Below are 56,739 nucleotides of genomic sequence, written 5' to 3'. Positions count from 1 at the left end.
TTACTTGAAATTTATTTAGGTATTCTACTTGTACTTTATTTAGGGATGTAGCGTTGTTGGCTTCACACACTCGCCCTAGTCACATACTGATGTATGCTCCTAGGGCCTCGTTTAGTTTGCCGCCTAGGGACAAGTCGAACTATATAGAGGATTAATTTACTTGAAATTTATTTAGGTATTCTACTTGTACTTTATTTAGGGATGTAGCGTTGTTGGCTTCACACACTCGCCCTAGTCACATACTGATGTATGCTCCTAGGGCCTCGTTTAGTTTGCCGCCTAGCTACAAGTCGAACTATATAGAGGATTAATTTACTTGAAATTTATCTAGGTATTCTACTTGTACTTTATTTAGGGATGTAGCGTTGTTGGTTTCACATACTCGCCCTAGTCACATACTGATGTATGCTCCTAGGGCCTCGTTTAGTTTGCCGCCTAGGTCATCGTAAGTATTAAAAACTTCTTTATAAAAATCAGCTGTAAATAAGAAAAGCCTTGATAGTTTCCTATCAAGGCTTTTATGTTTACAGCTAGCTAGTTCTTAGAAATCAGCAGGTTTTGCCATTTCAGAGGTTGCGACGTTTGAAGCAACATGGCCACCTGCGCCACCTTTACCTTCAAAGGTTGAGGCATCGCGTAGGTATTCTTTAATTTCAAATGGCGCACCCGAGGTTTCAGGGGCAGGCGCTTTAGTCATTGGTGAATACGCATGGCGTTTATGTAAGCTTACAGCGACAACAGTTGATTCGGTGACCTTAACGGGTTCAACCTCTTTAACTATTACGGGCTCTTTTGCTGTCTCAACGATAACCTCAGACGTTGATGTTTCTTCAACGAATTGAGTCACAGTTTCATCAACAGCTTCAGTTTGAGCGGAAGCTTCTTCTACAACGAGCTCAGTTGTTTCTGACTTAACAACAGATTCAACAGGAGACTCAATCACTTGCTCTGTTGTTTCAGGCGCTTTCTCGACGATTGCTGTAGTTTCAGTTAGTGTGTTTTCAGATTGAGTCACTTCAACGGCCTCAATCTCAACAGGTACTGCTTCTACTGGTTGTTCATCGATAGGGGCTTTAACTTCAGCTTCCACAACAGGAGATGCAACCGTTTCTGATACTTCTACCTGAGCAACCTCAACAGCGGTAGCCGTTACAGCAGGAACAATAACCTCTGATTGTGACGCTGTCACTTTTGTTTTTTCAGCCGAAGAGGCTTCATCAACACTTTGTTGTTCCAGCATTTCTTCATTAGTAATGATCGCCATACCTTCTTGTTGTGGTTGGGCGATAGGATAATGAATAAATACTTTACCTGATGCTAGTTCAGGTGAGGCAACCGCAGCGATTAATGGCATTGGCGACTTATTCAAATGACGCTCATCACGGTAGCGACGACGACGTTGCCCACTTACGCGTAAGTGGCGTGGCGAACGACGTGAACGACGAGGAATGATGGTGTCTTGCTTTTCTTCGTCATCTGCTTGAGTGTTTACGCCTTGCAGGTCTTCTGTTTTAACTTCACCTTCAGACTGATTGACAGGCGTTACAACGACAGGCAATGCGGCAAGAGGTTGCGTAGCCACCACTTCCTGTGATGTTTCAACCGAATCTACAACTTGGTCGTTATCGGTAACACGGATTTTCTGTGATAACTGGCGACGTTGGCGACGAGGTGTAACAGGGCGTTGTTGTTCCTCTTTCTCCGCAACATTTTCGACGTTATCTTGTTGAGCATCTTGTTGTGCTTTTGCAGCTTGTTGCTGACGTTTTTCGTCCTGACGGCGACGACGCTCTGCACGTTGCTCACGACGTTGTTGCTGATTATCGCGATTGTTGCTATCAGTTGTTTGCTCATCTTGTTGGCTCGTATTTTTATTATTACGGCCTTTATTACGATTGTTGGTTTCATCCGCAGTCGCATTACGATTATTGCGATTGTCGCGAGTTTCGCGATTTTCATTATCATCGCGGTCACGACGGTTATTATTACGGCGATCATTGTTACGACGACGATCGTTATTACGGCGGCGGTCATTATTATTGCGAGGCTTCGGTGCTGGTTTCTCAACCACCTTTTCTTCTTCCTCACCAAATAGCTTCTTGAAGAAGGCCGCAATTTTACTGAATAAGCCTGGCGTTGCCTGCTCTGTTGTCACGGGTTTTGCTGGGGTTTTTGAAACGGTTTCTTTAGGTTTCACCGCAGGCATGTCGACAGGTTCTTGCAGGGCAAAAGCCGAAATCGCTGGTTGCTCAGGAAGTTTACGCTCTGCAGTCGTTTCATCAATTTGATTTAACGTTTCTGTCTCATGATATTGCGCTAAATTGTAGCTTAGAGTGTTAACTTCTTCGCCTTTACGAATACGGATCACATGGAAGTGAGGCGTTTGCATTTGGTCATTAGGGACAATCACCACACGCACATGGCTTTGGCGTTGTTCAATATCACTGACTGCTTTGCGTTTTTCGTTTAGTAGATAAGACGCGATTTGGACTGGCACAATCGCGTGTACTTCATGGGTATTCTCTTTTAAGGCTTCTTCTTCAATAAGACGAAGCACAGACAACGATAGTGACTCGTTATCACGAATTGTCCCTGTCCCCATGCAACGAGGGCAGACGTGATGGCTTGACTCACCAAGAGAAGGGCTCAAACGTTGACGTGACATCTCCAGTAAACCGAAACGAGAAATACGTGCAATTTGAATGCGCGCACGGTCTTGTCGTACGGCTTCACGTAGACGATTTTCAACTTCACGCTGATGGCGAACCGGTGTCATATCGATAAAGTCAATGACAATCAAACCGCCCAAGTCACGTAGACGTAGCTGGCGAGCAATCTCATCAGCCGCTTCTAAGTTGGTATTGAATGCAGTTTCTTCGATATCACCGCCACGGGTTGACCGTGAGGAGTTGATATCGATAGCGGTTAATGCTTCAGTCGTATCGATGACTAATGCGCCACCTGAAGGCAAACGAACTTCACGTTGGAATGCCGACTCAATTTGCGACTCGATTTGATAATGGCTAAATAAAGGAACATCACCACTATAGTGTTTAATTTTGCTGGCGAAATCACCGCGACCGATAGCTTCAATATGGTTACGAGCCATTTCGACCACTTTCGGGTTATCAATAAGAATTTCACCAATGTCAGGGCGTAGATAATCACGGAACGCACGAACAATAACGTTACTTTCTTGATGAATAAGGAACGGTGCAGGGCGGTTTTCAGCCGCTTTTTGGATAGCATCCCAATGGCGTAAGCGATAAAGTAAATCTTGTTGCAGTGATTCTGCTGATTTGCCTACACCTGCTGTACGGACAATTAACCCCATACCGTCTGGAATTTCTAAAGAAGACAAAGCTTCTTTAAGTTCTGTACGGTCTTCACCTTCAATACGACGGGAAATCCCCCCTGCGCGAGGGTTATTTGGCATTAAAACTAAATAGCTCCCAGCCAAACTAATAAAGGTCGTTAGTGCTGCACCTTTATTGCCTCGTTCTTCTTTATCAACTTGGACAATAACTTCTTGGCCTTCCTTTAACACATCTTTAATGTTAGGACGGCCCTGAGAGTGGTAGTTGCTTGGGAAGTATTCACGAGCGATTTCTTTGATAGGAAGGAAACCGTGCCTTTCAGCGCCGTAGTCAACAAATGCGGCTTCAAGACTGGGTTCAATGCGGGTGATTTTACCTTTGTAAATATTGGCCTTTTTTTGCTCATGACCTGGACTTTCGATATCCAGATCATAAAGACGTTGCCCGTCAACAAGGGCAACACGCAACTCTTCCTGTTGAGTTGCGTTTATTAGCATTCTTTTCATGTTATTACTTACTCAATTATTTTCTTTAAATAAAGAGCAGCGAAAGAATGAGCTACTGTAAACCGATGGCCTCGTGATTTTTACAAAACCGTCTGCCTCGCGGCAGTCGTTCGTATAGAGACGCGCAGTATTCGGTGAACCTGATTTTTAGATTAAAAATTCAGCGTTCTTAATCAGGATGCCGTATGTTATTGAAAACGGAAGTTCCTAACCCAATAAGCTAAAATTCGTTGCTCGCTAATTTATTTGATGTTGCTAAATGTCTTACGCCATTGCTGCATTGTTACGTCATCAAATAAGAAATCCTATATAACGCCAATTTTCGTTTTTTAAACATTTCGGCGACTTCGTATTATTCCATTGCCATAGACATTATAGCAAGTCGATACGGAAGTTATATGGAAATTTTATTTAGAAATAGGATAAATCAGGCAGAAAATAGACAAATTAAAAAAAAAGATAAAAAATTTTGTGGAGTCGGTATGATAGAGAGAGCGAATAAGAGCATATTTTAATCAATTAGAGTTAACGCATTCCCGAATGAATATACAAAACCAAGTTCAATTTATTGAGATCAGCGATGACGAAGCTGGGCAACGCATCGACAATTTTTTGCTCACCAAACTCAAAGGTGTGCCAAAAAGTATGATTTATCGCATTATCCGTAAAGGGGAAGTGCGTGTTAACAAAGGGCGGATAAAACCAGAATATAAATTGCTGGAAGGGGACCAAGTTCGCGTACCGCCAGTTAGGGTTGCTGAGCGTGAAACAGCGCCAGTATCAGCTAAATTAGGGAAAGTGGCAGCGCTTGCTGACTGTATTTTATTTGAAGATGATTATATCTTAGTGCTGAACAAACCTTCTGGAACGGCGGTACATGGCGGAAGTGGGCTCAGTTTTGGGGTGATTGAAGGGCTTAGAGCGCTACGCCCAGAAGCTCGTTTTCTTGAGTTAGTTCATCGCCTTGATAGGGATACATCAGGTATTTTATTGGTGGCCAAAAAACGCTCAGCCCTTAGGGCATTACACGAACAATTGCGCTTAAAGCAAATGCAAAAAGATTATTTAGCGCTAGTTCGAGGAAATTGGCAGTCGCATACTAAGGTCGTTCAAGCGCCGCTACTAAAAAATATCCTCCAAAGTGGTGAGCGAGTAGTAAAAGTTAACAGTGAAGGTAAGCCTTCAGAAACGCGTTTCAAAGTTGAAGAGCGCTTTGAAAATGCAACCTTAATTAAGGCTAGCCCAGTGACAGGGCGTACTCACCAAATCCGTGTACATACTTTATACGCGGGGCATCCCATTGCATTTGATGACCGCTATGGTGACAGGCAATTTGATAGCCAATTGGCGGATACAGGTTTAAACCGTTTATTTCTGCACGCCAGTGCGCTGAAATTCACACACCCAAATACAGGGGAAGAAATGCGCTTACAGGCACCTATGGATGCAGGGTTAACCCGTTGCTTAAAAGTGTTGCGTAACCGTAAAACAGCAATTTAATAGTTTTGGCAGTGACAGAGAGTGAACCCCTGTCACTGCGCCATGCTCTATTTAGTTAGTCGCTTAGGGGGTTAACACCGCACTTTCTCAACATTTCTAATAACAATATGATAGGTAACCCGATTAATGTATTAGGGTCTCTTCCTTCGAGCCGTTCAAACAAAGCAATACCCAATCCTTCAGATTTAAAACTACCAGCACACTGGAAAGGTTCTTCTTTATGCAAATAATGAGTGATTTCGTCATCCGTTAGTTGGCGAAAATAGACATCGAATAATTCACATTGCACATCAAACTTACCTATTTCAGTATCAAGTAAACACAAACCGGTATAAAAGGTAATTTTATTTCCTGATGCGGCTTGTAATTGTTTGAAGGCGTTATCAAAGCTATGAGGTTTGCCAACTATTTTTCCATCAATGACACAGACTTGGTCGGAACCAATGATGAGGTGTTGTGGGTATTGGTTCGCCAAAGCGGCGGCTTTTGCATGGGCTAACCGCATGACCAGTTCTTGAGCCGACTCATGTAAAATAGGCGATTCATCAATGTTAGGTGGAACCGCTAAAAAAGGTAATCCTAATTTTTTTAGCAAGGTTTGTCGGAACTCTGAAGTTGACGCCAAAATAATCGATTTCATGATTTTTCTCGAAACTCGTAGCCAAAAGGGTTAACTCATTTTAAACTATAAAACGCAAAACCTGCGATTTTTTGGTGAAAAGGCGAGTTTACCCCGCCTTTTTCTTTGACTATAGCTCATTACAAAGTTAATATGCGCGCCTTATGCAAAAGGTAAAATTACCCCTGACTATCGATGCGCAGCGTGCAGCTCAGAAAAACCTCGACTATGTCGGGAGTTATACACCTGAGCAAGTTACACGTATTGCCGAATCAGTAGTCAGTGTAGATAGTGATGTAGAAACCGAATTATCATTTAAAATTGATAATCAGCGTTTGACTGTCATTGAGGGGAAATCCCAAGTGGATGTCACCTTAAAATGTCAACGTTGCAGAACTGATTTCAAGCATCATGTCTACGTATCGTATTGTTTTAGTCCTGTCGTCAATGACGAAAAGGCCGAAGCATTACCGGAGCTCTACGAGCCAATTCAAATTGATGAATTTGGTGAAATAGATTTGCTGGGAATGATAGAAGATGAAATAATTCTTTCCTTACCAGTGGTTCCGGTTCATGATTCTGAACACTGTGAAGTGTCCGAAGCGGATATGGTCTTTGGTGAACTGCCTCCTGAGGCAGAAAAACCAAACCCATTTGCCGTATTAGCCAGTTTAAAGAAAAGTACTTAAGGAGTAAGGTCAATGGCCGTACAACAGAATAAACCAACTCGTTCAAAACGCGGTATGCGTCGTTCACATGATGCACTGACTGCTACCCTAGTTTCTGTAGATAAAACTTCCGGTGAAACTCACCTGCGTCACCACGTGACTGCAGATGGTTACTACCGTGGCCGTAAGGTTATCAGCAAGTAATTTGTTGTTACCTTGGCTAATCTAACCATTGCGTTAGATGCTATGGGCGGGGATGTTGGTCCCCGCGTCACGGTGCCTGCTGCATTGCAGGCACTGGCATCTAATCCAGCGCTAAAATTACTGCTAGTCGGTCAACCCGATGCCATTCAACCTTTGCTTGCACAATGCCGTGCAGAGCAACTTTCGCGTGTCGAAATAATCCCTGCGGACGGTGTTATCGCAAATGATGCTAAGCCATCGAATGCCATAAGACAAAGTAAGGGGACGTCAATGCGAGTGGCTTTGGAGTTGGTAAAAACTGGGCAGGCACAAGCGTGCGTGAGTGCAGGCAATACCGGTGCACTGATGGGGTTAGCTAAATTGATGTTAAAGTCGATAGACGGCATTGAACGTCCTGCGTTAATGACCATCTTACCTAATCAGCAAAAAAGCCAAACAGTTGTGCTTGATTTAGGCGCTAATGTCAATTGTAGTAGTGATATGTTAGTGCAATTTGCTGTAATGGGTTCAGTTATGGCCGAAGAAGTGGTCAATATTTCTAAACCTAGAGTCGCTTTGCTCAATATTGGCGAAGAAGAGAGCAAGGGGCTAGATAATATCCGCGAAGCCGCCTCCGTGTTAAAAGAAACAACGTCAATTAACTATATTGGTTATGTAGAAGGTAATGAATTACTGACAGGCAAAACTGATGTATTAGTATGTGACGGCTTCGCAGGTAACGTCTCTTTAAAAACAATGGAAGGTGTCATCCGAGTGATCCTTTCATTGATAAAATCATCAAGTGATCAAAATAAAAAACGCAGTTGGTTGATGCAACTGGCGAAAAAATGGCTAAAAAAACGTTTAATGAAGCGTTTTGGGGATATGAACCCCGACCAGTATAATGGTGCGACTCTGTTAGGATTAAAAGGTATTGTCATCAAGAGTCATGGTGCAGCGAATGAAGGCGCTTTTAAAGCCGCAATTGACCGCGCAGTACAAGCTGTTGAAAAGCAAGTCCCAGAAAGAATAACAGCGCGACTAAATATTGTTTTACCCAGGAGTGATCAATAACCTATGGCTATGTACAGTAAAATCTTAGGAACAGGCAGCTACTTGCCAGCGCAAGTGCGCACCAATGCTGATCTGGAGAAAATGGTTGATACTTCTGATGAGTGGATTGTGACACGCACTGGAATACACGAAAGAAGAATTGCAAACGAAGACGAAAGTGTCTCAGTGATGGGGTTACATGCTGCAAAAAATGCGCTAGAAATGGCTCAAATTGAGGCGGCTGAAATAGGCTTGATTATTGTTGCAACAACATCAGCGACGCATGCCTTTCCAAGCGCAGCTTGCCAAATCCAGCAACTGTTAGGTATTAATGATTGCGCTGCTTTTGATGTCGCCGCAGCTTGTGCTGGTTTTACTTATGCAATCAGCATTGCGGATCAGTTTGTCAAAACAGGTATGACGAAGAAAGCCTTGGTGATTGGCGCTGATGCATTATCAAAAACATTAGACCCTGAAGACCGTGGTACTATTATTTTATTCGGTGATGCAGCAGGGGCTGTAGTTATTGGTGCATCTGAAGAGCCGGGTATTATTTCTACTCATCTGCATGCGGATGGTCGTTATGGTGATTTATTAACATTGCCTAACCGCAGTCGCTGTTCTGAAGACCCAGCGTATTTAACGATGACGGGTAATGAAGTATTTAAAGTTGCAGTGCGCGAATTAGCCCATATTGTTGATGAAACATTGACTGAAAGTGGTATTGCAAAAGAAGAACTTGATTGGTTAGTGCCACATCAAGCAAATTTAAGAATTATATCTGCGACGGCTAAAAAGTTAGATATGACAATGGATAAAGTTGTTGTCACCCTTGACCGTCATGGTAATACTTCTGCAGCATCAGTTCCAACCGCTTTGGATGAAGCGGTTCGAGATGGCCGTATTCAACGTGGTCAACTGGTGCTTTTAGAGGCCTTTGGTGGTGGTTTCACTTGGGGCTCTGCATTAGTTCGTTTTTAATTAACTGAGAAAATAGACATGACACAATTTGCTATGGTATTTCCCGGACAGGGTTCTCAGTCTTTAGGTATGTTAGCGGCACTGGCTGAGGAAAATCAGCTAGTTGAGCAGACATTCGCTGAAGCATCGGAAGCATTGGGTTACGATCTTTGGGCACTAGTACAAAATGGGCCAGAAGAAGAATTAAATAAAACATGGCAGACTCAGCCCGCATTGTTAGCTGCATCCGTGGCTATCTTCCGTGTTTGGAAAGACAAAAATGGTGCGATGCCAGCGATTATGGCGGGTCATAGCTTAGGTGAATACTCCGCGTTGGTATGCGCAGGGGTTATTGATTTTAAACAAGCAATTAAACTTGTTGAATTACGTGGCAAATTAATGCAAGAAGCTGTTCCTGAAGGGACGGGTGCGATGTATGCCATTATCGGTTTAGATAACGAATCCATTGAAAAAGCTTGTCAAGAATCTGCACAAGGCCAAGTTGTTTCTCCGGTTAATTTTAATTCACCTGGGCAAGTCGTTATCGCCGGTGAAAAAGCTGCAGTAGAACGTGCAGGGGCTGCATGTAAAGAAGCAGGAGCAAAACGTGCATTGCCGTTATCTGTGAGTGTTCCTTCTCACTGTGCATTAATGAAGCCTGCTGCTGATAAATTAGCCGATGCGTTAGAAAAAATTGATTTTTGTGAGCCAGACTATCCAGTTATCAACAATGTTGATGTTAAAATAGAGCAATCGGCGCAAAATATTCGTGATGCTTTAGTCCGTCAGCTGTATAATCCAGTCCGTTGGACGGAAACAGTAGAATTGATGGCAGATCAAGGTGTTGAACACCTTATCGAAGTAGGGCCGGGTAAAGTATTGACTGGTCTTACCAAGCGAATTGTCTCTAATTTAACTGCCGTAGCAATCAATGATCCTGTATCATTGAGCACTGCTTTAGAAAATAGCTGAGGAAGACATGGGCTTTGAAGGAAAAATTGCACTGGTAACAGGTGCTAGCCGTGGGATAGGTAAAGCGATAGCTTTAACCTTAATCGCACGCGGTGCAACTGTTATTGGGACAGCAACAAGCGAAAAAGGCGCAGAAGCTATTACCGCTTACCTTGATGGTAAAGGTAAAGGTTTAGCGTTAAACGTGACTGATGCAGCATCAATCGAAGAAACTTTGACCAAGATCCGTAAAGAATTTGGTGAAATTGACATTTTGATTAATAATGCAGGTATCACACGTGATAACCTATTGATGCGTATGAAAGATGATGAATGGCAAGATGTTATTGACACCAATCTTTCATCCGTTTACCGTTTGTCTAAATCCGTTTTGCGTGCCATGATGAAAAAACGTTATGGTCGTATTATTTCTATCGCATCTGTTGTTGGGGTGATGGGAAATGCGGGGCAAACAAACTACGCGGCAGCGAAAGCTGGGCTGATTGGTTTTAGTAAATCATTAGCTCGTGAAATCGCTTCTCGTGGTATTACTGTCAACGTCGTTGCACCTGGTTTTATCGAAACTGATATGACTAAAGCATTGACAGATGAACAGCGTGCAGGCATTTTATCTCAGGTTCCTGCTGATAGACTGGGTGATGCACAAGAAATTGCCAGTGCTGTAGCGTTTTTAGCTTCTGACGAAGCGGCTTACATCACAGGTGAAACATTGCATGTCAATGGTGGCATGTACATGATCTAAAGAAATGATGGAACTATTTGCATTATTAGTGTTATCCAACGCTAAATAATGCAAAATAATGGTTCCAACAGTCGGGATTGGGTTGTATCTTTTCCTGTATTTCATAAACTACGAAAACCATCGCGAAAGCGAGTTTTGATAGGAATTTTAATAGTATGAGCACTATCGAAGAACGCGTTAAGAAAATCATCGTTGAACAACTGGGTGTTGAAGAGAAAGAAGTTGTAAATACAGCTTCATTTGTTGATGACTTGGGCGCTGATTCTCTTGACACAGTTGAGCTGGTTATGGCTCTAGAAGAAGAGTTCGATTGCGAAATCCCTGACGAAGAAGCTGAAAAGATCACAACAGTACAGGCAGCGTTGGATTACGTCGGCAACGCATCTAAATAATTGTACGAAAACTTATCTAGGCGATCACTCGATCGCCTATGTTTCCTTTGTAACTTTTCCCTCCTTGGAGGAAATACGTGTCTAAGCGTCGTGTAGTCGTAACCGGACTGGGCATGTTATCTCCTGTCGGCAACACAGTTGAGTCATCATGGAAAGCTGTTTGTGACGGACAGAGTGGTATCAGCCTAATTGAGCATTTTGATACTATTAACCACGCAACTAAATTTGCTGGCTTAGTAAAAGATTTCAATTACGAAGATTTTGGCATCTCTCGTAAAGATGCGAAAAAAATGGACCCATTTATCCAATACGGCATCGCAGCAGGCTTTCAGGCCTTTAAAGATGCAGGGTTGGAAGTAACAGAAGCCAATGCTACTCGGATTGGTGCAGCGATTGGTTCTGGTATTGGTGGGTTAGGGTTAATTCAGGATAACTGTGAATCTCTATTACACGGTGGTCCTCGAAAAGTTAGCCCATTCTTCGTACCGTCAACCATCATTAATATGGTGGCTGGTCATTTAAGTATTATGTACGGTTTCCGTGGTCCCAGTATTTCTATTGCTACAGCCTGTACATCGGGTGTGCATAATATTGGTCATGCGGCGCGTATGATTGCTTATGGTGATGCAGAAGTAATGGTTGCAGGCGGTGCTGAAAAAGCAACAACCCCGCTTGGTGTTGCGGGTTTTGGCGCAGCAAGAGCGTTATCAACTCGTAATGATGACCCACAAGCAGCAAGTCGCCCTTGGGATAAAGACCGTGATGGTTTTGTTCTTGGTGATGGTGCAGGTATCATTATTCTTGAAGAATATGAACATGCCAAAGCGCGTGGTGCGAAAATTTATGCCGAAATTGCAGGCTTTGGGATGAGCAGTGATGCCTACCATATGACTTCGCCTCCAGAAAATGGGGAAGGCGCAGCGCTTGCAATGGAAAACGCACTGAAAGATGCAGGTATTCAAGCAAGTGACGTAGGGTATATTAATGCTCACGGTACTTCGACACCTGCGGGTGACTTAGCCGAAGCACAGGCTGTTGTGTCTGTATTTGGTGAGGGTACTGATGTACTCGTTAGCTCAACCAAATCCATGACAGGGCATCTTTTAGGTGCAGCGGGTGCTATTGAGTCAATCTTTACCATCTTATCATTGTGTGATCAAACTGTTCCACCAACCATTAATCTGGATAACCCAGATGAAGCATGCAAACTGGACTTTGTCCCAGGTCATGCACGCAAGGTTGAGAACATGGAGTATGCTCTGTGTAACTCATTTGGTTTTGGTGGTACAAACGGTTCATTGATTTTCCGTCGTTATCACGGCGAGTAAATAATCTATCACCGTTATTAATTAGCCCTAGTCGCTGAAAGTGACTAGGGCTTTATTTTGCCCATCTCTTTGCACAGCCATTCGCTTTAGTTTATGATGACTCATCTTGTTTACTGTCTGATTTATCAGCTTTTATTATAAGTATTATCAATGTCATATTGGGTTAATGGGCAAGTTTGCCAGCAAATAAGCGTAACTGATCGCGCAGTCTCTTTTGGGGACGGCTGCTTTACGACCGTACATGTCGTTAATCAGCAAGCTAAAATGTTAGATGAGCACATTGCACGTTTGCAGCATGACAGCCAGCGGTTGAAAATAACTCAGCCTGACTGGGGTATGCTGAAACAGCATTTATTGCATATTTGCGCGCAGCAAGTAGAAGATGAACTGGTGCTAAAGGTGATAATTAGCCGTGGTGCAGGGGGGCGGGGTTATAGTTCTAGAGGCTTTAATTCACCAACAGTGATTGTCAGTGTTTCTCCCTTTCCACAAAACTATGTTCAACTACAATGTAAAGGGGCTGCGTTAATCTTAAGTGAGATCCCATTGGCACGTAGCCCATTATTAGCAGGTATGAAACACCTCAACCGGTTAGAGCAAGTTCTTATCAGACAAGAAATTGATGAGTATAACGCGGATGAGGCCATCGTACTTGATACCAACGGCGTTATCGTTGAATGTTGTAGTGCCAATGTCTTTTGGCGAGTTGGTCAAACAGTCTACACCCCAAAATTATCTCATTGTGGTGTGAATGGATTAATGAGACAAAAGATCATAGCACTACTGCAAGATAGTCAGTACCATTTTCAAGAAGTTGAGCGGTTTGCCTCTATTTTGAATTATTGTGATGAAGTGATTATTTGTAATGCATTGATGCCAGTGTTACCTGTACAAAGCATTCAGTTAAGCAAAGGGCAGTCGCCATTACAATTCATGTCGCGTGAATTATTTGAGTATCTCTTTTTGCGCTGCAAAATCTAGTATCTAAAAACTATATCACTATTACCTAAACACTTATTGAAATGGTCAATAAATGAAATTAGCCAAAAAAATCATTCTGATTACTGTGACTCTTACTGCTGTTGTAGCCGTTGCCGTATATTTACAATATCGTCAAGTCATGAACTATGCGAAAACCCCCATTAACTTGACTCAAGAGAAAATTTTAACGGTTCCTACAGGGACCGGGCGAGTTGCATTTGAAGCCTTGCTAGTCAAAGAAAATATGATTGAGCAGGGGAATGAGTTTCAATGGTTATTAAAATTACGGCCGGAACTCGCTCAATTAAAAGCGGGGACATACCGTTTACAACCTGACATGACCGTAGAACAATTATTATCGTTAGTGGTTAGCGGTAAAGAAGCTCAATTTTCTATTCGTTTTATTGAAGGTAACCGATTGAATGATTGGGGTAACATTTTACGTGATGCCCCTTACTTAGAACATACATCGACAGAGATGACACCAGCAGAACTTCATGCGTTTATCGGGTTCAAAGGTGAAGGTACACTAGAAGGGTGGTTATACCCTGACACCTATTTATATACGGCGGGGACAAAAGATACGGAAATTTTAAAGCGTGCATATAAGCGCATGCAAAGTAGCCTTGAAGAAGAATGGCAAGGGCGAGATAGAGACCTACCTTATAAAAATGCTTATGAAATGCTGATTATGGCTTCAATTATTGAAAAAGAAACCGGTGTAGAGAGTGAAAGGTCGCAAGTTGCATCGGTGTTTGTTAATCGTTTGAAGAAAAATATGCGCTTACAAACCGACCCAACAGTTATTTACGGCCTAGGTGATAAGTATGATGGTAAGATTTATCGTAGTGATTTAGACAATTACACACCGTACAATACTTATAAAATTGATGGGTTGCCGCCAACACCGATAGCAATGCCAAGTTTGGCATCAATAAAAGCGGCTGCGCACCCAGCTAAAACGGATTACCTCTATTTTGTCGCAGATGGTAAAGGCGGTCATACTTTTAGTCGCAACTTGAATGAACACAATCGGGCGGTCAAAGTTTATCGCCAATTTGAACAGCAAAAATGATAAAAAAATGAAAAATCAATTTATTGTTATTGAAGGATTAGAAGGTGCAGGCAAAACGACTGCAATCAATACGGTGGTAGATACACTTAATCAGGCGGGTATTACGGATATCGTTTTCACTCGGGAACCAGGTGGGACGCCACTAGCCGAAAAGCTACGAGAGCTGATCAAACAAGGGATTGAAGGCGATAAAGTCACCGATAAAGCTGAGTTATTAATGTTATATGCAGCGCGAGTTCAACTCGTTGAAACAGTGATTAAACCGGCTTTAGCCGCAGGTAAATGGGTTGTTGGTGACCGCCATGATTTGTCATCACAGGCGTACCAAGGCGGCGGAAGGGAAATCGACCACCAGTTAATGAAGTCGTTACGTGATTTGGTACTTGGTGAGTTTAAACCATCATTAACCTTGTATCTTGATTTATCGCCAGAATTGGGCTTACAACGTGCAAGGTCCCGCGGTGAGTTAGATAGAATCGAAAAAGAATCGTTAGCCTTTTTTGAAAGGACCCGTCACCGCTACCTTGAACTGGCAGCGGAAGATGAAACAATACTGACGGTTGATGCGAGCCAAAATATTGAGCAAGTACAATATGATATTCGCCAAACACTGACCCAATGGCTAGCTAAATAATGATAGGCAAAAAGTAAGGTGTTAATAACATGAATTGGTATCCTTGGTTAAATGAACCTTACCGGCAAATTATAGCGAACTATCAAAGTGGGCGAGGGCACCATGCCTTACTACTTCATTCTTTGCCTGGAAATGGGGCCGATGCACTTTGCTATGGTATTGGTCGTTGGCTTATTTGCCAAGATCGTGAAGGGCTGAAAAGTTGTGGGAAGTGCCATAGCTGCAGATTAATGCTAGCAGGAACACACCCCGATTATCATGTTATTGACGTTGAAAAAGGTAAATCAACGGTCAGTGTTGATGCTGTTAGGAAATTAATTGAAACCTTGAGTAGTCATTCTCAACAAGGTGGCAATAAAGTGGTGTATATTCCTAGAATTGAAGCTTTCACTGATGCTGCGGCGAATGCGTTACTAAAAACGCTGGAAGAGCCTGCAAAAGACACTTATTTTCTATTAAGTAGTGACAAACCAGAGAATTTACTTGCCACAACTCGTAGCCGTTGTTTAAGTCATTTTTTGCCAGCTCCTGACCCACAAATTGCGTTGTATTGGTTACAAAAACAACAGCCAAATGTAGTTGTTGATCACGCAATAACCGCATTGAAACTTTGTCAAGGTGCTCCAGTAGCCGCTCTGGCTCTGTTAGAAGAACATCTTTGGCAAAAACGGAATGCATTATGCCAAAGTATCTCTACAGCATTACAAACGCGGGATATGCTAAGTTTATTGCCACGATTGAATATTGAAGAAGCTTCAGCTGCCCTAAGTTGGTTATTAACCTTACTTTCCGATGCAGTTAAAGTACAGCAAGGTGCGACAACGTTCTGTATTAACCAAGATCATCTTGCACAAGTTATGCAATTGGCCAGTACCATGAACCGTTCTCAATTATTGGAGGCTTATGAACAGTGGCTACATTGTCGTTATCAATTATTGACAGTTCCTGCGCTTAATCAGGAACTTATTCTGACCAATCAATTATTACAATGGGAAGCCTTATTGGCTTCACCTTCATTTTAAAAAGAGTTAAATATGTTTGTTGTTGATTCACACTGCCATCTCGACTGTTTAGATTATGAAAAATTACACACTAATGTCGATGATGTTATCGCTAAGGCATCGGCTCGTGATGTCCGTTTCATGCTTGCCGTGGCAACAACGCTGCCCGGTTTTGAACAGATGAAAAAGCTCATTGGGTTACGTGACAATATTGCTTTTTCATGTGGTATTCATCCACTTAATTTAGACGAAGGCTATGACTTTGAGCGCTTAGCACAATTAGCCGCCGGCCCTGAGGTTGTGGCACTGGGTGAGACAGGGCTTGATTACTACTATCAACAAGAGAATGCTGCATTGCAGCAAGAGTCTTTTCGTCAGCATATCCGTATCGGCCGAGCAGTAAATAAACCCGTGATCGTACATACGCGTGCTGCGCAAAAGGATACGCTAACAATTTTACGTGAAGAACAAGTTAGTGAGTGTGGTGGGGTATTACACTGTTTCACTGAAGACAAAGCGACAGCTAGCGAATTGCTCGATTTAGGAATGTATATTTCATTTTCAGGGATTGTGACATTCCGCAATGCTGAACAAATCAGAGAAGCGGCGCGTATTGTGCCCCTAGATAGAATCTTGGTCGAAACAGACTCCCCATATTTGGCCCCAGTACCGCATCGTGGAAAAGAAAATCAGCCTGCATACGTACGTGATGTGGCTGAATACATGGCGGTGCTGAAAGGGGTTAGCGTTGAACAAATGGCTGAAATTACAACACAAAATTTCAATCGTTTATTTCATTTGAATGTTGGCTCGAATAACGGGTAACTTGTTAACAATATATAAACTAACTATTGGATTAGTAAGGGAATTGATATGGCAGAAGAAACAATTTTTAGTAAAATCATTCGTCGCGAAATCCCTGCGGATGTCGTTTACCAAGATGAGCTTGTCACGGCATTTCGTGATATATCGCCACAAGCGCCTTCACATATTTTAATTATCCCCAATAAATTAATCCCCACAGTAAACGATGTGACGGTGGATGACGAACTGGCGTTAGGGCGTTTATTTACGGTGGCAGCTAAAATTGCCAAAGAAGAAGGCATTGCTGAAAATGGCTATCGTTTGATTATGAATTGTAATGAGCATTCTGGACAAGAGGTATTCCATATTCATATGCATTTAGTGGGTGGTCGCCCATTAGGGCCTTTATTGGCTAAATCATAATAGGAAGGGGCTCATACAATGAACCGCATAGTAATACTTGGGCTGATGGCTGTGTTATTAACTGGCTGTTTAAATAACAAACCTCAAGGGTTAGTTTTTAATGAGCAGCAGCGCGTTATTATGGAACCAGCAGTTTTAGCCCAAGGGGTCATTGTTGAGTCCCCCGTGATTAGTGTTGAAAACCACCAAACTGTTGCCACGCTTAGTATGAGTAATTTGCAGCCTGATGCCGTAGAGATTGCGTATCGTTTATATTGGTACGATAAACAAGGGTTGAAGGTGGATACTTCGAGTATCTTACATCAGCAAATTGCAGCGAATTCAACAGAAACTATTCAAGCCATGACCTCCTCATCACGCGCTAGCAATGTGCGTGTCCATGTGTTTTTATCACCTAAGGCTGGAGAAAAACAATGAAACGGATCTTAATGGTTGCGGTAGCAGCTTTAATCTTAGCAGGTTGCCCATCATACCCACCTCAACAGCCGGGAACACAACCACCGATTGTTCCTGTTGAGCCGGATCAACCACCAGAAGTGACACCACCGCCAACGGATGTCGTTCCGACACCGCCAAAACAGCAAACAACTGATTGGGCTGCATCGATAACACCTTTGGTTGGTCAAATGGTTGCTGCGGATGGAGTGGAAAGTGGCAAAGTGTTATTAGTTGATTCAGTGAAAAACAATACGAATGGCTCATTGCCTGTACAGACTATTACATCAACAATGGCTAGCGCAGTTGAAAATACCAATCGTTTCAAAGTAGTCCCTCAAAGTGTGGTAAGTTCTGCACGTAAAACATTAGGTTTATCACAAGAAGATAGCTTAGTGACGCGTAGTAAGGCGATTGGTCTAGGGCGTTATGTACAAGCTGATTATGTGATTTACAGTGTTATGTCAGGTTCAAATAAAGATAAGAGCCTTGAAATGCAACTAATGGAAGTGCAAACAGGCGAAATTATTTGGACTGGAAAGCACAGTATTGATTAACAGACAGTCACTTATTACGCTGTTATCTACCTATTTCCCAGAGATTAAATCAAGTCACTGGGAAATAACGCCGTTAACAGGGTTGTCAGGCGGGAGTTATTTATTGCAGTGTGTGCAGTCTAATCGCACACTTCAATTAGTGGCTCGTGCTAATGGTGAGACTCAGTCTTGTCTATATGTGGATCGCCGGAAAGAAGCGCGTATATTAAGACAATTGCAACCATACACATTTGCACCGACTGTCGTTGGTTATAACGCTCAATGGTTATTGTTGGCGTGGTGTGAAGGCTTGCATCCGGGCCCATCCACATTTTTATCCGCTGATTTTCAATGCCAACTAGCAAATACGCTTGCACAATTACATTGCAGCGCACTATTCGGCTACCGCTTGCAACTGCGCGATGAAATTGCGCATTATGGTTATTTGGTTGATACCAAACGTTTGTCACCACGTTGGAAAAAACTACATCGTCATTTCCTCTCTACTGCATTGCCAAAAACGTTGAAGTTGGCCCCTGCACATATGGATGTTCATCCTAAAAATATCATTAGTACTCATACAGGGGAGTTAATGCTATTGGATTGGGAATATGCCGCAAATACTGATATTGCATTTTCGTTAGAAACCTATTTTCAATTTAATAGTCTGACAGATAAACAGCGTCATTTTTTTCTCATGCAATACTGTGATGTGCAAAGTGCTTATCGGGATAAACAACAATTAGCTCAGCACTGCCAGTTATGGGAACCATGGGTAAAATATATGACGTTAATGTGGTATGAAGTGCAGTGGAATAAAAGTCAATTATCGCATTTTTTGGTACACTCGCAGTCATTACGCCACTACTTCGGTTTGTTGGGTTGATAATAAAGTTATCAACGAATAATTTTTGATTTAGTTAAATAAGTGAGGCATGTTATGGGTCCGATAATGCTGGATGTTCAAAGTTATGAATTAGATAACGAAGAGCGCGAAATATTGGCTCACCCATTAGTGGGGGGCTTGATTTTATTTACCCGTAACTTTCATGATGCTGCACAATTACGAGAGCTTGTGCGCCAAATACGTGATGCGTCAAGGCACCGTCTGCTGGTTGCTGTTGACCAAGAAGGTGGGCGAGTACAACGCTTTCGTGATGGTTTTACCGCGCTACCTTCGGCACAGGCTTTTGCTGAGCTAAATAACCCTATGGACGGTGCTAAGTTGGCACAAGAAGCGGGGTGGTTAATGGCAGCAGAAATGATAGCGATGGATATTGACATTAGTTTTGCCCCAGTGTTGGATCTTGGCCATCAAAGTATCGCGATTGGGGAGCGTTCGTTCCATAAAGATCCTGAAATGGCAATGATGATGGCAGAACGTTTTATTAAAGGAATGCACAGTGCGGGGATGAAGACAACAGGGAAACATTTCCCTGGGCATGGTGCAGTTAAAGCTGATTCGCATAAAGAAACACCTCGTGATGACCGTACATTGGAAACTATCCGAGGTAAAGATATGTCGATTTTTAAAGATTTTATCCAACGTGAATTACTTGATGCAATTATGCCAGCGCATGTCATTTACACTCAAGCTGATGAACGCCCTGCGAGTGGTTCGCCATTTTGGTTAAAATCAGTGCTACGGGAACAGCTTGGTTTTAATGGTGTCATTTTTTCTGATGATTTATCGATGGAAGGGGCAGCAATTATGGGGAGCTATCCAGAAAGAGCACAAGCGTCTTTAAATGCTGGGTGTGATATGGTTTTGGTGTGCAATAACCGCGAAGGTGCGGTAAGTGTACTTGATAACTTACCTAAACAGCATGATAGCCAAGCCTCTAAGTTATATCACAGTGGCCGTCAATACAGTTTGACCGAGTTACAAGGGTTGGCTCGTTGGCAAGAAAGTCATCGGCAATTAGTGGATTTACACCAAAGATGGCAAGCACACCGTCAATAACATTAAGGTGAATAAAATATAGCCGGTAAATTAAACTATTTACCGGCTATTTTGCATAAATACGCATTGAAGTGAAAAATAACGACGTATAAATAGTATGAAAGGGAAGTATAACCACTTTGAAAGTTACCCGTAACGTTATTAATATAATGATTAAATCATCATATTATTATATTAAAAATGTGATGGTAAAGTATCTAGCATAATGGTTACATTCAAAAAAATAATTAATTATTCTATTCATTTAAGCTGTAGTCTTTTAAAGGTCAACTCAAAATAATAATCCATAGTTTATTTGTAATGGATACATATATTGATATTGCTAGGTGTTTTTTCAATATAAACAGCCGGATATTTGTCTTATGTATCACTTTATTTTGGTGAGAGCGCCTATAAGTAAAAAGAAAATGATAATAGCTATTAATGATAAAAGTTAAGATAAATTTAAATTAGTGGATAGCTAAATAAAATCGATTAACCTTAATGCTTAAATACTCTTATCTTTTTTGTAATATTATTAACATTAATTTTAATGTATAAAAAAACAGTTTCATTCAAATTTTTCATGTCTAGATAAATTAACAGTAAATTAATTATACAAGTATTAAAAAAATCTATGCATATGAGTTTTTTTTAATCAGTATCTAAAGGTTATTTAGGGGTAATGTCTATTTTTTAACTATTCACGGTGTACTGCGCTATCAAATGTTCCCTCATCTTTATTGTCAGTAATGCTTACAGTGATAAATAAACACCAAAACAAGTGTGATCTTAATCACTATTAGTTGGTTTAAATAATGCAACTTATGTAACGTGTTGTGACAGTGATCGTTTTAATTGACGTAAAATTACGTTAGCATCCACATTATGAATTTTTTATGACAATTTAGAGCAATAACTAATCGATTATAAAAATAACAATAAACTGGATGGTGGCGTTTTAAGTTAAATAATGTTCCTTTGATTGAGATAAGCATTTCTCAGACTATGACTCTGCCTATTAAATAAGAAAATAGAAGCACAACATATAGTGGCGTGTGTATTAACGCTTGTTTAAATAATATCTGAAATATTGTTTCTTAACTAAAATTAACGCGGAATTTGAGTAAAGTAATGGTAGTGAATTATTAAAGGCTATTAGGTCTTTACTATAAGTAGAACGCCTTATTTATGGTAATTAAGTAAACACTAATGCAGTGAAATATCTGTATTGAATTTTTTATTTTAAAAATTGACTTATGTGTTTGAAAGGGATGTATCAGTTTGACTTTAAGTAAAGTTGTTTTATTAAGCTAAAAATAAAAATGGTGTTTTGTTGTTCATGGTTACATGAGGCAGCATAAAATTAATTCAAATAATCATTAACTAGGTTAATTTCAATGAAAGTTAAAAATATTGCGCTATTAATGCTTTCTCCTTGCTGTTTAGCAGTCGCAATGGCAAATGCCAGCAATTGGGAAAACACAATTAAAGAAAATTCATTTATTGCGGATTCTGAGTTAGAACTGTCAACTCGTAACATGTGGAAGTACTTAAAAACCGAAAATCGTTTTGATAAAAATGAGCAACGCTATAGAAAACAAGTTGCTAACGCTTGGGGTCAAAACTTCCAAGCTGATTTCAAATCAGGTTATTTTGCTGACGTAATCGGGTTTGATGCTTCTTACTATGGTGGTATTAAACTCGGTGCAAGTAAAGACTTCGCCTCCCGTGCAATTTTATATAACGACGATGGTCACGCTAAAGGCTATAACAAAATCGGACAACGTTATGCGAAAGTAAAATTCGACCTTGACCCTGTTCAATTCCACGGTAAAGCGGGTTGGTTCACACTGAAAAACAAAGGTATTTTTACTAATTCACAACGTCTTTCATTAAACAGTTATAGCGGTTATTACACCAATACAGCAATTGATGACTGGAGCCTAGATTTACTCTATCTCGACAAAAAAGTAATGCGTCGTGATAGTCCAAATATTGATGCTATGTATTTTACTGATGCTAATGGTAAACGACATAAGGTTAATCATGTGATCACTGGTGGTATTAATTACAATACTAAGCCATTGACTGTTCACTATTTCTATGGGCAGGCAGATGATTTATTTCGTCAGCAAGGTCTCGAAGCTAAATATAAGTTAACTTCAGATGTTACGCTTGGAACGCAAATTTACAATCATGAATATGGTAGTGATGGTAAGCGCACCGAAAAAAATGATGCTATCGGTAAGCGTAATTTCGACAAACGAGCATGGCACTATGCAGGAACCGCTGACTGGCGTATTCCAGAATCACCTTGGACACTCCGCGCTGGTTTAACTTACACTCAAGCAAAAAAAGCAAATGGTGTCGGTCAATTCGCACGTAACCCAATTGGTAATACGCGTGGTCGTTTTAACTCGCCAGCTTATGCGGATATCGATTACGTTCGTGATGGGGAAACTATGGTCGCGATGGCTGCCGAATATCGTGTAAGTAAAGAGCTTTCTGTTGGTGCTCGTACCAATTACTCAGAATTTAAATATGAAGGTGAAAGGTTAAAACAAGGTCAATTGGGTCTGTTCAGCTATTGGAAACCAACTGAAAACCTATCCGTGTCATTGAGCGGAGGTTTAGGTTGGCATCACCGCCAAGAGAACGATTATACAACGCCTAAGCTATATGATGGCCATTCACGCCGTGCGCACTCCTTATCTGGTTCAATGACAACCACTTATCGGTTCAAAATGTAGTTGCCAGCAGAGTGAAATTTACAATAAAAGGTAAGATAAATGAAACATAAAATTGGGCTACTCACACTGTTAATTTCAGGTGCTTTACTGGCCGGTTGTGCTCAGAAAACATCGGATACGGTTAAAGTTCAGGTCATTGGTATCAATGATTTCCATGGCGCACTAAAAGCGCCAGGAGATGGTAAGTTAGGTGGAATAGAATCAATCGCCACCTTAGTAAACCAGTTAAGAGCGCAGAATGATAAAACTATTGTTGTTGGTGCAGGGGATTTAGTTGGTGCAAGCCCATTATTGTCATCGATGTTCTATGATGAGCCTACTATTGAAGCATTAAGTGCAATAGGCATGGAAACCAGTGCAGTTGGTAACCATGAGTTTGACAAAGGCAAAGAAGAGCTATTAAGAAAGCAAAATGGTGGCTGTCATCCAACCGCGGGTTGTGTTGGTAAAGACTCATTTGCAGGTGCCGATTTTAACTATTTAGCGGCTAACGTTATTGTAAAAGAAACAGGTGAAACTCTGTTCCCATCATATTTCATTAAAGAATTTGATGGTATTCCAATGGCGTTTATTGGCCTAACTTTAGAAGGCACACCTGCTATTGTAACGCCAAGCGGTACCGCTGGATTAGAGTTTAAAAACGAAGTTGAAACTATTAATAACCAAGTGAAGCTATTGAAGGCACAAGGTATTAATAGCATCGGTGTTCTGATCCATGAAGGGGCGACACAGCAAGTTGATACGAAAGTTAAAGATATTAACCGTTGTGATAATATCAAAGGCCCAATTGTTGATATTGTAAACCAACTAGATGGCGCTGTAGACTTTGTGGTCAGTGGTCATACGCATCAAGCGTACAATTGTGAAATCAATGGTAAAACCGTGATTTCTGCACAATCAAATGGCGCATTGCTTTCTCAGTTAAATATTGAAATTGATAGAAATACAAAAGATATTGTTAGCATCAATGCGAAAAATATTCCTGTTGAAACAAAACGTTATGAGAAAAACCCAGAGTTAACGACTTTTGTTCAAAGATATGAACAAATTGCGTTACCTATTTCACAACAAGTGATGGGAACTTTGACGGAGAGTTCAGACAAAAAATTATTGCCAGCGGGTGACTCTACATTAGGTAAAATTATCGCTGATGGTCAACTCTATGCCGCTTCAAGTAAAGAAGCTGGTGGTGCGCAAATCGCCTTTATGAATAGTGGTGGTATTCGTGCTGATCTGAAAGCCGGTGAACTGACCTATGGTGATATTTTTACTGTTCAACCATTCTCAAATGTTGTCGTGACTCAATCTTTAACGGGTGAGCAAATCAAACAGGCGTTAGAACAACAATGGGATCGTGCGCGTCCACAAGTAATGCCTGTTTCTAAAGGTTTTTATTACGAATGGGATGATAGCCGACCTGTTGGTGATAAAGTCATTCAAAAATCAATGAAGTTAAATGGTAAACCGTTAGACATGAAAAAAAGCTATCGAGTTGCAGCCAATGAGTTTTTAGCAACGGGTGGTAGCCGATTCAGCGCGTTTAATCAAGGTAAAGACCGTGTTTACAGTGTGCCTGATAACGAAGCATTGATGCATTATTTTAAAGATAACTCACCAGTTTCAGTCCCAACTGATGTACGTATCAAAAAAATTAACTAGTTAAATCGAACGATATAACAACTAAAAACCCGAAGTGTTTAATCTCTTCGGGTTTTTTCTTTGTTTCAGCATTTATCTCAACCCTTTTTCTTTGGGTTAACAATTAACGGTAGCGTCTATATCAAAAACAATGAGATAATAATTCTCATTATCGTTAATTCGTTGTGAACTTAACTGTTTGAACGATCTCAAGCTGATTCGATTCATTCCTCGTTAAAAATGATTTGACGAATGTGATGGTTGTCATAATAATCAACTAAATTGATATGGATCAACATTTGGTATTACCAATTACCCAGTCATGTTATTCTATTTCATTCATAGTGTAAGGCATGGCTAATTAATGTTATCTAAGTTTTTTATCATAAAAGTGCTTAGATAACATTAATATATTTTGTTTCGAGGGATTTATGACCTTATCTCAACCAAAAATCATCGTCGTCGGGGGTGGTGCCGGTGGTTTGGAACTGGCAACACGTTTAGGGCGCAAATTAGGCCGGAAAAAACGAGCACATATCACACTCGTTGACCGTAATCCAAGCCATTTATGGAAGCCATTGTTACATGAAGTTGCTACTGGTTCATTGGATGATGGGGTTGATGCGATTAGCTATCTTGCCCATGCGCGCCATAATGCATTTAATTTCCAGTTAGGTTCATTGACTAATATTGACCGTGATAATAAAAAAATAGTGCTTGGTGAGCTATATGATAAACATGGTGAATTATTAGTTCCTTTACGTGAGCTTGAATATGATATTTTAGTGATGGCACTGGGAAGCAAGTCGAATGATTTTGGTACCCCAGGTGTGAAAGAACATTGTATTTTCTTAGATAATCCACAGCAGGCTCATCGCTTTCATGATGAAATGCTAAACCTGTTCTTACGCTATTCTGTACGTGATAATGCAGAAGAAAAAGTGAATATTGCCATAGTTGGGGGCGGGGCTACAGGTGTTGAGCTATCCGCTGAATTATATAATGCGGTTGAGCAACTCACTAGTTATGGGTTTAAAGGGCTAGATACCGATGCTCTCAATGTTACTCTGATTGAGGCTGGGGAGCGTATTTTACCTGCTTTACCTCCGCGGATCTCTAGCGCTGCGCATCAGGAGTTAAACAAGCTTGGTGTCAATGTATTGACTAAAACTATGGTCACTAGCGCTGATGCTGATGGTTTGAATACTAAACAAGACGGCAAAGTATTTGCTGATCTAATGGTTTGGGCTGCTGGCATCAAAGCGCCGGATTTCATGAAAGACATCGCAGGTTTAGAAACAAATCGTATAAATCAACTGGTAGTTAAGCCTACGTTGCAAACTACACGCGATGATATGATTTTTGCGATTGGCGATTGCGCCTCATGTGCTAAACCTGAAGGGGGCTTTGTACCGCCAAGGGCGCAGTCTGCACATCAAATGGCAAGTCGTTGTTATGACAATATTTTAGCCATGATGAAAGAAAAACCATTAAAAGATTATGTTTATAAAGACCATGGCTCATTAGTCTCACTATCACGCTTTAGTACCGTGGGCAGTTTGATGGGGAATTTGATGCGTGGAGATATGATGGTCGAAGGGCGTATTGCACGTTTTGTGTATATTTCTTTGTATCGTATGCACCAGATAGCTTTGCATGGTTATATCAAAACGGGCTTAATGATGTTAGTAGGGAGTATTAACCGAATTATACGACCCAAGTTGAAATTACACTAGCCGCGATTTGTTAACATATCTAATTGATCTTCATCAAATTTTATGCACCTAGTTATTAATTTGATTAGGTGCATTATTTTTTAATGTGGTTAAAATAACCAATAAAATCAATGATAAAAGAATCATATTGATATCGTATATGAGAGTATTTTTATTTAGTAACGTTAATATTTGTAATAAAAACTATTTAGATCAATTTTAGTTGGTTGGTGATCGATTATATTACAGGCATTACTTATAGAGGTCTAAGTTACTTTATACGGATAATAAAGATGAGTTTAAAACCATATATTGAGCTCATATTATAATCAGTTACGGTAACATTTTTTATTGATGAAAGATGTATGTTGTAAATATATTGGTATAACTCAGAAAATTTAGAAATCAATAAACTATAATATATTGATTAATATAGTTAATTTAACCTATTTTATTTATCGCTGAGTCATATCATGGATATTAAACCTCACATTTAATTAATTTAAATCTTATATTAAGTAAAATTTAACAATTATAATTTCGGATAAATCTAAAAAATATATCTAATGCATGTAATGCATCGAATTATCTTGAGTAGCCGTTACAATAGGTCAGTATTAATTTAATAAGGATTGTACTATGAAGCTAAAATTTAAGTTGTTATTAGCAGCTATAGTGGCATGCCTTATTGTATTGTTAGTTGTTATCTTCACGCGTGAGCCTGAAATTAAATTAGCAACCGTATTATCGGTTGAGCCTATCAAATCTAACCGGCTTGTTGAGTACCAAAATTGTACGGTAACTGGGGTTTTAGGTACTTTTGACCAACAATCACTTTCTCGTTTTCACCCTGCGCAAAGCGAATGTAAAATGGTCTTTATGATAGAAGCGCTACAAGGTAAGGGGTTCCCATCCTTGTTTTATGAGCGTGACCCAACCTGTGTACCAGCGCAAAAAATGGAATTAGTTGTGGTTGGCTATGATGTTGTCTACCAAATTGGTAAAACAGTGGGGAAAGTGAGAACTTCCTATGCACCTTCTATGTTTATTCCGTTAAATGAGGAGGGGCGTTTGGTTTTGACATCATCAGCTTCTGTATGCGAAACAATCCGCAGTGATGTCAAAAGCTTATTGCCATTTTATTGTTTACAACCAAATAATTTACCAATTACTGGAAACCCGTCTGCAATATTAGAATTGCAACCAAACCAAAATACTTTTGGTTTTATGGAATAGGTTTAACCAATTTGAATATTCTATTACAGGCAATCTTAATTGATTGCCTGTAACATTTTTACACCTTGAGTTTTTTAGGTTAATTGGTGTTCTTCAAAACTGGTTAATAGTTGTTTTATAAACTCAAGCCGAGTTGTCCTTTCCGCTAAATCATGGAAAAACTTCAGTCGGACGGGACCCTCTAAGCGATAAGTTTGTGGTTGATTTTGTAACAAGCTGATCAAGAAGCCCGGTTCGACTTTATTTTTCTCACTAAACTCAATAAACCCCCCTTTCTCATGGGCTTCAATGCGCTTAATACCTAAAGCTTGAGCTTGCAAACGAATTGCAGCAGACGTTAAAAGGAACTTGCCTGCATCAGGGAGGGTGCCAAAACGGTCAATTAACTCGGTACGTAATTCGTTTAATTCTTGATTATCTTTTGCACTGGCTATCCGTTTATAAAAAGACAGTCGCATATTTACATCGTGTATATAATCGTCAGGCAAAAGAACCGGCATCCGTAGCTCAACTTCAGTTTGTTGGCTAGTTAAGTCTTCCAGTGAAGGTTCACGCCCTTCTTTTAGGGCCTCGACCGCGCTTTCTAACAGTTCCATATATAAGGTAAAGCCAACAGTTGTCATCTGCCCGCTTTGGTCTTCGCCAAGTAATTCTCCTGCACCTCGAATTTCTAAATCATGAGTCGCTAGTGCGAACCCAGCCCCTAAATCTTCAAGTGAAGAAATGGCTTCGAGACGCTTGTGGGCATCTGTTGTCATTGCTTTAGGATGCGGTGTGAGTAAGTAAGCATAAGCTTGGTGGTGTGACCGGCCGACTCGACCACGTAATTGATGCAATTGTGCTAACCCAAAATGGTCAGCTCGTTCAATGATAATGGTATTTGCAGTAGGAATATCGATACCCGTTTCGATAATAGTCGTACATATCAAGACATTAAAACGTTGATGATGGAAGTCGGTCATCACCCGTTCTAATTCCCGCTCCCGCATTTGGCCATGACCAACAACGAAACGAGCCTCAGGGACTAGTTCTTCAAGGCGCGCTTTGGCTTTTTCAATATTTTCAACATCATTGTATAAGTAGTAAACTTGGCCCCCACGTAGTGTTTCACGTAAAATGGCTTCACGTACCACGAGCTCGTCATATTGGCGAACAAAGGTTTTTACAGCTAAACGGCGTGCTGGCGGCGTGGCAATAATGGATAGATCGCGCATACCACTCATTGCCATATTCAGTGTCCGAGGAATAGGGGTTGCTGTAAGTGTTAAAATATCAACGTCTGCACGCATAGCTTTTATTCGTTCTTTATGACGGACGCCAAAGCGGTGCTCTTCATCTACTACCAATAAGCCCAAATCTTTCCATACTAAATCACTTTGTAGCAGTTTATGAGTACCAATTAAAATATCAACTTTGCCTTCTGCAGTCTCAGCAATAATCTGTTGCTGCTCTTTCGCCGTTTTAAAGCGAGACAACATTTCTATACGCACAGGCCAATTGGCGAATCGGTCTTTGAAATTATCATAATGCTGTTGTGCAAGTAAGGTGGTTGGAACTAAAACAGCTACCTGCTTATTATTGTTGATAGCTAGGAATGCTGCACGCATAGCCACCTCGGTTTTACCGAACCCAACATCACCGCATACCAACCTATCCATAGCTAATGGTTGGCACATATCACTGAGTACAGCATTAATTGCCATCTCTTGGTCAGGGGTTGTTTCGAAAGGAAAACCTTGGCAAAACTCTTGGTACTGTTCTTTATCATGTTTGAAGGCAAAGCCCGCTTTGGCTGCACGCTGTGCGTAAATATCCAGCAGCTCTGCTGCAACATCACGTACTTTTTCAGCCGCTTTTTGGCGGGCACGTCCCCAGCTATCACTGCCTAGCTTATGTAATGGCGCATTTTCATCCGCACCACCTGCATAGCGGCTAATTAAATGCAGTGACGAGACCGGAACATAGAGTTTATCTTCACCTGCATAAGTTAAGATTAAGTATTCTGCTTTAATGCCACCGGCTTCTAGGGTGATTAACCCTTGATAGCGACCAACGCCGTGTTCAATATGGACGACGGGTTGCCCCGGACGTAATTCAGCTAAGTTACGGATCAGTGTATCGGTATTAATTGTTCGGCGGTTATCAGTACGACGACGAACAACGCGTTCACCTAACAGGTCGCTTTCGCATATCAACGCTTTATGGGCATCGACTTGAATAAAACCATGCTCAGCTGCGCCGATAGTAATAGCAAAACGGCTATCAATGTGACTTGCGTAATGATCAATAATTTCAGGGCGAATTTTCAAGCGAGCTAACAGTTCCGTGACTGTTTCACGGCGACCTTCACTTTCCACAGAAAAGATGATCTTGCCATCAAACTGTTCCGTGAATTGACGAAGTTTGTCTAAAGGGGTCTTGCTTTGGCCTTGAGTACTGATGTCCGGTAGCGGTAAATAGTCTAAATTCGTATTAGCAGCTTTGGGAGCTAAAGATTCAGCGGATAATTGAACACGAGGCCATTGTTTTAATGATTGGTTGAGCTGTTCAACGGTTAACCATAAGTCTGTAGGGGGGAGTAATGGCCGCATTGGGTCAACCCTACGGCTATCGTAACGTTGCAACGTATCGAGTTGAAAGCGTTCTGCGGCTTCTTGTAGATTTTGTGAAACCAATAAACTAGATGACGGTAAATAATCAAATAACGAGGGCAGAGGCTGTGAAAAAAATAAAGGCTGCCAATATTCGATACCAGTTGGTAACGTATTTTTACTGACTTGCTGGTAAATGTGCTCTGGGTCACGGCGAACGTCAAAGCGTTCCCGCCACTGGCTACGGAAACGTTCAATTGCGTCTTTATCTGTTGGAAACTCGTGAGCAGGGAGGAGATTGATATGGCTAACTTCCTCAAGTGTTCGTTGTGAGTCAACGTCAAAAGTTCGCAAACTATCAATTTCATCATCAAAGAAATCAATACGAAATGGTAATGTACTGCCCATTGGGAATAAATCTAATAACGCCCCACGGGTTGCATACTCGCCATGCTCTAGAACTTGCTCAACATGGCGATAGCCTGCTTTGTCTAATTCGGCACGTAAATTATCACGGGAAAGTTTATCGCCTTTTGCCATGACCAATGCATGGCTAGTTAAAAAATCAGGGGGACAAACTTTCTGCATAAGCGTATTAACCGGAAGGATTAATGCGCCTTTTTGCATAGATGGTAAGCGGTATAGTGTTGATAAACGATGAGAAATGATTTCTTGATGTGGGGAGAAATTGTCATAAGGCAATGTTTCCCAATCAGAAAGGGTTTCAATAGGGTGATGTGTAAACTGTTGAATTTCATCACGTAAGCGCAAAGTATTTTGCATATCACGAGTGACAATAACAACAGGCCCTTGATGACGTTGGATCATTTCTCCACATTCAAGCGCACCAGCCGCCCCGATAAGGCAACCTAAATGGCGGACATCGCCACTACGACTAGGGAGTTCATAACGAAATTTTGACGACATAGAAATCTTTGGTATCTCACAGCGATTAGTTAAGCAATTAAACAAAATTCAATATAATGATAGCCAGTTTTTTTATGATTAATACTTAAATTAACCAATAGATAGTTAAACAATAAAATTCACAATAATACAATCGGTTTTAACTCGTAATTTGTCTGAAAGTCAGACAAAAAGGCACTCAAATAAGAAAAAATACCCGTGAGTGGTTCCATTCATCAATCGTACCCTTTATTATCGCTGAACACTTCGCTTTGGCAACAGGGGCATCATAGACTTCATGCACCAATCTGTCTCATTATTTATAGGTCTACGCTATTTACGTGGACGCGCTGCCGATAAATTCGGGCGCTTTGTTTCCAGTTTGTCAGCAATCGGCATCACACTGGGCGTTACGGCATTAATTACGGTTACATCAGTGATGAATGGTTTCGAGCGATCGCTACAAGATAGCATACTTGCTTATATGCCGCAGGCAATTTTAACCTCAGCATCTGGAAATATCGACCCAGCCCAACACCCCATAAAGGCCTTACAGAATTTAAAAGGGGTTAACCACATAGCTCCCATTGTACAATCTGATGTCGTACTACAAAGCCGCACCAATGTTGGTGTTGGAATGATGGGGGGAATCGAACCAACAGAACCTTCTTTGCTATTAGACAAACTGATTAGTGGCCAACGAGAGGACCTAAAAGCAGGTAGCTACAATGTGTTTTTGGGGAATAAACTGGCGGAAAATTTAGGAGTTAAGCGGGGGGATGAAGTCCGTTTAATCATTCCGGGTGTGAGCCAGTTAACGCCAATGGGGCGTATTCCAAGTCAGCGTTTGTTTAACGTCGCAGGTATTTTCCAAACCAATGGCGAAGCGGATACCAGTGAATTGATTGTTGCGCAGCAAGATGCAGCACGTATGTTGCGTTATCCAGCTGGTCGTATTACTGGGTGGCGTTTGTATTTAGATGAACCTTTAAAAGTGGATGAACTAAGTAAGCAAGCATTGCCTAGCGGGTTGGTATGGACGGATTGGCGAGAACGCAAAGGGGAGTTTTTTCAAGCTGTACGCATGGAAAAAAATATGATGGGTTTACTACTTAGCCTAATTATTGCGGTGGCAGCTTTTAATATTATCACTTCGTTATCACTTCTGGTGATGGAAAAACAAGGTGAAGTTGCAATATTAAAAACCCTCGGTCTAAAACGCTGGCGTATTTTAGCCATCTTTATGATCCAAGGCGCAGGCGCAGGGGTGATTGGCTCATTAGTGGGGACGGTACTTGGTACACTATTGTCTAGTCAGTTAAATTTTATCATGCCACTGATTGGTTTATTACCAAAAGGTGTATCTCTACCGATTGTACTTGATTACTCAGGTATTTTAATTATTGCACTAAGTGCGATGCTGATTTCACTGCTTGCGACGCTTTATCCTTCTTGGCGTGCAGCAGCGGTCCAACCTGCTGAGGCTTTACGTTATGAATAAACAACCACTTCTTGTCTGTGAAAATTTAAATAAAACCTATCAAGAAGGGGCATTGTCTACGCAAGTGCTAAAAAATGTCAGCTTTTCTATGGGGCTTGGCGAAATGATGGCCATTGTGGGGAGCTCCGGGTCTGGTAAAAGTACCTTATTACATTTACTTGGTGGTTTAGATACGCCATCTGAAGGGAATGTAATTTTTCGTGGGCAGCATATTAATCAATTGTCTTCTGATGAACGCGCTGCTATTCGAAATAAGGATTTAGGCTTTATTTATCAGTTCCACCACCTACTACCTGACTTTACGGCTCTTGAAAATGTGGCTATGCCACTGTTAATTGGTGGTGCTGCAAAAGAATTGGCATTGACTAAAGCGACAGAAATGTTAGAAGCGGTAGGTTTGGCACATCGTGCAGGGCATAGGCCATCTGAGTTATCAGGGGGGGAGCGTCAACGGGTGGCAATCGCCAGAGCGTTGGTTAATGAGCCCGCTTTAGTATTAGCTGATGAACCAACGGGGAATCTTGATTTACGTAACGCAGATGCCATTTTTGAGTTATTGGGGGAGCTAAATCGTACACAACGTACTGCTTTTTTAGTTGTCACTCATGATATGACATTGGCGCGCCGTTTATCCCGCCAATTGGAAATGCGTGACGGGCACTTACAACAGGAAGTTACCTTGGGGGCTCGGTAATGTTTAAAATGCCTCTTACATTATTAACAGCGTTACGCTTTAGTCGTGGTCGCCGTCGGACGGGGTTGGTTTCTTTGGTGTCGATAGTGTCGACATTGGGTATTGTGCTTGGCGTTGCTGTTTTAGTCATCGGCTTGAGTGCCATGAATGGTTTTGAGCGCGAATTAAATAACCGTGTGCTATCTGTGGTCCCACATGGCCAGATATATGCAGTAAAGCCCCCTTATAAAGATTTAGATTTTGCTGAACAAGTCATTCGCAAAACCCCAGGTGTGGAAGCCGTGAGCCCATACATCAATTTTACAGGGTTGCTTGAGCGGGGGACGAATTTAAAAGCAATCCAAGTGATGGGAGTTTCTCGCGAAACGCAATCGCAAGTTAGTGCATTGCCACAGTTTATCCTTAACGATGCATGGGAGCATTTTGAAGCAGGGAAACAATCCATTATTTTGGGGCAAGGCGTTGCTAATGCATTGAATGTTAAGGAAGGGGACTGGGTTACAATCATGATCCCCAATACGGATGAAAGTTTGAAAATCCAACAGCCTAAACGTATTCGTGTTCAGGTAACGGGGGTGTTTAAGCTTAGTGGTTTATTGGATCACCAACTTGCTTTAGTGCCGCTTGCGGATGCTCAAGAATACCTTGATTACGGTGATGGCGTGACAGGTTTCGAAATTAAAGCAACAGATCCTTTTATCGCCGATAAGGTGGTTTATGATGCTGGGTTAAAGACAATGCATCATGTCATCGTTAAAAGCTGGATTGGTGATTACGGCTATATGTACAATGATATTCAAATGGTTAGAAGTATTATGTACTTAGCTATGATCCTAGTGATTGGCGTTGCATGCTTTAATATTGTATCGACTCTTGTGATGGCAGTTAAAGATAAAAGCAGTGATATTGCTGTACTACGGACGCTAGGGGCTAAGGATGGGCAAATCCGTGCTATTTTCTTATGGTATGGGTTGTTAGGTGGCTTAGTTGGCTCTTTGATTGGTGTTGTATTAGGTATAACGATATCCTTAAATTTAACAACTATAATCAAAGGGATAGAAAAAGTAGTCGGTCACCCAATTCTATCTGGAGATGTTTACTTTATCGATTTTCTGCCTTCTGAATTGCATATGATGGATGTGGTCTATGTTTTAATCACAACGATTATTTTAAGTTTGGTGGCAAGTTGGTACCCAGCTCGCCGAGCAAGCAAATTAGACCCAGCTCGCATCCTTAGTGGTCAATAATCAGTGCACACTCAGCCAATCACCTTAGCAATAGGCTTTAAGGTGATTGGCTTCTTTATTGGGTTTGTGTTTCTAAGAACATTTGTTTATAGCTACGCTTTTCAATCATCGCTTCCGTGAAACCATATGTCATCGCAACACTTAATAATTTGTTATATAAGTGTTTGAGTAAACGACTATCGTCCGTCATGATAGCGAATTCGGCAAACCAACCGATGCCAGCAAGATGGTCTATGGTGATATGAACATCATTCAGGAAGTAAATACTACGAACTTTTGTTGTCACCAAACTACAGTGATAACCTAGTGTTACTAACATATTTTGCACATGTTGGCAGTCATCAATATTAATTGCTTTACATTCGGAAGAACCTGGGCCCTTGACTATCCATAACTTAATCCCTGACGGAACCATCTCACGAACACACATGCTAATATTATTCGCTGCAAGTGGCGAATTTTCACTGTCATAGAAATAATCAGTTTCTGAATTATTTTCAGTAAATGGTTCAGCTTGGTCGGCTTTTATTTTTTGTAGAAAACTCTCAGGGTTTGGTAACCGAAATTTAATTTCAGCTTCATATTTACCGACAAAGTGCTCGCTCATTAAAATATTCCTTATAATCAATAGGCAAGTAGGTGGTTAGGATAGCATAAATGGCGAGTATTCAGTGTGTTAAAGATGCGTTAGAGGGGGCGTTTAATAGCCTATTATTGATAAAATAGGCTATTAAATTAGTTTTAATCAGAGCTGTAGCTATAGGCGGTCATGTTGCTATTTTTTAGTCATTTTATCTAAATAGCCCATGACAAAAGCAGATAAAACAAAGGTTAAATGAATGATCACATACCACATTAGTTTATCGTTCGAAACGCTTTTTAAGTCCATAAAAATTTTCAATAAGTGAATTGATGAAATTGCGACAATAGATGCAGCCACTTTATTCTTCAGTGACGAGGCATCCATTTTACCTAGCCAACCTAACTTTTCACTTTCTTCTGGGATATCCATTTGGGAGACAAAGTTTTCATATCCTGAAAACATCACCATCACTAATAACCCACCGACTAATGCCATATCAATTAATGAGAGCAATGTGAGGATGAGATCTGCCTCTGGTATTGCTAAAATATTCGGCAAAATATGGAACAGTTCTTGAAAGAACTTAATAGTTAATGCCAACAGTGTCAGTGAAAGCCCGAAATAAATTGGCGCTAAAATCCAGCGTGAAGCATACATTGTTTTTTCGAAAAACTTTTCCATGCAATCCCTTTTAATGGTGAATAATCATTACAGCAAAATCGACGAGCGGTATATTAACCGTAGGTAGTCATATCAAGAAGGTTTTTTTTATTGTTTTACAGTTCTAGGGATATTGGGGATTAATATGAAAGAAAGATGTCAGTTTTATGAAGAAAAAGTGACAAGTTCGATGCCCTCGATATTTTTATTTGCATTCGTCATTGTGATGAGTTCTAGTGTGTTAACATTAAGATAGTGCAAAGTTGAATATGTAAATGTGAGATATACTAATAAAAATATATAGAAGCATATTTATTTGTACACTAATGATAAATCAGAGAGTAGAGCCGCTAAATACAGCGTTAAACAAGTACTCGGCCTCGTCTAGGTGTCAAGTTTATTAGTTACATGGATGAAAGGAAGTTTTTGATGTTGCGATTTCGTTATAGATTAAAAAAAGCTCGTAAAAATAAATGTGTACGTCGCCAGCGACTTCGCAACCGGTCTTTTTATATAGATAACAGATTAAATAATATGAAAAATGTGAATATTGTCGTATTGACTGGTGCGGGGATTTCAGCTGAGTCAGGGATCCAAACATTTCGTTCTGCGGATGGTTTATGGGAAGAGCACCGCGTTGAAGACGTTGCAACGCCGGAAGGTTTCGAACGTAACCCTAAACTGGTTCAACGTTTTTATAATGAGCGTCGTCGGCAATTACAGCAAGAAAATATCAAGCCTAATGCGGCGCATTATGCTTTAGCTCAGCTTGAAGAGTTACTTGGCGATCGCTTTTTATTGATCACTCAAAATATTGATAATTTACATGAAAGAGCCGGGAGTCAGCGTATCATCCATATGCATGGTGAATTATTAAAGGTACGTTGTAACTGGTCAAATCAGGTTGTCGAGTGGAAAGGGGATTTATCAGTGGAAGACCGTTGCCACTGCTGTCAGTTTCCACAGCCATTACGTCCACATATTGTTTGGTTTGGTGAAATGCCTATTGGCATGGATTATATTTATCAATCTATTGAATCAGCGACTATTTTTATTTCAATTGGTACATCAGGCCATGTGTATCCGGCAGCGGGCTTTGTTCATGAAGCGAAGTTACATGGTGCACATACAGTTGAATTAAATTTAGAACCGAGTCAGGTAGAAAGTGAGTTTGATGAAAAGCACTACGGCTTAGCCAGTAAAATTGTAGTGGAATATATTAATAAGCTTATTACAGAATTACAGGTAAAAAGCACAACGAAATAAGTCAACTTCAGGCTAAGGGAAACGGTCATTTCCCTTAGCTATTCCTCTTTATACATTTAAATCCATCATCGCCGGCATTGTGATTTCCTTAACACAGGTAGCATTACTGGTGCTTAGGATAAAACGTACTGCATTGACAACATCTTGTAATGGGATCAATTGCCCGTGACTCTTCTCAATAACCTCAGCCACAGGGACAGACAATGGGTATTCTGTAGCAAGATAACCTAAGTTTATGATAGAAATGCCAATTTTATCTTCACGTAATGTTTCCCTTAGCGATTGTACTATTCCCCTTAAGGCATATTTTGTGGCGGAAAATGCAACTTCTTTACCATTATGATTATCTAGCCCCCATGTAGAGCCAATTAAAATTATTTTACTGTTTTCAGCTGAGCGTAAATTAGGTAATAGCATTTTTAAATTTAATAAACAGGCGCTGATATTCGTCTGGATAATATTGAGTAACTCAAGGTCATCAGTTGTTTCAAACTGGTAATCGTCACTAAAAGCCAAGTTTTCCCAAATTCCTACATTGTAAATTAAGGTGTTAATCGGTTGTTCTTTAACCTTATCTTTAATGATATTAGCAGACTGGCTATCATTTAGGTCAGCGGGGAGCCAAGTAAAATTACTTTGCTCAAACGGGGGTTTGGAACGAGAGACGCCGTAAACCAGCTCTTCATTTGTGGGAATACCTTCAACAAGTGCTTTGCCCAATCCTTTACTCACACCATAAATCAAATATGTTTTTGACATAAACGTCCCGATAACTTGAATAAAAATTACATTAATTATTATAAAAAATAATAAACGAAATAATAATGCGTCAGATATAGCACAGTATTAATAAATAATAATAGGTAATTAGTGCAATTGATAAATGATATCTAACTTAATTCACTGTTTTAACTAACAAATATAGGGGCTAATAAAATAATACAATTTAATTATTCCCCTAACTAGTCTTAGGTATTAAAAATGGTTAGTTGCAAGAGAAAATCAAAATAGTGTGTAAAAAATAAATTTCATTAAAGATTTATTGCGAAAACCTGCAAGCATTAACAGCAAAGCTGATTTGAGACAATAATTGAATCTGTGATCTTTCCCATAATACAGACATTGATATTTGAGGGGGAAGGGTATGGACAAACTCTTGGAGCGGTTTTTTGAATATACGGCTTTTGATACGCAATCAAAATTGAATGCTAAAACAGTGCCTAGTAGTGCCGGTCAGCTAAAGTTTGCACGCGCATTAATGAAAGAACTGATTGACTTAGGTTTCGAAAAGGTAACACTCAGTGATCAAGGTTGCTTGATGGCCTATTTGCCGTCAAACGTTGATTGGGATGTTCCAACTATTGGTTTTATTTCACACTTAGATACGGCACCTGATTTTTCGGGGAAAAATGTTTGCCCACAAGTACTCGAAAATTACCGAGGTGGTGATATTGCCCTTGGGATTGGTGATGAAGTGTTATCCCCTGTCATGTTCCCAGTTTTACATGAAATGATTGGGAAAACATTAATTATGACTGATGGTAAGACGCTACTTGGTGCTGATGATAAGGCGGGTATTGCGGAGATTATTACAGCATTAGTGCGCCTAAAAGGAAACAATATTCCACATGGTAAAATTTGTTTAGCATTTACCCCTGATGAAGAAATTGGGCGTGGCGCTCGCCATATTGATTTCAAGCAATTTGATGCATTGTGGGCTTATACTGTCGATGGCGGTGGTGTTGGTGAATTAGAATATGAAAACTTCAATGCGGCGAATGTATCAATCAAAATAGTCGGGAACAATACACACCCTGGAAATGCTAAAGGGGTGATGGTAAATGCTTTAGGGCTAGCTAACCGTATTCATTCGATGTTACCCGCAGATGAAACTCCCGAAAAGACGGATGGATATGAAGGTTTCTATCATTTAACATCGATGAAGGGAACGGTAGAAAAAGCAGAACTGAACTATATTATTCGTGACTTTGACTTGGTAAGCTTCGAAGCAAGAAAGAAAAACATTATTCGAATTGCTGAAAAAGTAGGGGAAGGCTTACACCCGAGCTGTTATATCGAGCTGACATTGGACGATACCTACTACAATATGCACAAAGAAGTAATGAAATACCCACATGTGGTTGAATTAGCAAAACAGGCCATGATTGATTGTGATATTAACCCTATTATTCAACCTATCCGCGGTGGAACTGATGGTGCTCAGCTTTCACATCGTGGCTTGCCGTGCCCAAATATTTTTACTGGGGGGTATAATTTTCATAGTAAACATGAGTTTATCACCCAAGAAGGCATGGAGCAGGCCGTTAGTGTCATTATGCGTATTGCTGAACTTACCGCAATACACGCCCGCCAGTCATGAGGGGCTTAATGAACCTGTTAAGCTCAGTACAATAAGTACTGAGCTGAGGTTATTGAGCAAGCGGGATAATTTCCGTTTTATGTTATGGGTATTTCATTGCAATAGCACGGATATACCACTTAGTGCGAGTAAAATACCCATCACTAAGTTAAAACGTTTTAATGTACTAGGTTGCTTCAGTTTTTCTCTTAATTTACTACCAAACATTGCCCAAATAGCCACACATGGCCAGTTTATCAAAGCAAATATGATGGCAACTAATAATATTGAGATATAAGGTTCTATCGTATTGGTATACATTGCCATCCCTGATATCGCCATCATCCATGCTTTAGGGTTAATCCATTGAAATAATGAAGCCTCAAGTAATGTTAATGGCTTTATGTCTTGCTGATTTACTTGAGCAATAGAATGGCTGATGGTTGTTTTCCATGCGAGCCAAAATAAATAAATAATACCAATGTATTTTAATGTTGAATAAACAAGTGGTAATGATTGAATGAGTGCACCAACACCTAAGCCAACAGCAATAAGCATGATGAAAAAGCCAATTGAAACACCAAGCGAATGTGGTAACGTTTTTTGAAAACCAAAGTTGACCCCTGAAGCAAGTAACATAATATTATTAGGGCCTGGGGTAATGGATGTTACAAATGAAAACAGGGATAAAGCTAAAAAAGTTTCTATATTCATAAAGTTATAATCATTGAAAGGTTATTAATTATTCGCCCAAGCTTAATCGGTCTAAGCAAAAATATTCTAGAATTAAATTTTAAAAACACTTTATCTTTGAGTGCCTATTTGTGAGGCTTAATTTTTTATCAATGTTATTGATACGGAAGTAAAATAAACAGGAAAGCAAACTTTATAGATATTCATAAAGATATCTAAAGGGAAAGGGGGTGGCTTCGGTTTAACTGGGAATGATAATAAAAGTTATATGCTAACTAGAATGTAATGAATAAAATTTAACCCCCAATAATTGTTTTACCAATATTGGGGGTGTTTTCGGTAAATTTAATGTTTATAAAATGGACTAATCATCAAAATACCAATAACCATTATTCACTAATGCGGTAATGAGCGCGATAAAGTTAACGTCATCGATAGCATCAGCTAAAATTTTGCTGTTTACCGCATCATAACGACATAGGCTATCAGCAGCTTCATAGCACTGGGTCTCTAAACATTCACCATTAACAAAAAATTGGTCACCAACACGCAATGCTCGGAGCCCGTTTAGTTTGTATAGGGTTTCCTGTTGTGTTTTTAGCAAGTCATAGATTTCGTCATGCTCATAAGGCGGTTCTGGTGGTGCAATGTCTAGTTCATGGCGAGATTGTGAAATGAATTCACCAAGCCATTTACGGAACAGGTCAGGGTCATTAATCAGAGACTCCATCATTTCGCGTAATTTAATTTGTTCCCCTTGTAAAATTTCCGCAGGGTTATCACGGAATGATAAATCAGGGTCGCTGTAACGGTAGCTGCCTAAATCATTCGAAATTAAATGGTCGGCAAAACTACTGATTAACTCACGCGTATTAGGGGCTCGAAAGCCTACTGAATAGTTTAATGATGGCTCAATTGCATAGCCTTCATGCGGGAACCCTGGTGGGATATACAAAATATCACCGGGCTCCATTTCTTCATCAATGATGGCATCAAAAGGTTGAACTTGTAGTAAGTCAGGGTGAGGGCAATGTTGTTTCATCGGGATTTTTTCCCCAACACGCCAACGACGACGACCTTCACCTTGAATAATAAATACATCGTATTGGTCAAGATGAGGGCCTACACCACCACCAGGAACCGAATAGGAGATCATTAAGTCATCCATTCGCCAATCAGAGAGAACACGAAATGGCTTCATTAGAGCGGAACTTGGATAGTGCCAATGGTCAACGGCTTGGACTAAAATAGACCAATTTTTCTCACCGAGATGATCATAACTCTCAAATGGGCCATGACTTACTTGCCAAATTCCTTCTTTATGGCTGACTAAACGGCTATCAACCTCATCTTCCATCGCCAAACCTGCAAGTTCATCAGGTGAGATAGGATCAATAAAATTTGCAAACCCTTTTTTGATAAGCAGTGGGCGCTTCTGCCAGTGGCTATCCAGAAAACTTTGCCAGTCTAGATTTAGTTTGTAATCCATCTTATTGTCCCTTGGAGCTGTTGAATATTGCGGATGGTGTTACGGCAATACCACAGGCCATAATGGTACGAAATGACCTTTATATATGAAGTAAGTCACTTAGTACTTCTTTTAAATAAATTAGGTTAGCCATAATTATTGAGGGCTGCTATTTATATGAATATAGATAGCAGTATTGGAGCAGCCCCTAGTAATAAGACTCCCTAAATAGTATACCGGAAACGTATCATAAAATAGGGAATAAGTGGGTTAATATCACAGATTAACTATCTTCGATCATAGATTGCTGCCTAAATGTGACGGCTAAGCGAGCACCACCGAGCGGGCTATCACTAATTGTGATCTCCCCATCATATTGGTCAATAATGTCGACCGCGATGGATAAGCCGAGACCTTGGCCTGGACGAAGGGTATCGGCACGTTGGCCTCGAACGAAAATTAAACTGCGTTTGCTTTCCGGGACGCCAGGGCCGTCATCATCAACAATTAACGTTAGGCTATCAGGCCCAGTCACCGCAGTGACTTCGACAAATTCTAGGCAATATTTGCATGCATTTTCCATAATATTACCCATGACTTCCATAAAGTCATTAGGCTGACCGAGCCAAGTGATTTCTGGAGAAACTTCTACTGTGATAGCAACTCCTTTGTGCTGGTAAACTTTATGCAAGGCGCTCGCTAAGCTATCTAATATTGATGGAACAGATGAAATTTCACGCAACATCATGTTTTCATCACCTTGTGTAGAAGCGCGGTGCAAATAGTAGCCGACCTGTTGTGAGATCCTGCCAATTTGTTCAAGCATAATAGGTTCTGCTTGGTCAATATTCATCTGTTTACCCGAACGTAACAAGCGTAGGGTCGATTGTAATACTGCCAATGGGGTTTTAAGGCTATGGGTCAGGTCAGAAAGCGTGGTTCGGTATTTACTATAACGTTTCCGCTCGTTAGTTAATAAAATATTGAGGTTACGGACTAACCCTCGAAGTTCTGAAGGCGGGTTTTCATCGAGTGTATCTCGTTCCCCCTTTTCTAAGCTACCAAGCTGTGAAACTAATGATTTAATTGGGCGTAAGCTCCAATAAGCCGCTAGCCATAATAATGGGATAACTAAAATTAAATTAGCAAGTAACACATAGCCAAACCATTCCCAGACTAGACCTGTATTTTGCAAGTCTTGTGGAAGTGTATCCACCACGACAATGGTTAGGTTTGGTAGGTTTTCGCTGGCGGCATATTGGCTGACTGATACAGAATGGGTGAGTGGCTCATCATCATTGTCCATATCATCCAGTTTATTATTTAGCTCAGGGTTATCATTAAGCAGTTGACGGGTTTCACGGATGTCAGTATCAATCTCATATAACCCTTCCTTTTTTAGCCAATCATTTCGGATCAGCCTTTCAACGCTAGGCACATCGCGTTGACGCCATAATACTTGCCCTTGATCATCATAAATAATCACTAATGTGGGGTTATTTAACGTGAAGTTAGGGGGAACACGGATATCAATTTTATTATTTTGCCACTGTGCCAAGCTATAAATTAAGTTACTTTGACTACGCAAAAGGGTGTAAGTTGTTTTATCAAAGCTAATTAAATAGCCCAATATGGCAACGATACCGTAAGACAAAGTGAGTGCCAAAATGACCGCAGAGGTTGCACATAAAAAACGTGCTCGAAGCGAAAGGGGCTTAAATTTAAATTTACCTAACTGCATATTAGCCATTCACATCAAAACGATAGCCTTGACCACGAACGGTGACAATTACATCATCACTATGAAATTGCTGTATTTTTTTTCTTAATCGCCCCATTAACACATCGATTGTATGGCTTTCTCTTAGTTCAGCATCGGGGTAAAGTTGGCGCATTAATGAATCTTTGCTGACGACTTTGCCATTGTTGCGTAGTAAGGTTTCGATGATGGTATATTCAAAAGCGGTTAATTTGACGGCTTCACCGTTAACGGTGAATTCTTTGCGTGATAAATCAATAACAAAATTACCTAGTTCTAATACCTGTGAGGCTAGGCCGCTATTTCTTCGCATCAGTGCCTGCATTCTTGCGACGAGTTCTTCTAGTTGGAAAGGTTTAGTGACGTAATCATCAGCGCCGCTGTTTAAAGCTTGAACTTTTTCTTGCCAGCTTTCACGTGCAGTGAGAACTAAAATTGGGATATTTACATGCGCACCGCGCCAGCGTTTGATCATTGAAAGGCCGTCTTCTTCAGGTAAACCTAAGTCGACAACTGCAATATCAGGGCAACTTTCATGCAAAAAGTAATCCGCTTCTTTTGCGTCTTCAGCGGAATCAACTTGATGACCAAGCTCTTTCAGCTGAACCGTTAGATGGTGGCGAAGTAATGCATTGTCTTCGACGATTAAAATACGCATCTGAAACCCTCACAGTAAGGAAATGATAGTTGCTATTAATGATAATAGTAGCACTATGGTAAAAAGAGTTCTGAATAACAACAAGCGTTTAAGTAAATATAAGTCAAACAAACCCTAAAAATAGCGTATTCTTAGTAAGTCAGCGCGTTTTTGACGTAGGTTATCGACGAAGTTGGCTTTTGGAATTAAGAGGTAAGACAAATCAGTAAAAAAAGGCGGCACAGAGGCCGCCGAAATAGTCTAAATCAGTTTTATTTAAGCTCATCAATAAAAGTGACAGCGTAACCAATATAGTTAGCAGGTGTCATTTCTTTGAGGCGCGCTTTTTCATGCTCTGGCAGTTCTAAACCATCAATAAACTGTTTCATCCCCTCAGCGGTAACACGCTTACCTCGGGTAAGTTCTTTCAGTTTTTCATAAGGTTTTTCAATGCCATAGCGGCGCATAACGGTTTGAATTGGCTCGGCTAAGACTTCCCAATTTTGGTTTAATTCATCCAACAGGTGCTGTTCGTTCACTTCCAGTTTGTTTAAACCTTTCATGGTCGATTGATAGGCTATTAAAGCATAGCCTAAACCTACACCTAAGTTACGTAATACTGTGGAGTCTGTTAAGTCACGTTGCCAACGAGAAACTGGCAGTTTACTGGCTAGGTGACCTAATACAGCATTAGCTAAACCTAAGTTACCTTCAGAATTTTCGAAATCGATAGGGTTGACTTTATGTGGCATTGTAGAAGAACCGATTTCACCAGCTACTGTTTTTTGTTTGAAATGGTTTAATGCGATGTAACCCCAAATGTCACGGTCGAAATCTAACACAATCGTGTTAAAACGTGCGACACAATCAAATAGTTCCGCAATATAGTCATGAGGTTCGATTTGTGTGGTGAATGGGTTCCACTGGATACCTAAAGAGGTTACGAAGGTTTCACTAAACTCGTGCCAGTTAACTTCAGGGTAAGCGACCATATGGGCATTATAGTTACCGACAGCACCGTTAATTTTACCTAAAATCTCAACCTGTTGTAACTGACGATATTGGCGCTCTAAACGATAGGCGACGTTGGCGAATTCTTTACCAATAGTCGATGGTGTTGCTGGCTGGCCATGGGTGCGAGATAGCAACGGCAAGTTGCGGTACTCATGTGCCATCGCTTTAACTTTATCAATTATTTGGCGCCATTGTGGTAATAAGACTTCTTCACGCGCTGTTTTTAACATTAAAGCATGAGAAAGGTTATTGATATCTTCTGATGTACAAGCAAAGTGAATAAATTCAGAGACGGCGTGTAGTGCAGGGATATTTGCCACTTTTTCTTTTAGGAAATATTCTACTGCTTTAACGTCATGGTTAGTTGTACGCTCAATCTCTTTAATGCGCATTGCGTCTTTTTCACAGAAGTTCGCGACAATTTCATCTAAGTAAGCGATTGCGTCATTATCAAATGAAGGAACTTCTTTGATTTCAGCGGTTGCAGCCAGTTTTTGTAGCCAACGAACTTCAACTTGCACACGAAATTTCAGTAAGCCAAACTCACTAAATATAGTGCGTAAAGCGCTGACTTTATCACCGTAACGGCCGTCAATCGGGGATACAGCGGTCAGTGAGGATAATTCCATTGGTAGCAACTCCAGATTTAAAGGTGAGACAAAATATCTTTCGCCTGATTAGCCAGACGATTGCGAGAGAACATTAGTTGGATACGGCTTCCACCTACTTGCTGCCAAAGTACTGCGCAACGAATACCCGCGAGTAAAGTGGCTCTAACTTTAGCCTGTACTAAGGTATTTTTCAGGATGTCAGGGGAGCCTGTAACTTGAATTCGTGGGCCAGCAGGGCTGACAACATCGACATAAATACCAGCAAGCGCATTAAATACACCTTCTGATAGAGGCTCAAAATAGCTAGCTTGCCGTTCAAATTGCTCAATACGTTGACCCAGTTGATTCATCGCTTCCTGGTTTTTATTGAGACGGCGTTCAAGCACCATAATGCTCAACATATAGCGGGTCATTTCAGCAGATAAACCACTATTTCCACCCGTTAACATGCCCAACATAGCATTTAGACCAGTTTTTAAGTTTGCTTCATCATTACCAAATACATCCAATGTTGATTTTGGATTCATATTGGTGAGGCAATTGACCATGGTTTCGGTGTCTTGGTCTTGACTAATGCCTTCGTGAGCAAGCTTCTGAACCATTGCGCTTGCTTGGCAGATACCCGCTAACGCAAGCGTGATATCATAGTAGTTTTTAGCCACATTTACTCCTGAATACGGGCTTCAATGATGCCGCCGCCGAGACAAACTTCATTTAGGTAAAAGACAGCAGATTGCCCTGGCGTAACGGCTGCTACAGGGGCTTCAAATATAACCTCTATGCGGTCTTCGCTTAATGGTGTAATAGTACAAGGGATATCCGCTTGGCGATAACGGGTTTTTACTACACAGCGTAAAGGCTGGGTTAATGTTTCTCTGTCAACCCAATGCAATTGTTGGGCGATTAACCCGACGGACATTAGACGAGGGTGTTCATGCCCTTGTGCAACGATAAGGACATTATTTTGAACGTCTTTATCGACGACATACCAAGGTTCTTCAGAACCTTCTTTAGTCCCACCAATGCCTAAGCCTTTACGTTGCCCTAATGTATGATACATCAAGCCTTCATGCTGACCTATGGTTTCACCATCTACTGTAACGATAGGGCCAGGCTGTGCGGGCAGGTAGCGGCCTAGGAAATCACGGAATTTGCGTTCACCAATAAAGCAGATCCCTGTAGAGTCTTTTTTCTTTGCAGTAATTAAACCAATTTCCTCTGCGATGCGACGTACTTCAGGCTTTTCAAGTTCACCTACTGGGAACAAGCTTTTAGCAACTTGTTGGTGACTTAAGGTATATAAAAAATAACTTTGGTCTTTATTGCCATCTAAACCACGTAATAACTGGCTTTTGCCTGCAATATCACGACGACGGACATAATGGCCCGTAGCGATGTAATCTGCCCCTAAATCTTCAGCGGCAAATTCTAGAAATGCTTTAAATTTGATTTCTTTATTACATAAGATATCTGGGTTTGGTGTACGACCAGCTTTATATTCAGTCAAAAAATGTTCGAATACGTTATCCCAATATTCTGCTGCAAAATTGATGGTATGTAATTCAATGCCTAATTTGTCACAAACGGCTTGGGCATCGGCGAGGTCGGCTGCGGCAGAACAATATTCCGTGTCGTCATCTTCTTCCCAGTTCTTCATAAACAACCCTTCAACCTGATACCCTTGCTGTTGCAGCAAATAGGCGGATACAGAGGAGTCAACACCACCGGACATACCGACGATGACTTTTTTTAGGCTGTTGTCTGACATGGTACTGTTATTTGACATGGAAATAGTCTCAATGCGGAAAAATCAAGCCCCATACTTTAGCATGTTGTGACCTTGTTGCACCAGCGTTTGAGGGGAATATTATTGCTTGATGAAGATTTCACCAAGCAATTTGTGGGGCGTTAAAGGTAGTCCTCACCATATGCAGCCAAGATATCAAGGGGGTAGTGGGTTCCTGTCAAGAAACAGCGTAGACTTTCTGCAACTAAGGGCGAACGCAGATATTGGCTTTCTAATATTTCCTGAGCACTAACCCAGTGACAAGCGCTAATATCGCTATCTTGTGGTTGTGTTTCACATATGGACTCTAGCTCGACAGCAAATAAAACACGGATAAACTGAGTCTTATCAGGTGCAATCCATTGGTGGATTTTAATTAACTGTGAGGGGCAAGCGTCAATTCCTGTTTCTTCATATAATTCACGTTTTGCGGCTTGTAAAAGTGTTTCATTTGCTTCTAAGTGCCCAGCGGGTTGGTTCCACGTTGGCTTTTCATTTACCCATTCTTCAACGACTAAATATTTGCCTTGAGCATGTACGATAGTTGCAACAGTGACATTAGGTTTAAACAACATTTACCTCCTTCCATTCACCAACAGAAAGGTTCCCCAAACTGAATTCACCCACTTGGTAGCGGATCAGTCGTAATGTAGGGTAACCAATATTTGCTGTCATTCGGCGGACTTGTCGATTTCGTCCTTCATATAAAGTGATTTTTAGCCAACTTGTTGGGATGTTTTTTCGTTCTCTGATTGGTGGGTTTCTTGGCCATAACCAATCTGGTTCGTTGACGAGTTCGACCCCCGCAGGCTGAGTTAGCCCATCATTTAACTGTAAACCTTGGCGAAATTTGATTAATGCGGTTTCCTCGGGGATACCTTCGACTTGAGCATAGTATATTTTCCCTGTTTTTTTCTCAGGCTGTGTTAAGCGTGCTTGCAATTTGCCATCGTTAGTTAAAATTAATAACCCTTCGCTATCCCTATCTAAGCGGCCCGCAGCATAAATGCCAGTAATAGGAATATAGTTTTTTAATGTGTCTCGACCTTGTTCATCAGTAAATTGAGGCAAAACATCAAAGGGTTTATTAAATAAAATAACTTTACGAGGAGACTGATGGGAAAATGCGTTAACTGAAGTTGATTTTCGTTTATGCCTTAAATCAGTTGGGCGTTGATTGTATTTATACTTGTTCGTCGCTGATTTATTATTTGGCTTATTCATAATGGCTTTATGGCAGTTTATTGGCATGAATTGGTTCAATGGATATTGATTAACATTAGTGTAGGGGATTTACCCGTAAAAGCCTAGGGATGGATTTTACGTTTTAATGCAATATTTAATTAACAACTTTAAAATCATTTAAAACGATAAAGCCAATTTTCCATTTAAAAATAAACACCTATGATATAATTAAGGTGGCAATTGTGTGATGAGAGCGTGTTTTTAATTTCGGTTAATTTGTTAGTATTAATTAGGTTAAAGAAAGCGTTTATAGCATATTAAGCTATTAGAATTAGTTACCTTAAAAGAACTTTTATCATAATCAATTTTTTCTTTAAATAGGGATAATAAAACTAATCAATTGATTTCAAAGTAGTTATAAATATGTATCCCTTCAACTTATAGGATTGAGCAGTACGTTAAATGCGATCCGCATTGAAGCTTAGATGAGTAATCATTGGCGTTCGACGCAGATTGAAGTAGTATTGACACGTCTCTTACAAAAAATTAACAAGCAAAATACGCAAGTGAAAGGAGAGGTTAATGGAAAGCAAAGTAGTAGTTCCGGCAGAAGGCGCTAAAATTACCATTGATGCAAAAGGCAAACTGAACGTTCCAAACAATCCAATTATCCCTTACATTGAAGGTGATGGTATTGGTGTTGATGTGACACCCGCAATGTTAAAAGTGGTTGATGCGGCAGTTAAAAAAGCCTACAACGGTGAGCGCAAAATTTCGTGGATGGAAATTTACACCGGTGAAAAATCTACACAAATTTATGGTAAAGATGTTTGGTTACCAGAAGAAACCCTCGATTTAATCCGTGATTACCGTGTTTCAATTAAAGGTCCTTTAACAACTCCAGTTGGTGGTGGTATTCGTTCACTGAACGTTGCTCTACGTCAGCAACTTGATCTGTATATCTGTTTGCGTCCAGTTCGTTATTACAAAGGAACGCCTAGCCCTGTTAAGCAACCTGAACTGACTGATATGGTTATCTTCCGTGAAAACTCCGAAGATATCTATGCAGGTATTGAGTGGAAAGCAGGTTCAGCAGAAGCTGATAAAGTTATCAAATTCCTAAAAGATGAAATGGGTGTAACGAAAATCCGTTTCCCACAAGACTGCGGTATTGGCATCAAACCTTGTTCAGAAGAAGGAACAAAACGTTTAGTGCGTGCAGCGATTGAATATGCAATTGATAATGACCGTGATTCAGTGACCTTAGTTCATAAAGGTAACATTATGAAGTTCACTGAAGGTGCATTTAAAGATTGGGGTTACCAATTAGCACAAGAAGAATTCGGCGGTGAATTATTAGATGGCGGCCCATGGGTTAAAATTAAAAACCCTAAAAACGGTAAAGATATTATCGTTAAAGATGTGATTGCAGATGCTTTCTTGCAGCAAATCTTACTGCGTCCAGCAGAATATGATGTTATTGCTTGTATGAACCTGAATGGTGACTATATTTCTGATGCATTAGCTGCTCAAGTTGGTGGTATCGGGATCGCGCCAGGAGCAAACATTGGTTCTGAATGTGCATTATTCGAAGCAACACACGGTACTGCACCAAAATATGCGGGTCAAGATAAAGTAAACCCAGGGTCTATCATTCTTTCTGCTGAAATGATGTTACGCCATATGGGTTGGACTGAAGCCGCTGACTTAATCGTTAAAGGTATGGAAGGCGCAATCGCGGCTAAGACTGTAACTTACGATTTCGAACGCCAGTTAGAAGGCGCTAAATTACTGAAATGTAGCGAATTCGGCGATGCAATGATCGCACACATGTAATTTATTACGTGGTGTGATTAACAACGGGAGCCTAAAAACTCCCGTTTATTTTTTGTTCAATTAAAATCTTCCCCAAAACTCCCCCAAAATCCCTCCCCAAAACGGCTCAAAAAATAGGCTATTTATATCGCGATAATTTGCCATTCCTTGCCCCGGTCATCATTATATTTATCAGTCATTTTTTGCGATTTATGGCCCAGTAAATCTTTTGTATTAATTCCCTGATCCCGATACAGCCTTTCAGATAAAGAGCGTTGTTCATGGAATGATGCCGGCGTTCCTTCACCCCAATCAATATCAGTTTTATTTCGTGCCTTCTTGAAGTTTGTTGTTATTGTATTTGCTGTAACTTGCTCACCTCTATTTGCTTGAGATGTTGTTCTAAAATAATGAATCAGATACAGACTGAGAAGAGCCAGCCATTATCGTCTGGGAAAATGTCCCGGTGTCCTCAGCAGTAAAGATAATGCCTTTGGATGCTTTCTTGCTGGACTTGCCGGGGAAAGTGAAGAACTTAAGTCAGCAGGGGGAAAATGGTCAAACGCTGGTGTTGTGTCTGGACCACAAAGAATTATTAGCTGGAGAATCCTCGATGCTCAATATTTCGGAGTGCCCCAACGCCGTCGTCGTGTCTTCGTTGTCGCAACTGCTAGAAAAGACATCAGTGTCGCCGAAATTCTATTTGAGCAAGCAGGCATGCGAGGGGATATTGAGACGAGCGGAGCGCAGGCAGAAACAATTACCAGCGATGCTGGAGAATGCCTTGCTAGCGGCAATCAAACAACAGGAACAATCTTAGCAAATTGCGGTGCTAAACACTGGCTAGGCAACCAAGAAGCATTCACTGGCGATTTTCATGCGGTTGATATATTCCGATTACTCGCGTTTGGGAAGTACACGCAAGACAAAACAGCATGTACGATAAACGGTAGGGATGGGAAAAGCGCCACTGACTTAATAGTAATAAACCACCAGCAACCTGCTATTGCATTAGCTGGTAATACAATTGTTCGCAAGCCTGAAAATGGCGGTAATGGAAATGGCTATAACGAAAGCGATATCTCATACACATTAACGAAAGTAGATCGCCACGGTGTTAGCGTAAATAACATCGTACGCAGATTAACACCAATTGATTGTGAGCGCCTACAGGGCTTTCCTGATAATCACACTAATTTACCCCGGCAAACATCCATGTGAGAAACCTGCTGAGATGATGGAACACATTATCAATAGTAGTAGCCGAGAGGGTGATATTGTCGCTGATTTTTTCATGGGGTCTGGCACAACAATAAAAGCGGCATTAAAACTTAATCGTCAAGTGATTGGGTTGGAGCTCGAAACTGAGCGGTTTGAACAAACTAAGTTAGAAGTTTGTAATATGAAACAATAGTAAAATAATAAGCCCCCACTTCATCGGGGCTTATTTGGGTTTAGAGGGCTATTTAATGGAATCTCAAGCCATTGATTGATGCAAGCCATCCAAAAAGAATAGCTGATAGAATCATTACTGCATAAGAAAACACAACACATGGCGAGTCATCATTGTCACCCATTTTGTGGAGCGTGTACGCTAGTAATATTGAACCAAAAAAACCGACCAGTGATGACAATGTTAAAAAACGTTCTAAGTCATTCAGCATAGCTAATTCCATTTAAGTTAAGTTGCTATGTTTTAGCACGTGTGAACTCTAATTCCAACTCTCCGGTATTTCCGGATAGTTCATATATAACTTAAGTATATTGAGAATATTATCGTACGTAATATTTTTAAGTTAAATCTCACATATTCGGTTATTCCGAACAACTTATTTCAAGGCTGCGCATTGTGTGGCCTTTTTCTATTTAAGAGAGGTAGTTATGAGTAAGAAGTATGAATATAGCGCAAATAACTTCACCCACACTAATTTAGCTATTAATGTTAAGGTTTGTGTTGCACCAAGTGATTTTAATCTACTGCCAATTTTCACGCTTTCAGTGCCGGTTGAAAAGAAAGATGGTGAAGATATTGATTATTACCGTGCTGAAGCAATTAAGAAGGCAAAAGAAGTAATTGCTGATATTGCAGAAGATGCTGCATTAAGTGATCCGCACCAAAATACACTACAGGAACGAGTAGCAGTATTAGAAGAACAGCTCACTGACATGCAAGCGGCAATGAGCTGTGGGAATAACTCAGTTAATTATGAAATAAAATCAAACTTATCTTCTGAGGGATAATTTGAAATTCTCAACCATATTTTCAACTACCGGGTCGTTAATTGTTGATAACTCTTTTACTAAATGCTCTCTAGAGGACTCATCTAGTTTGTTGACTACACAGCAAATTATAAATTTAAGTGCTGATATTTCCTTATTTACATCACCCGGTGTCGCTGCCTTTGTATCGAATTTATATGTCATATCTTGTTCTGTGATCATGAGTTCCTCACACCGAAGTTAATCAGCCATCCCTTCGGTAAGTCACATAGGGCTGAACCTCTAACTTATCTAAAATACTGATTAAATTCATTAATCTAAATCTAGCTGCTATTGCTGGTGGCTTTCTATTAACTAATTTCGGGTACTCCGTAGGGGGTGGTATATGCGTATGGACAAATTAACAACTGGCGCCTCCTATGCTGCCTCGACAGGCTCAACATTCTATTGGCTAAAACAATTATTAGATGGTTTCTCATCTGAGCAGTGGGCAGCGATTGGGGTGTTGGGAAGCCTGCTTTTAGGTGTAGCTACATTTTTGACAAATTTATATTTCAAACGAAAAGAAGATAAGCGCAAAGAGGCGGCTCATGCCAAAGATACCAAATAAAGTTCAAATGGCTGCTGCTGGTGGAACTATAGCCTTAACTGTCGCAATGCTTTCTTTTTTTGAAGGTGTCAAATATAAGCCATACGAAGATGTAGTTGGTGTGCTTACGGTTTGTTTTGGGCACACGGGTACTGACATTATCCCCACCAAAACTTATTCAGAATCAGAATGTTTAACTTTGCTTGAAAAAGGCCTCAACAAAGTCAGAAAGGGTGTAGATCCCCTAATCAAAGTTGATATCGACGATAACACCCGAGCCGCTATTTATTCCTTTGCTTACAACGTAGGCACAGGTGCTTTTGCGCGTTCTACGATGCTGAAGAAACTGAATGCAGGTGATATCGCTGGTGCTTGCAATGAATTAAAACGCTGGACTTATGCAGGGGGTAAAGAGTGGAAAGGCCTAATAACACGCAGAGAGATAGAAAAAGCCGTATGCCTTGGCGAGTTCGCTTATGCATATCCGCTTTCATTATCGGAATCCCCATCCACTTGGCAGCTGGCGTATATGTACTCAGAGACGATACCTGCGGTATTGACAAGGTAAGTTTAGAAAAGCGATGCCAAAAAGCCCTGGATCACTACCGAGGTAAGCAGGTGAATTTATGAAAACCGATAATTCATTCTGGTTATTTTTGGCGCTATTTGCTGTGAGCTGGTGGGCGGTAACGCTTTATGACAGCAATGTTTTAGTAAAAAAAGATATTGAGCGATTAGAAAATGAGGCGGCTGCAAGCCAATTCACATTGTCCACTGTTTTAGAACTCTCGGTAACGTTTAATGAAATTTCACGAAATAACCTTAGGGAGCGTGACGCGGCGGCAGTGGCCTCTGAAACGGTTAAAACTATTATCAAAACCGTTACTGCGGATGATAAGTGTGCTGCTATTGATGCTCCTCGTGATGCTACTCTCGAGCTGCACAACCACGCGAATAGAATACGTTCAAACGCCATCAGTGCCCATTCCAGCCCATCTACTCAATGATTGTTTGCCTGAGTACATCCCTGAGACATTTCCTTGGGGTGACTCTCTATTGATAAATGAGTCGCTACTCACAGTTATCGAGCAATGTAATTTAGATAAAAAGGCCATTCGAGAGATCGAGGCGTCTAGGCGTAGTAAATTACAAGGTGGTAATTATGTTTAATAATTTACCCAGACCAGGGGCATTTCTTTTCCTTGGGGTTGTGTGTGCGGTGTTCGGATGGGGAGCAATTGAAGGTCTGATTTATCTCTGCAAGTCGATATTTTAGACAAGAAAACAAGATGAGGAATTGAAGTGATACCAGAAAAATAAGCACCGCTTCAATTTTTAATTAATCATAGAACTATTATTTCAATTCTTCTATAGAGGATTTAATTATTGGACCAGACCCAACATAAATACAAGTGAGCGCATAATATGTATTTGCCTTGAAGGTTTGTGTAAGTGAATGATTTGAAAAATAACCTCCCCCAGGAGGAGTCATTGTACGACAATGGGTTGTTATTTTATACGTTCCTGGCGGAATAATTAGAGTGTCTCTTAATGTTTCTAATTTTACAGGTGGTCTACCATTGTCTATAGGTTCAAACTCCCAAGCACTTGAGTACATTGGGGTATCTACAACTTGATTAAACATAAATGTTTGTGGGATGGTTGATTTTTTATAGATTTCGTCAAATTTATTTTTATTTTTTTCATAGACCAGAGGGTTGATGCTTTTGACATATGACCAGTCACTACCACCAACAATGAGCACTGCATTATTAATAGTATCGTCTTTTGTATCTTCATAAATATTAGGGTTTGATGCACAACCGTATAAAGTTATTAATGAACATGCAATTAGCGCTTTTTTAAGAGTTTCCATTTGAGTTATCCCTATCATATTTTATTTATCAATTTACCTTAATTTAATTTTTATAGCCATCAGCTAATCACTGGTGGCTTTTTCATTTATGGAGACAGTCATGTCAGATAAAAAAGAAATAGCCACCCTATCTATAAAGATCTCAGTCGATAGCGCTGACTTAGACAAGTTGGAAGCGCAACTAAAGCGCATTGAAGGGCTGATGGTTAGCACGGGATTAAAACAGCCAGCAAGTGGTGGGTTTGTTGCGAGCCCGTTCTTTGTTAAAAATGGTCAGTTATCTATTAAAACAAATGCAATGCTTGAACTCAATCAGTCATAACGCCATTTCAAACAACAAAATATTCCAAGGGCTACGTACTGCACGGCCTTTTTTTGTATTATAGCCACCGCAAATCATCAAATCACATAGTCACTTTAATGAAATTGCGGTTGGCTACATTGATACTGTCTATCAATTTAGTGAATTTTAAGGGGTAAGTAGCACTAATGTGTTAACTTGTTGAAACCTAACTTAGGTTCAATAAACCAGTGAATGGTTGAGTTAAAGGTTAATAAAAGAGCGATGCTGATAGTTGATAGCGTTAGTAGTATGACGACTAATGAGCTATATTCCACATGGAAATAAGTTAGGGTTTGTAAAAAAATAAAACAAATAATAGGATGAATCAAATAAACACCTAAAGCATTGCTTGATAGTTTAGCATATTTATCTGTTGATGAAGCGAAATAAATAATACTAGAACCTAAAACTATACTTATACAGAATTTTAAAATATAAATAACAAAAAAAGATGATAAAAAATCAGAGTGAGTATTGTTTATGATTAATCTATTGATACTTTCCTCATAATAAAGTGCGGCTATAGCCAAGGTTGTGCTGATTACAATTATCAAGTAAGGTTTTTTTCTAAGTGAGGATACTTTTTCATTATTAATAAAATAAGCGATGATAAAGAATGGGAAGTATATAATAATAGAGGAAAATTTTGATAAGTTAATTAAATAATTGTTGGCTAAATAAGAAAGAACCAACGATACCATCAAAATACAAGATAATATTGAAATGTTAGATTTTAATCTTGGTGGTAATAATAAAAAAAAAGCTTGCCAAACAGGAGTGGCTAAAAAAAACCATACTCCATTTTGAGGATCAAGGATATAAACTTTCAAACTTAATTCGCCTGAAAAGTACAATGGAATTGCATCAACCGTTTGAAATGTTAAGTAAATTATAAAGGATGAAAGTAAGCTAAACTTCAAAGATTTCCACGTAGTATTTTTCGTTACAAATGCAACTATAAATACAAACATAGGAATTAATGTTAAGTCGAAAATATCAATAAGAAATGAAACCTTACTTTTATCAGCTAAATTTAAGTAGAAACTAAAAACAATAAAAGAACTCAATATGAGCTTCAAAGTAGGCCAATGTGGTTGGGTAATGTCATTTGACTCTGGCTTGATTTGTTGTTTCATATGGGCGCTCTTAATAGAAATTAGTTCATTATACTGCATTGATATACTTATTTAAAATGAATTCATTGGGTTAATTCAAAAACAGTTTCAATTTATCTTGAATAAATATTAGCTCTATGAATTTAAACCTAAGCTACTGTAATTGATTATTTTTTATTGCCTGAAATCTACATCTATCCTAATATTTACCCTCTACACGCTGAGGGGGATTGATATGCGTAATTGGCTTGGGTACTTAATCTATTTTTCTATTATATTTGCTATAGCAAAATGCTCTATGACTATAGCTCCAAATGCCAACTTCCCGGGTTGATGTTTACCCTAGGAAACATGGGGTTCTTGGCTTGGGGTGACAGTGTTAATTGTCATCATATTTCTAATAACGTA

General features: G+C 40.3%; 53 protein-coding genes and 2 pseudogenes. 36 read left to right on the top strand and 19 right to left on the bottom strand.

Annotated elements, in window-relative coordinates; all coding sequences use genetic code 11:
- Window positions 1-541: 541 nt before the first annotated feature.
- A complete protein-coding gene (gene rne / locus ACHB7C_RS05050) occupies window positions 542-3,823 on the bottom strand; it encodes a ribonuclease E (protein ID WP_395346559.1) in 3,282 nt (1,093 codons plus the stop codon).
- A gap of 540 nt (window positions 3,824-4,363) precedes the next feature.
- Between rne and rluC the strand changes: the two genes are divergently transcribed.
- Window positions 4,364-5,323 (top strand): 23S rRNA pseudouridine(955/2504/2580) synthase RluC, encoded by a 960-nt coding sequence (gene rluC / locus ACHB7C_RS05045; protein ID WP_071548165.1) that lies wholly within the window; start codon window positions 4,364-4,366, stop codon window positions 5,321-5,323.
- A gap of 55 nt (window positions 5,324-5,378) precedes the next feature.
- On the opposite strand, the gene ACHB7C_RS05040 is transcribed toward rluC, so the two are convergent.
- Window positions 5,379-5,963 carry a nucleoside triphosphate pyrophosphatase gene (locus ACHB7C_RS05040; protein WP_129466068.1) on the bottom strand — a complete coding sequence of 195 codons (585 nt, stop codon included), beginning with the start codon at window positions 5,961-5,963 and terminating at the stop codon, window positions 5,379-5,381.
- A 143-nt stretch (window positions 5,964-6,106) separates the two neighbouring features.
- Between ACHB7C_RS05040 and yceD the strand changes: the two genes are divergently transcribed.
- The 22 genes from yceD to umoD all read left to right on the top strand — a co-directional run bounded on the left by yceD (window position 6,107) and on the right by umoD (window position 27,413).
- Window positions 6,107-6,631 carry a 23S rRNA accumulation protein YceD gene (gene yceD, locus ACHB7C_RS05035; RefSeq protein WP_048607428.1) on the top strand — a complete coding sequence of 175 codons (525 nt, stop codon included), beginning with the start codon at window positions 6,107-6,109 and terminating at the stop codon, window positions 6,629-6,631.
- Window positions 6,632-6,643: 12 nt separating this feature from the next.
- Window positions 6,644-6,814: a 50S ribosomal protein L32 gene (gene rpmF / locus ACHB7C_RS05030; RefSeq protein ID WP_006660802.1), complete on the top strand. Its 171-nt coding sequence runs from the start codon at window positions 6,644-6,646 to the stop codon at window positions 6,812-6,814.
- A gap of 12 nt (window positions 6,815-6,826) precedes the next feature.
- Window positions 6,827-7,867, top strand: coding sequence for a phosphate acyltransferase PlsX (plsX, locus tag ACHB7C_RS05025; RefSeq protein ID WP_071548163.1), 1,041 nt, complete (start codon window positions 6,827-6,829; stop codon window positions 7,865-7,867).
- A gap of 9 nt (window positions 7,868-7,876) precedes the next feature.
- Entirely contained in the window at window positions 7,877-8,827 is a 951-nt protein-coding gene (locus tag ACHB7C_RS05020) for a beta-ketoacyl-ACP synthase III (RefSeq protein ID WP_042844304.1), read from the top strand.
- An 18-nt stretch (window positions 8,828-8,845) separates the two neighbouring features.
- Complete coding sequence (gene fabD, locus ACHB7C_RS05015) at window positions 8,846-9,778, top strand: ACP S-malonyltransferase (RefSeq protein ID WP_042843439.1); 933 nt, start codon at window positions 8,846-8,848, stop codon at window positions 9,776-9,778.
- A gap of 7 nt (window positions 9,779-9,785) precedes the next feature.
- On the top strand, window positions 9,786-10,520 hold the full coding sequence (gene fabG, locus ACHB7C_RS05010; protein ID WP_048607423.1) for a 3-oxoacyl-ACP reductase FabG: 735 nt from the start codon (window positions 9,786-9,788) through the stop codon (window positions 10,518-10,520).
- Window positions 10,521-10,675: 155 nt separating this feature from the next.
- On the top strand, window positions 10,676-10,912 hold the full coding sequence (acpP, locus tag ACHB7C_RS05005) for an acyl carrier protein (RefSeq protein ID WP_042843441.1): 237 nt from the start codon (window positions 10,676-10,678) through the stop codon (window positions 10,910-10,912).
- 77 nt (window positions 10,913-10,989) lie between these two features.
- A complete protein-coding gene (fabF, locus tag ACHB7C_RS05000) occupies window positions 10,990-12,240 on the top strand; it encodes a beta-ketoacyl-ACP synthase II (protein ID WP_042843442.1) in 1,251 nt (416 codons plus the stop codon).
- 150 nt (window positions 12,241-12,390) lie between these two features.
- A complete protein-coding gene (gene pabC, locus ACHB7C_RS04995; protein WP_071548161.1) occupies window positions 12,391-13,221 on the top strand; it encodes an aminodeoxychorismate lyase in 831 nt (276 codons plus the stop codon).
- Between the two features lie 52 nt (window positions 13,222-13,273).
- Window positions 13,274-14,296 (top strand): endolytic transglycosylase MltG, encoded by a 1,023-nt coding sequence (mltG, locus tag ACHB7C_RS04990; RefSeq protein ID WP_042843444.1) that lies wholly within the window; start codon window positions 13,274-13,276, stop codon window positions 14,294-14,296.
- A gap of 7 nt (window positions 14,297-14,303) precedes the next feature.
- Window positions 14,304-14,930 (top strand): dTMP kinase, encoded by a 627-nt coding sequence (tmk, locus tag ACHB7C_RS04985; RefSeq protein ID WP_042843445.1) that lies wholly within the window; start codon window positions 14,304-14,306, stop codon window positions 14,928-14,930.
- A gap of 29 nt (window positions 14,931-14,959) precedes the next feature.
- A complete protein-coding gene (gene holB, locus ACHB7C_RS04980) occupies window positions 14,960-15,952 on the top strand; it encodes a DNA polymerase III subunit delta' (protein ID WP_210814357.1) in 993 nt (330 codons plus the stop codon).
- Between the two features lie 12 nt (window positions 15,953-15,964).
- Window positions 15,965-16,756: a metal-dependent hydrolase gene (locus ACHB7C_RS04975; RefSeq protein WP_042843447.1), complete on the top strand. Its 792-nt coding sequence runs from the start codon at window positions 15,965-15,967 to the stop codon at window positions 16,754-16,756.
- A 48-nt stretch (window positions 16,757-16,804) separates the two neighbouring features.
- Window positions 16,805-17,158: a purine nucleoside phosphoramidase gene (hinT, locus tag ACHB7C_RS04970; RefSeq protein ID WP_042843448.1), complete on the top strand. Its 354-nt coding sequence runs from the start codon at window positions 16,805-16,807 to the stop codon at window positions 17,156-17,158.
- An 18-nt stretch (window positions 17,159-17,176) separates the two neighbouring features.
- Window positions 17,177-17,575: a YcfL family protein gene (locus ACHB7C_RS04965; protein WP_042843449.1), complete on the top strand. Its 399-nt coding sequence runs from the start codon at window positions 17,177-17,179 to the stop codon at window positions 17,573-17,575.
- Window positions 17,572-18,150: a penicillin-binding protein activator LpoB gene (lpoB, locus tag ACHB7C_RS04960; protein ID WP_042843451.1), complete on the top strand. Its 579-nt coding sequence runs from the start codon at window positions 17,572-17,574 to the stop codon at window positions 18,148-18,150. Before ACHB7C_RS04965 ends, lpoB begins: the two co-directional genes overlap by 4 nt.
- Window positions 18,143-19,015: a phosphotransferase gene (locus tag ACHB7C_RS04955; protein ID WP_129466065.1), complete on the top strand. Its 873-nt coding sequence runs from the start codon at window positions 18,143-18,145 to the stop codon at window positions 19,013-19,015. The genes lpoB and ACHB7C_RS04955 overlap by 8 nt, the downstream gene beginning before the upstream one ends.
- Window positions 19,016-19,069: 54 nt before the next feature.
- Window positions 19,070-20,092: a beta-N-acetylhexosaminidase gene (nagZ, locus tag ACHB7C_RS04950; protein ID WP_042843453.1), complete on the top strand. Its 1,023-nt coding sequence runs from the start codon at window positions 19,070-19,072 to the stop codon at window positions 20,090-20,092.
- A 1,379-nt stretch (window positions 20,093-21,471) separates the two neighbouring features.
- Window positions 21,472-22,824: an OprD family outer membrane porin gene (locus ACHB7C_RS04945; protein WP_042843454.1), complete on the top strand. Its 1,353-nt coding sequence runs from the start codon at window positions 21,472-21,474 to the stop codon at window positions 22,822-22,824.
- A gap of 39 nt (window positions 22,825-22,863) precedes the next feature.
- Window positions 22,864-24,483 carry a bifunctional UDP-sugar hydrolase/5'-nucleotidase gene (locus ACHB7C_RS04940; RefSeq protein ID WP_129466064.1) on the top strand — a complete coding sequence of 540 codons (1,620 nt, stop codon included), beginning with the start codon at window positions 22,864-22,866 and terminating at the stop codon, window positions 24,481-24,483.
- Window positions 24,484-24,893: 410 nt separating this feature from the next.
- Entirely contained in the window at window positions 24,894-26,198 is a 1,305-nt protein-coding gene (locus tag ACHB7C_RS04935) for an NAD(P)/FAD-dependent oxidoreductase (protein ID WP_042843456.1), read from the top strand.
- A 618-nt stretch (window positions 26,199-26,816) separates the two neighbouring features.
- The gene (gene umoD / locus ACHB7C_RS04930; RefSeq protein ID WP_395346550.1) at window positions 26,817-27,413 is read left to right on the top strand and encodes a UmoD family flagellar biogenesis regulator; all 597 of its coding nucleotides are present in this window, start codon (window positions 26,817-26,819) and stop codon (window positions 27,411-27,413) included.
- A gap of 74 nt (window positions 27,414-27,487) precedes the next feature.
- On the opposite strand, the gene mfd is transcribed toward umoD, so the two are convergent.
- Window positions 27,488-30,931, bottom strand: a complete 3,444-nt coding sequence (mfd, locus tag ACHB7C_RS04925) for a transcription-repair coupling factor (protein ID WP_166685749.1) — start codon at window positions 30,929-30,931, stop codon at window positions 27,488-27,490.
- 277 nt (window positions 30,932-31,208) lie between these two features.
- Between mfd and lolC the strand changes: the two genes are divergently transcribed.
- From lolC to lolE, 3 genes are read left to right on the top strand one after another with little or no spacing between them, the layout of a single operon-like run.
- On the top strand, window positions 31,209-32,411 hold the full coding sequence (gene lolC, locus ACHB7C_RS04920) for a lipoprotein-releasing ABC transporter permease subunit LolC (protein WP_071548157.1): 1,203 nt from the start codon (window positions 31,209-31,211) through the stop codon (window positions 32,409-32,411).
- Window positions 32,404-33,105, top strand: coding sequence for a lipoprotein-releasing ABC transporter ATP-binding protein LolD (lolD, locus tag ACHB7C_RS04915; RefSeq protein WP_042843461.1), 702 nt, complete (start codon window positions 32,404-32,406; stop codon window positions 33,103-33,105). The genes lolC and lolD overlap by 8 nt, the downstream gene beginning before the upstream one ends.
- Window positions 33,105-34,352 (top strand): lipoprotein-releasing ABC transporter permease subunit LolE, encoded by a 1,248-nt coding sequence (lolE, locus tag ACHB7C_RS04910; RefSeq protein WP_395346547.1) that lies wholly within the window; start codon window positions 33,105-33,107, stop codon window positions 34,350-34,352. The genes lolD and lolE overlap by 1 nt, the downstream gene beginning before the upstream one ends.
- 55 nt (window positions 34,353-34,407) lie before the next feature.
- On the opposite strand, the gene ACHB7C_RS04905 is transcribed toward lolE, so the two are convergent.
- Both ACHB7C_RS04905 and ACHB7C_RS04900 read right to left on the bottom strand, forming a co-directional pair.
- On the bottom strand, window positions 34,408-34,959 hold the full coding sequence (locus tag ACHB7C_RS04905; protein ID WP_048607406.1) for a class IV adenylate cyclase: 552 nt from the start codon (window positions 34,957-34,959) through the stop codon (window positions 34,408-34,410).
- 168 nt (window positions 34,960-35,127) lie between these two features.
- Window positions 35,128-35,616 carry a TIGR00645 family protein gene (locus ACHB7C_RS04900; protein ID WP_042843464.1) on the bottom strand — a complete coding sequence of 163 codons (489 nt, stop codon included), beginning with the start codon at window positions 35,614-35,616 and terminating at the stop codon, window positions 35,128-35,130.
- Between the two features lie 411 nt (window positions 35,617-36,027).
- On the opposite strand from ACHB7C_RS04900, the gene cobB reads away from it, so the two are divergent.
- Window positions 36,028-36,861 carry a Sir2 family NAD+-dependent deacetylase gene (gene cobB, locus ACHB7C_RS04895; RefSeq protein ID WP_042844305.1) on the top strand — a complete coding sequence of 278 codons (834 nt, stop codon included), beginning with the start codon at window positions 36,028-36,030 and terminating at the stop codon, window positions 36,859-36,861.
- A 48-nt stretch (window positions 36,862-36,909) separates the two neighbouring features.
- Here cobB and ACHB7C_RS04890 read toward each other — a convergent pair whose 3' ends face one another.
- Window positions 36,910-37,620 carry an SDR family oxidoreductase gene (locus ACHB7C_RS04890; RefSeq protein ID WP_042843465.1) on the bottom strand — a complete coding sequence of 237 codons (711 nt, stop codon included), beginning with the start codon at window positions 37,618-37,620 and terminating at the stop codon, window positions 36,910-36,912.
- Window positions 37,621-38,005: 385 nt separating this feature from the next.
- Here ACHB7C_RS04890 and pepT point away from each other — a divergent pair, with 385 nt between their 5' ends.
- Window positions 38,006-39,241 (top strand): peptidase T, encoded by a 1,236-nt coding sequence (gene pepT, locus ACHB7C_RS04885; RefSeq protein ID WP_042843466.1) that lies wholly within the window; start codon window positions 38,006-38,008, stop codon window positions 39,239-39,241.
- A 93-nt stretch (window positions 39,242-39,334) separates the two neighbouring features.
- On the opposite strand, the gene ACHB7C_RS04880 is transcribed toward pepT, so the two are convergent.
- The 9 genes from ACHB7C_RS04880 to rluE form a co-directional block, all read right to left on the bottom strand.
- Window positions 39,335-39,934, bottom strand: a complete 600-nt coding sequence (locus tag ACHB7C_RS04880) for a LysE family translocator (RefSeq protein WP_042843467.1) — start codon at window positions 39,932-39,934, stop codon at window positions 39,335-39,337.
- Between the two features lie 343 nt (window positions 39,935-40,277).
- Window positions 40,278-41,402 carry a cupin domain-containing protein gene (locus ACHB7C_RS04875; protein ID WP_166686903.1) on the bottom strand — a complete coding sequence of 375 codons (1,125 nt, stop codon included), beginning with the start codon at window positions 41,400-41,402 and terminating at the stop codon, window positions 40,278-40,280.
- A 262-nt stretch (window positions 41,403-41,664) separates the two neighbouring features.
- Window positions 41,665-43,122, bottom strand: coding sequence for a two-component system sensor histidine kinase PhoQ (gene phoQ / locus ACHB7C_RS04870; RefSeq protein WP_173424794.1), 1,458 nt, complete (start codon window positions 43,120-43,122; stop codon window positions 41,665-41,667).
- Between the two features lies 1 nt (window position 43,123).
- Window positions 43,124-43,798: a two-component system response regulator PhoP gene (phoP, locus tag ACHB7C_RS04865; protein WP_048607402.1), complete on the bottom strand. Its 675-nt coding sequence runs from the start codon at window positions 43,796-43,798 to the stop codon at window positions 43,124-43,126.
- A gap of 251 nt (window positions 43,799-44,049) precedes the next feature.
- Window positions 44,050-45,420 (bottom strand): adenylosuccinate lyase, encoded by a 1,371-nt coding sequence (purB, locus tag ACHB7C_RS04860; RefSeq protein ID WP_042843471.1) that lies wholly within the window; start codon window positions 45,418-45,420, stop codon window positions 44,050-44,052.
- A 17-nt stretch (window positions 45,421-45,437) separates the two neighbouring features.
- Window positions 45,438-46,064 carry a high frequency lysogenization protein HflD gene (gene hflD / locus ACHB7C_RS04855; RefSeq protein ID WP_042843472.1) on the bottom strand — a complete coding sequence of 209 codons (627 nt, stop codon included), beginning with the start codon at window positions 46,062-46,064 and terminating at the stop codon, window positions 45,438-45,440.
- Between the two features lie 2 nt (window positions 46,065-46,066).
- Entirely contained in the window at window positions 46,067-47,170 is a 1,104-nt protein-coding gene (mnmA, locus tag ACHB7C_RS04850) for a tRNA 2-thiouridine(34) synthase MnmA (protein WP_042844306.1), read from the bottom strand.
- 140 nt (window positions 47,171-47,310) lie between these two features.
- The gene (locus ACHB7C_RS04845) at window positions 47,311-47,760 is read right to left on the bottom strand and encodes an NUDIX domain-containing protein (protein ID WP_042844307.1); all 450 of its coding nucleotides are present in this window, start codon (window positions 47,758-47,760) and stop codon (window positions 47,311-47,313) included.
- A complete protein-coding gene (gene rluE, locus ACHB7C_RS04840) occupies window positions 47,753-48,412 on the bottom strand; it encodes a 23S rRNA pseudouridine(2457) synthase RluE (RefSeq protein ID WP_181468562.1) in 660 nt (219 codons plus the stop codon). The genes ACHB7C_RS04845 and rluE overlap by 8 nt, the downstream gene beginning before the upstream one ends.
- A gap of 543 nt (window positions 48,413-48,955) precedes the next feature.
- Here rluE and icd point away from each other — a divergent pair.
- Window positions 48,956-50,209 (top strand): NADP-dependent isocitrate dehydrogenase, encoded by a 1,254-nt coding sequence (gene icd / locus ACHB7C_RS04835; RefSeq protein ID WP_210831890.1) that lies wholly within the window; start codon window positions 48,956-48,958, stop codon window positions 50,207-50,209.
- Between the two features lie 122 nt (window positions 50,210-50,331).
- Here icd and ACHB7C_RS04830 read toward each other — a convergent pair.
- Window positions 50,332-50,622: pseudogene (locus ACHB7C_RS04830) on the bottom strand (tyrosine-type recombinase/integrase); the annotation flags it as partial.
- Between the two features lie 139 nt (window positions 50,623-50,761).
- Here ACHB7C_RS04830 and ACHB7C_RS04825 point away from each other — a divergent pair.
- The 3 genes and pseudogenes from ACHB7C_RS04825 (at window position 50,762) to ACHB7C_RS04815 (ending at window position 52,429) form a co-directional block, all read left to right on the top strand.
- Window positions 50,762-51,409 (top strand): DNA cytosine methyltransferase, encoded by a 648-nt coding sequence (locus ACHB7C_RS04825; protein WP_395346541.1) that lies wholly within the window; start codon window positions 50,762-50,764, stop codon window positions 51,407-51,409.
- A pseudogene (locus ACHB7C_RS04820) lies at window positions 51,387-51,602 on the top strand (site-specific DNA-methyltransferase); the annotation flags it as partial. The gene ACHB7C_RS04825 and the pseudogene ACHB7C_RS04820, both read left to right, overlap by 23 nt.
- 467 nt (window positions 51,603-52,069) lie before the next feature.
- Window positions 52,070-52,429, top strand: coding sequence for a DUF1327 domain-containing protein (locus ACHB7C_RS04815; protein ID WP_166685091.1), 360 nt, complete (start codon window positions 52,070-52,072; stop codon window positions 52,427-52,429).
- Here the strand turns inward: ACHB7C_RS04815 and ACHB7C_RS04810 are convergent.
- Complete coding sequence (locus tag ACHB7C_RS04810; RefSeq protein WP_272692023.1) at window positions 52,412-52,630, bottom strand: hypothetical protein; 219 nt, start codon at window positions 52,628-52,630, stop codon at window positions 52,412-52,414. The genes ACHB7C_RS04815 and ACHB7C_RS04810 overlap by 18 nt on opposite strands.
- A 163-nt stretch (window positions 52,631-52,793) precedes the next feature.
- On the opposite strand from ACHB7C_RS04810, the gene ACHB7C_RS04805 reads away from it, so the two are divergent.
- The 3 genes from ACHB7C_RS04805 to ACHB7C_RS04795 are packed head-to-tail and all read left to right on the top strand — an operon-like array spanning window position 52,794 to window position 54,004.
- On the top strand, window positions 52,794-53,018 hold the full coding sequence (locus tag ACHB7C_RS04805; protein WP_004911666.1) for a class II holin family protein: 225 nt from the start codon (window positions 52,794-52,796) through the stop codon (window positions 53,016-53,018).
- Entirely contained in the window at window positions 52,999-53,565 is a 567-nt protein-coding gene (locus ACHB7C_RS04800; RefSeq protein WP_166685089.1) for a lysozyme, read from the top strand. Before ACHB7C_RS04805 ends, ACHB7C_RS04800 begins: the two co-directional genes overlap by 20 nt.
- Window positions 53,566-53,623: 58 nt before the next feature.
- Window positions 53,624-54,004, top strand: a complete 381-nt coding sequence (locus ACHB7C_RS04795) for a hypothetical protein (RefSeq protein WP_395346537.1) — start codon at window positions 53,624-53,626, stop codon at window positions 54,002-54,004.
- A gap of 347 nt (window positions 54,005-54,351) precedes the next feature.
- On the opposite strand, the gene ACHB7C_RS04790 is transcribed toward ACHB7C_RS04795, so the two are convergent.
- A complete protein-coding gene (locus ACHB7C_RS04790; RefSeq protein ID WP_198860674.1) occupies window positions 54,352-54,873 on the bottom strand; it encodes a hypothetical protein in 522 nt (173 codons plus the stop codon).
- Window positions 54,874-54,973: 100 nt separating this feature from the next.
- Here ACHB7C_RS04790 and ACHB7C_RS04785 point away from each other — a divergent pair, with 100 nt between their 5' ends.
- Window positions 54,974-55,195, top strand: coding sequence for a hypothetical protein (locus tag ACHB7C_RS04785; protein WP_042843476.1), 222 nt, complete (start codon window positions 54,974-54,976; stop codon window positions 55,193-55,195).
- 164 nt (window positions 55,196-55,359) lie between these two features.
- Here ACHB7C_RS04785 and ACHB7C_RS04780 read toward each other — a convergent pair whose 3' ends face one another.
- Window positions 55,360-56,352, bottom strand: a complete 993-nt coding sequence (locus tag ACHB7C_RS04780; RefSeq protein WP_166685086.1) for an acetyltransferase — start codon at window positions 56,350-56,352, stop codon at window positions 55,360-55,362.
- Window positions 56,353-56,739: the final 387 nt, after the last annotated feature.

Source organism: Providencia sp. 2024EL-00732 (assembly GCF_044006275.1).
GTDB classification, from domain to species: Bacteria; Pseudomonadota; Gammaproteobacteria; order Enterobacterales; family Enterobacteriaceae; genus Providencia; species Providencia huashanensis.
The sequence above is the reverse complement of the archived record's forward strand: the minus strand, read 5'-3'. Positions and strand labels throughout refer to the sequence as shown.

Bases quoted from the DNA above. Each gene is read 5' to 3' on its own strand.
- nagZ (WP_042843453.1), top strand. From the start codon at position 19,070: ATGGGTCCGATAATGCTGGATGTTCAAAGTTATGAATTAGATAACGAA.
- pepT (WP_042843466.1), top strand. From the start codon at position 38,006: ATGGACAAACTCTTGGAGCGGTTTTTTGAATATACGGCTTTTGATACG.
- ACHB7C_RS04935 (WP_042843456.1), top strand. From the start codon at position 24,894: ATGACCTTATCTCAACCAAAAATCATCGTCGTCGGGGGTGGTGCCGGT.
- mltG (WP_042843444.1), top strand. From the start codon at position 13,274: ATGAAATTAGCCAAAAAAATCATTCTGATTACTGTGACTCTTACTGCT.
- ACHB7C_RS04945 (WP_042843454.1), top strand. From the start codon at position 21,472: ATGAAAGTTAAAAATATTGCGCTATTAATGCTTTCTCCTTGCTGTTTA.
- purB (WP_042843471.1), bottom strand. From the start codon at position 45,420: ATGGAATTATCCTCACTGACCGCTGTATCCCCGATTGACGGCCGTTAC.
- pabC (WP_071548161.1), top strand. From the start codon at position 12,391: ATGTCATATTGGGTTAATGGGCAAGTTTGCCAGCAAATAAGCGTAACT.
- ACHB7C_RS04795 (WP_395346537.1), top strand. From the start codon at position 53,624: ATGAAAACCGATAATTCATTCTGGTTATTTTTGGCGCTATTTGCTGTG.
- ACHB7C_RS04815 (WP_166685091.1), top strand. From the start codon at position 52,070: ATGAGTAAGAAGTATGAATATAGCGCAAATAACTTCACCCACACTAAT.
- rne (WP_395346559.1), bottom strand. From the start codon at position 3,823: ATGAAAAGAATGCTAATAAACGCAACTCAACAGGAAGAGTTGCGTGTT.
- lolC (WP_071548157.1), top strand. From the start codon at position 31,209: ATGCACCAATCTGTCTCATTATTTATAGGTCTACGCTATTTACGTGGA.
- ACHB7C_RS04900 (WP_042843464.1), bottom strand. From the start codon at position 35,616: ATGGAAAAGTTTTTCGAAAAAACAATGTATGCTTCACGCTGGATTTTA.
- ACHB7C_RS04800 (WP_166685089.1), top strand. From the start codon at position 52,999: ATGCCAAAGATACCAAATAAAGTTCAAATGGCTGCTGCTGGTGGAACT.
- lolE (WP_395346547.1), top strand. From the start codon at position 33,105: ATGTTTAAAATGCCTCTTACATTATTAACAGCGTTACGCTTTAGTCGT.
- phoP (WP_048607402.1), bottom strand. From the start codon at position 43,798: ATGCGTATTTTAATCGTCGAAGACAATGCATTACTTCGCCACCATCTA.
- phoQ (WP_173424794.1), bottom strand. From the start codon at position 43,122: ATGCAGTTAGGTAAATTTAAATTTAAGCCCCTTTCGCTTCGAGCACGT.
- ACHB7C_RS04975 (WP_042843447.1), top strand. From the start codon at position 15,965: ATGTTTGTTGTTGATTCACACTGCCATCTCGACTGTTTAGATTATGAA.
- lpoB (WP_042843451.1), top strand. From the start codon at position 17,572: ATGAAACGGATCTTAATGGTTGCGGTAGCAGCTTTAATCTTAGCAGGT.
- ACHB7C_RS04805 (WP_004911666.1), top strand. From the start codon at position 52,794: ATGCGTATGGACAAATTAACAACTGGCGCCTCCTATGCTGCCTCGACA.
- ACHB7C_RS04790 (WP_198860674.1), bottom strand. From the start codon at position 54,873: ATGGAAACTCTTAAAAAAGCGCTAATTGCATGTTCATTAATAACTTTA.
- mnmA (WP_042844306.1), bottom strand. From the start codon at position 47,170: ATGTCAGACAACAGCCTAAAAAAAGTCATCGTCGGTATGTCCGGTGGT.
- ACHB7C_RS04880 (WP_042843467.1), bottom strand. From the start codon at position 39,934: ATGAATATAGAAACTTTTTTAGCTTTATCCCTGTTTTCATTTGTAACA.
- rluE (WP_181468562.1), bottom strand. From the start codon at position 48,412: ATGAATAAGCCAAATAATAAATCAGCGACGAACAAGTATAAATACAAT.
- hinT (WP_042843448.1), top strand. From the start codon at position 16,805: ATGGCAGAAGAAACAATTTTTAGTAAAATCATTCGTCGCGAAATCCCT.
- ACHB7C_RS05020 (WP_042844304.1), top strand. From the start codon at position 7,877: ATGTACAGTAAAATCTTAGGAACAGGCAGCTACTTGCCAGCGCAAGTG.
- rluC (WP_071548165.1), top strand. From the start codon at position 4,364: ATGAATATACAAAACCAAGTTCAATTTATTGAGATCAGCGATGACGAA.
- fabD (WP_042843439.1), top strand. From the start codon at position 8,846: ATGACACAATTTGCTATGGTATTTCCCGGACAGGGTTCTCAGTCTTTA.
- tmk (WP_042843445.1), top strand. From the start codon at position 14,304: ATGAAAAATCAATTTATTGTTATTGAAGGATTAGAAGGTGCAGGCAAA.
- rpmF (WP_006660802.1), top strand. From the start codon at position 6,644: ATGGCCGTACAACAGAATAAACCAACTCGTTCAAAACGCGGTATGCGT.
- yceD (WP_048607428.1), top strand. From the start codon at position 6,107: ATGCAAAAGGTAAAATTACCCCTGACTATCGATGCGCAGCGTGCAGCT.
- ACHB7C_RS04810 (WP_272692023.1), bottom strand. From the start codon at position 52,630: ATGATCACAGAACAAGATATGACATATAAATTCGATACAAAGGCAGCG.
- ACHB7C_RS04780 (WP_166685086.1), bottom strand. From the start codon at position 56,352: ATGAAACAACAAATCAAGCCAGAGTCAAATGACATTACCCAACCACAT.
- umoD (WP_395346550.1), top strand. From the start codon at position 26,817: ATGAAGCTAAAATTTAAGTTGTTATTAGCAGCTATAGTGGCATGCCTT.
- ACHB7C_RS04965 (WP_042843449.1), top strand. From the start codon at position 17,177: ATGAACCGCATAGTAATACTTGGGCTGATGGCTGTGTTATTAACTGGC.
- ACHB7C_RS04940 (WP_129466064.1), top strand. From the start codon at position 22,864: ATGAAACATAAAATTGGGCTACTCACACTGTTAATTTCAGGTGCTTTA.
- holB (WP_210814357.1), top strand. From the start codon at position 14,960: ATGAATTGGTATCCTTGGTTAAATGAACCTTACCGGCAAATTATAGCG.
- ACHB7C_RS04905 (WP_048607406.1), bottom strand. From the start codon at position 34,959: ATGAGCGAGCACTTTGTCGGTAAATATGAAGCTGAAATTAAATTTCGG.
- lolD (WP_042843461.1), top strand. From the start codon at position 32,404: ATGAATAAACAACCACTTCTTGTCTGTGAAAATTTAAATAAAACCTAT.
- fabG (WP_048607423.1), top strand. From the start codon at position 9,786: ATGGGCTTTGAAGGAAAAATTGCACTGGTAACAGGTGCTAGCCGTGGG.
- ACHB7C_RS04890 (WP_042843465.1), bottom strand. From the start codon at position 37,620: ATGTCAAAAACATATTTGATTTATGGTGTGAGTAAAGGATTGGGCAAA.
- ACHB7C_RS04875 (WP_166686903.1), bottom strand. From the start codon at position 41,402: ATGGATTACAAACTAAATCTAGACTGGCAAAGTTTTCTGGATAGCCAC.
- acpP (WP_042843441.1), top strand. From the start codon at position 10,676: ATGAGCACTATCGAAGAACGCGTTAAGAAAATCATCGTTGAACAACTG.
- ACHB7C_RS05040 (WP_129466068.1), bottom strand. From the start codon at position 5,963: ATGAAATCGATTATTTTGGCGTCAACTTCAGAGTTCCGACAAACCTTG.
- mfd (WP_166685749.1), bottom strand. From the start codon at position 30,931: ATGTCGTCAAAATTTCGTTATGAACTCCCTAGTCGTAGTGGCGATGTC.
- icd (WP_210831890.1), top strand. From the start codon at position 48,956: ATGGAAAGCAAAGTAGTAGTTCCGGCAGAAGGCGCTAAAATTACCATT.
- ACHB7C_RS04785 (WP_042843476.1), top strand. From the start codon at position 54,974: ATGTCAGATAAAAAAGAAATAGCCACCCTATCTATAAAGATCTCAGTC.